Origin of the sequence: Nocardia jinanensis, assembly GCF_014645735.1 — a bacterium.
Lineage (GTDB): Bacteria > Actinomycetota > Actinomycetes > Mycobacteriales > Mycobacteriaceae > Nocardia > Nocardia jinanensis.
Map to the genome: position 1 here is coordinate 1 of NZ_BMMH01000032.1, position 56,094 is coordinate 56,094.

Annotated in this window: 57 protein-coding genes, 4 tRNA genes and 1 pseudogene (1 of these 62 only partly in view); 20 read left to right on the forward strand and 42 right to left on the reverse strand. The window is 67.0% G+C overall.

The genetic code is table 11. The features are described from left to right. The 15 genes from IEY68_RS33025 to IEY68_RS33095 all read right to left on the reverse strand — a co-directional run. A partial coding sequence (locus IEY68_RS33025; protein ID WP_505784740.1) for an RNA polymerDNA-directed RNA polymerase subunit B occupies positions 1–1,854 on the reverse strand: 1,854 nt, incomplete at its 3' end. Positions 1,855–2,413: 559 nt separating this feature from the next. Beyond that, complete coding sequence (locus IEY68_RS33030; RefSeq protein ID WP_058855020.1) at positions 2,414–3,499, reverse strand: ABC transporter ATP-binding protein; 1,086 nt, start codon at positions 3,497–3,499, stop codon at positions 2,414–2,416. A 255-nt stretch (positions 3,500–3,754) separates the two neighbouring features. Beyond that, positions 3,755–4,135, reverse strand: coding sequence for a 50S ribosomal protein L7/L12 (rplL, locus tag IEY68_RS33035; RefSeq protein WP_058855021.1), 381 nt, complete (start codon positions 4,133–4,135; stop codon positions 3,755–3,757). A 78-nt stretch (positions 4,136–4,213) separates the two neighbouring features. Further along, positions 4,214–4,753 (reverse strand): 50S ribosomal protein L10, encoded by a 540-nt coding sequence (gene rplJ, locus IEY68_RS33040; protein ID WP_058855022.1) that lies wholly within the window; start codon positions 4,751–4,753, stop codon positions 4,214–4,216. A 334-nt stretch (positions 4,754–5,087) separates the two neighbouring features. After that, entirely contained in the window at positions 5,088–5,651 is a 564-nt protein-coding gene (locus IEY68_RS33045; RefSeq protein WP_058855023.1) for an NADPH-dependent FMN reductase, read from the reverse strand. Positions 5,652–5,951: 300 nt separating this feature from the next. Beyond that, positions 5,952–6,665 (reverse strand): 50S ribosomal protein L1, encoded by a 714-nt coding sequence (gene rplA / locus IEY68_RS33050; protein ID WP_058855024.1) that lies wholly within the window; start codon positions 6,663–6,665, stop codon positions 5,952–5,954. 159 nt (positions 6,666–6,824) lie between these two features. Further along, entirely contained in the window at positions 6,825–7,259 is a 435-nt protein-coding gene (rplK, locus tag IEY68_RS33055) for a 50S ribosomal protein L11 (RefSeq protein ID WP_030525641.1), read from the reverse strand. 84 nt (positions 7,260–7,343) lie between these two features. Next, positions 7,344–8,114 carry a transcription termination/antitermination protein NusG gene (gene nusG / locus IEY68_RS33060; RefSeq protein ID WP_063000794.1) on the reverse strand — a complete coding sequence of 257 codons (771 nt, stop codon included), beginning with the start codon at positions 8,112–8,114 and terminating at the stop codon, positions 7,344–7,346. Positions 8,115–8,230: 116 nt separating this feature from the next. After that, entirely contained in the window at positions 8,231–8,626 is a 396-nt protein-coding gene (gene secE, locus IEY68_RS33065) for a preprotein translocase subunit SecE (protein ID WP_063000793.1), read from the reverse strand. A 32-nt stretch (positions 8,627–8,658) separates the two neighbouring features. Beyond that, a tRNA-Trp gene (locus IEY68_RS33070) sits at positions 8,659–8,731 on the reverse strand. Positions 8,732–9,010: 279 nt separating this feature from the next. After that, positions 9,011–10,063: a fused (3R)-hydroxyacyl-ACP dehydratase subunits HadA/HadB gene (locus tag IEY68_RS33075; RefSeq protein ID WP_058855067.1), complete on the reverse strand. Its 1,053-nt coding sequence runs from the start codon at positions 10,061–10,063 to the stop codon at positions 9,011–9,013. Between the two features lie 324 nt (positions 10,064–10,387). Beyond that, on the reverse strand, positions 10,388–10,558 hold the full coding sequence (gene rpmG, locus IEY68_RS33080) for a 50S ribosomal protein L33 (protein ID WP_011211653.1): 171 nt from the start codon (positions 10,556–10,558) through the stop codon (positions 10,388–10,390). 44 nt (positions 10,559–10,602) lie between these two features. Next, positions 10,603–10,675: transfer RNA gene (locus IEY68_RS33085), tRNA-Met, on the reverse strand. A gap of 70 nt (positions 10,676–10,745) precedes the next feature. Then, positions 10,746–10,818: transfer RNA gene (locus tag IEY68_RS33090), tRNA-Thr, on the reverse strand. 186 nt (positions 10,819–11,004) lie between these two features. Beyond that, positions 11,005–11,087 (reverse strand) — tRNA-Tyr (locus tag IEY68_RS33095). Between the two features lie 196 nt (positions 11,088–11,283). On the opposite strand from IEY68_RS33095, the gene IEY68_RS33100 reads away from it, so the two are divergent. Beyond that, on the forward strand, positions 11,284–11,775 hold the full coding sequence (locus IEY68_RS33100) for a YajQ family cyclic di-GMP-binding protein (protein WP_058855026.1): 492 nt from the start codon (positions 11,284–11,286) through the stop codon (positions 11,773–11,775). A gap of 134 nt (positions 11,776–11,909) precedes the next feature. Here the strand turns inward: IEY68_RS33100 and htpX are convergent, their stop codons facing one another. Both htpX and IEY68_RS33110 read right to left on the reverse strand, forming a co-directional pair. Beyond that, positions 11,910–12,779, reverse strand: a complete 870-nt coding sequence (gene htpX / locus IEY68_RS33105) for a zinc metalloprotease HtpX (protein WP_058855027.1) — start codon at positions 12,777–12,779, stop codon at positions 11,910–11,912. 308 nt (positions 12,780–13,087) lie between these two features. After that, positions 13,088–14,110 (reverse strand): polyprenyl synthetase family protein, encoded by a 1,023-nt coding sequence (locus IEY68_RS33110; protein WP_058855028.1) that lies wholly within the window; start codon positions 14,108–14,110, stop codon positions 13,088–13,090. A 243-nt stretch (positions 14,111–14,353) separates the two neighbouring features. On the opposite strand from IEY68_RS33110, the gene IEY68_RS33115 reads away from it, so the two are divergent. The 3 genes and pseudogenes from IEY68_RS33115 to IEY68_RS36605 form a co-directional block, all read left to right on the forward strand. Beyond that, entirely contained in the window at positions 14,354–15,625 is a 1,272-nt protein-coding gene (locus IEY68_RS33115; RefSeq protein WP_058855029.1) for a geranylgeranyl reductase family protein, read from the forward strand. A 6-nt stretch (positions 15,626–15,631) separates the two neighbouring features. After that, positions 15,632–16,084 (forward strand): helix-turn-helix transcriptional regulator, encoded by a 453-nt coding sequence (locus tag IEY68_RS33120; protein ID WP_058855030.1) that lies wholly within the window; start codon positions 15,632–15,634, stop codon positions 16,082–16,084. A gap of 9 nt (positions 16,085–16,093) precedes the next feature. Continuing rightward, positions 16,094–16,261: pseudogene (locus IEY68_RS36605) on the forward strand (VOC family protein); the annotation flags it as partial. Between the two features lie 62 nt (positions 16,262–16,323). Here IEY68_RS36605 and IEY68_RS33125 read toward each other — a convergent pair. Then, positions 16,324–16,830, reverse strand: a complete 507-nt coding sequence (locus IEY68_RS33125) for a DUF2505 domain-containing protein (protein WP_058855031.1) — start codon at positions 16,828–16,830, stop codon at positions 16,324–16,326. Between the two features lie 250 nt (positions 16,831–17,080). Here IEY68_RS33125 and IEY68_RS33130 point away from each other — a divergent pair, with 250 nt between their 5' ends. The 4 genes from IEY68_RS33130 (at position 17,081) to IEY68_RS33145 (ending at position 24,017) form a co-directional block, all read left to right on the forward strand. Continuing rightward, positions 17,081–17,554 (forward strand): DUF3592 domain-containing protein, encoded by a 474-nt coding sequence (locus tag IEY68_RS33130; protein WP_058855068.1) that lies wholly within the window; start codon positions 17,081–17,083, stop codon positions 17,552–17,554. Between the two features lie 4 nt (positions 17,555–17,558). Next, on the forward strand, positions 17,559–18,701 hold the full coding sequence (locus IEY68_RS33135) for a glycosyltransferase family 4 protein (RefSeq protein WP_082681371.1): 1,143 nt from the start codon (positions 17,559–17,561) through the stop codon (positions 18,699–18,701). 199 nt (positions 18,702–18,900) lie between these two features. Continuing rightward, entirely contained in the window at positions 18,901–19,548 is a 648-nt protein-coding gene (locus tag IEY68_RS33140) for a demethylmenaquinone methyltransferase (RefSeq protein ID WP_058855033.1), read from the forward strand. 272 nt (positions 19,549–19,820) lie between these two features. After that, entirely contained in the window at positions 19,821–24,017 is a 4,197-nt protein-coding gene (locus IEY68_RS33145) for a bifunctional nitrate reductase/sulfite reductase flavoprotein subunit alpha (RefSeq protein WP_063000791.1), read from the forward strand. Between the two features lie 24 nt (positions 24,018–24,041). On the opposite strand, the gene IEY68_RS33150 is transcribed toward IEY68_RS33145, so the two are convergent. Then, entirely contained in the window at positions 24,042–25,076 is a 1,035-nt protein-coding gene (locus tag IEY68_RS33150) for an aldo/keto reductase (protein ID WP_058855035.1), read from the reverse strand. Positions 25,077–25,158: 82 nt separating this feature from the next. Here IEY68_RS33150 and IEY68_RS33155 point away from each other — a divergent pair, with 82 nt between their 5' ends. Then, entirely contained in the window at positions 25,159–25,773 is a 615-nt protein-coding gene (locus IEY68_RS33155; protein WP_058855036.1) for a TetR/AcrR family transcriptional regulator, read from the forward strand. A 54-nt stretch (positions 25,774–25,827) separates the two neighbouring features. On the opposite strand, the gene IEY68_RS33160 is transcribed toward IEY68_RS33155, so the two are convergent. From IEY68_RS33160 to IEY68_RS33175, 4 genes are all read right to left on the reverse strand, one after another. After that, positions 25,828–26,412: a TIGR03086 family metal-binding protein gene (locus IEY68_RS33160; protein ID WP_058855037.1), complete on the reverse strand. Its 585-nt coding sequence runs from the start codon at positions 26,410–26,412 to the stop codon at positions 25,828–25,830. Between the two features lie 245 nt (positions 26,413–26,657). Next, the gene (menD, locus tag IEY68_RS33165) at positions 26,658–28,289 is read right to left on the reverse strand and encodes a 2-succinyl-5-enolpyruvyl-6-hydroxy-3-cyclohexene-1-carboxylic-acid synthase (protein ID WP_058855038.1); all 1,632 of its coding nucleotides are present in this window, start codon (positions 28,287–28,289) and stop codon (positions 26,658–26,660) included. Positions 28,290–28,503: 214 nt separating this feature from the next. Continuing rightward, positions 28,504–28,950 carry a DUF6918 family protein gene (locus tag IEY68_RS33170; RefSeq protein WP_058855039.1) on the reverse strand — a complete coding sequence of 149 codons (447 nt, stop codon included), beginning with the start codon at positions 28,948–28,950 and terminating at the stop codon, positions 28,504–28,506. 274 nt (positions 28,951–29,224) lie between these two features. Then, positions 29,225–29,881: a PaaI family thioesterase gene (locus tag IEY68_RS33175; protein ID WP_058855040.1), complete on the reverse strand. Its 657-nt coding sequence runs from the start codon at positions 29,879–29,881 to the stop codon at positions 29,225–29,227. Between the two features lie 105 nt (positions 29,882–29,986). Here IEY68_RS33175 and IEY68_RS33180 point away from each other — a divergent pair, with 105 nt between their 5' ends. The 3 genes from IEY68_RS33180 (at position 29,987) to menE (ending at position 32,802) form a co-directional block, all read left to right on the forward strand. Continuing rightward, on the forward strand, positions 29,987–30,880 hold the full coding sequence (locus IEY68_RS33180; RefSeq protein WP_058855041.1) for a 1,4-dihydroxy-2-naphthoyl-CoA synthase: 894 nt from the start codon (positions 29,987–29,989) through the stop codon (positions 30,878–30,880). Between the two features lie 78 nt (positions 30,881–30,958). Beyond that, on the forward strand, positions 30,959–31,342 hold the full coding sequence (locus IEY68_RS33185; protein ID WP_058855042.1) for a VOC family protein: 384 nt from the start codon (positions 30,959–30,961) through the stop codon (positions 31,340–31,342). Between the two features lie 296 nt (positions 31,343–31,638). Continuing rightward, a complete protein-coding gene (gene menE, locus IEY68_RS33190; protein ID WP_058855043.1) occupies positions 31,639–32,802 on the forward strand; it encodes an o-succinylbenzoate--CoA ligase in 1,164 nt (387 codons plus the stop codon). Positions 32,803–32,845: 43 nt separating this feature from the next. On the opposite strand, the gene IEY68_RS33195 is transcribed toward menE, so the two are convergent. Then, positions 32,846–33,136, reverse strand: a complete 291-nt coding sequence (locus IEY68_RS33195; protein ID WP_058855044.1) for an Rv3202a family protein — start codon at positions 33,134–33,136, stop codon at positions 32,846–32,848. A gap of 399 nt (positions 33,137–33,535) precedes the next feature. On the opposite strand from IEY68_RS33195, the gene IEY68_RS33200 reads away from it, so the two are divergent. Next, entirely contained in the window at positions 33,536–34,408 is an 873-nt protein-coding gene (locus IEY68_RS33200) for a 1,4-dihydroxy-2-naphthoate polyprenyltransferase (protein ID WP_058855045.1), read from the forward strand. A gap of 333 nt (positions 34,409–34,741) precedes the next feature. Here IEY68_RS33200 and IEY68_RS36610 read toward each other — a convergent pair whose 3' ends face one another. The 3 genes from IEY68_RS36610 to IEY68_RS33215 all read right to left on the reverse strand — a co-directional run bounded on the left by IEY68_RS36610 (position 34,742) and on the right by IEY68_RS33215 (position 36,664). Continuing rightward, the gene (locus IEY68_RS36610) at positions 34,742–34,981 is read right to left on the reverse strand and encodes a hypothetical protein (protein WP_199804941.1); all 240 of its coding nucleotides are present in this window, start codon (positions 34,979–34,981) and stop codon (positions 34,742–34,744) included. A 91-nt stretch (positions 34,982–35,072) separates the two neighbouring features. Continuing rightward, positions 35,073–35,861 (reverse strand): MerR family transcriptional regulator, encoded by a 789-nt coding sequence (locus tag IEY68_RS33210; RefSeq protein WP_058855046.1) that lies wholly within the window; start codon positions 35,859–35,861, stop codon positions 35,073–35,075. Then, on the reverse strand, positions 35,858–36,664 hold the full coding sequence (locus IEY68_RS33215) for an alpha/beta fold hydrolase (RefSeq protein ID WP_229719189.1): 807 nt from the start codon (positions 36,662–36,664) through the stop codon (positions 35,858–35,860). The genes IEY68_RS33210 and IEY68_RS33215 overlap by 4 nt, the downstream gene beginning before the upstream one ends. 603 nt (positions 36,665–37,267) lie before the next feature. On the opposite strand from IEY68_RS33215, the gene IEY68_RS33220 reads away from it, so the two are divergent. After that, positions 37,268–37,837, forward strand: coding sequence for a GNAT family N-acetyltransferase (locus tag IEY68_RS33220; RefSeq protein WP_058855047.1), 570 nt, complete (start codon positions 37,268–37,270; stop codon positions 37,835–37,837). 55 nt (positions 37,838–37,892) lie between these two features. Here the strand turns inward: IEY68_RS33220 and IEY68_RS33225 are convergent, their stop codons facing one another. Next, complete coding sequence (locus IEY68_RS33225; protein WP_058855048.1) at positions 37,893–38,495, reverse strand: TetR/AcrR family transcriptional regulator; 603 nt, start codon at positions 38,493–38,495, stop codon at positions 37,893–37,895. 102 nt (positions 38,496–38,597) lie between these two features. Here IEY68_RS33225 and IEY68_RS33230 point away from each other — a divergent pair, with 102 nt between their 5' ends. Continuing rightward, complete coding sequence (locus IEY68_RS33230; protein ID WP_058855049.1) at positions 38,598–39,479, forward strand: alpha/beta fold hydrolase; 882 nt, start codon at positions 38,598–38,600, stop codon at positions 39,477–39,479. 220 nt (positions 39,480–39,699) lie between these two features. On the opposite strand, the gene IEY68_RS36990 is transcribed toward IEY68_RS33230, so the two are convergent. Both IEY68_RS36990 and IEY68_RS33235 read right to left on the reverse strand, forming a co-directional pair. Beyond that, positions 39,700–40,134: a DUF6640 family protein gene (locus tag IEY68_RS36990; RefSeq protein ID WP_308435007.1), complete on the reverse strand. Its 435-nt coding sequence runs from the start codon at positions 40,132–40,134 to the stop codon at positions 39,700–39,702. A gap of 46 nt (positions 40,135–40,180) precedes the next feature. Beyond that, entirely contained in the window at positions 40,181–41,284 is a 1,104-nt protein-coding gene (locus IEY68_RS33235; RefSeq protein WP_058855050.1) for an FAD-dependent monooxygenase, read from the reverse strand. 222 nt (positions 41,285–41,506) lie between these two features. Here IEY68_RS33235 and IEY68_RS33240 point away from each other — a divergent pair, with 222 nt between their 5' ends. Next, a complete protein-coding gene (locus IEY68_RS33240) occupies positions 41,507–42,232 on the forward strand; it encodes a TetR/AcrR family transcriptional regulator (protein WP_058855070.1) in 726 nt (241 codons plus the stop codon). Between the two features lie 259 nt (positions 42,233–42,491). Here the strand turns inward: IEY68_RS33240 and IEY68_RS33245 are convergent, their stop codons facing one another. The 3 genes from IEY68_RS33245 to IEY68_RS33255 form a co-directional block, all read right to left on the reverse strand. Continuing rightward, complete coding sequence (locus IEY68_RS33245; protein WP_058855051.1) at positions 42,492–42,875, reverse strand: phage holin family protein; 384 nt, start codon at positions 42,873–42,875, stop codon at positions 42,492–42,494. Between the two features lie 125 nt (positions 42,876–43,000). Then, a complete protein-coding gene (locus IEY68_RS33250) occupies positions 43,001–43,585 on the reverse strand; it encodes a Clp protease N-terminal domain-containing protein (protein WP_058855052.1) in 585 nt (194 codons plus the stop codon). Beyond that, the gene (locus tag IEY68_RS33255; protein ID WP_058855053.1) at positions 43,586–43,807 is read right to left on the reverse strand and encodes a hypothetical protein; all 222 of its coding nucleotides are present in this window, start codon (positions 43,805–43,807) and stop codon (positions 43,586–43,588) included. 108 nt (positions 43,808–43,915) lie between these two features. On the opposite strand from IEY68_RS33255, the gene IEY68_RS33260 reads away from it, so the two are divergent. Both IEY68_RS33260 and IEY68_RS33265 read left to right on the forward strand, forming a co-directional pair. Further along, the gene (locus IEY68_RS33260; protein WP_058855054.1) at positions 43,916–44,899 is read left to right on the forward strand and encodes an ATP-binding cassette domain-containing protein; all 984 of its coding nucleotides are present in this window, start codon (positions 43,916–43,918) and stop codon (positions 44,897–44,899) included. Then, entirely contained in the window at positions 44,896–45,720 is an 825-nt protein-coding gene (locus IEY68_RS33265; RefSeq protein ID WP_058855055.1) for an ABC transporter permease, read from the forward strand. Before IEY68_RS33260 ends, IEY68_RS33265 begins: the two co-directional genes overlap by 4 nt. Before the next feature lie 21 nt (positions 45,721–45,741). Here the strand turns inward: IEY68_RS33265 and IEY68_RS33270 are convergent, their stop codons facing one another. The 3 genes from IEY68_RS33270 to IEY68_RS33280 all read right to left on the reverse strand — a co-directional run bounded on the left by IEY68_RS33270 (position 45,742) and on the right by IEY68_RS33280 (position 50,782). Next, on the reverse strand, positions 45,742–49,158 hold the full coding sequence (locus IEY68_RS33270) for an AfsR/SARP family transcriptional regulator (RefSeq protein WP_082681368.1): 3,417 nt from the start codon (positions 49,156–49,158) through the stop codon (positions 45,742–45,744). A gap of 98 nt (positions 49,159–49,256) precedes the next feature. Continuing rightward, on the reverse strand, positions 49,257–50,342 hold the full coding sequence (gene cds1 / locus IEY68_RS33275; protein WP_063000789.1) for an L-cysteine desulfhydrase Cds1: 1,086 nt from the start codon (positions 50,340–50,342) through the stop codon (positions 49,257–49,259). After that, positions 50,339–50,782 (reverse strand): DUF4229 domain-containing protein, encoded by a 444-nt coding sequence (locus IEY68_RS33280; RefSeq protein WP_229719190.1) that lies wholly within the window; start codon positions 50,780–50,782, stop codon positions 50,339–50,341. The genes cds1 and IEY68_RS33280 overlap by 4 nt, the downstream gene beginning before the upstream one ends. A gap of 159 nt (positions 50,783–50,941) precedes the next feature. On the opposite strand from IEY68_RS33280, the gene IEY68_RS33285 reads away from it, so the two are divergent. Together IEY68_RS33285 and IEY68_RS33290 are read left to right on the forward strand one after the other, a co-directional pair. After that, the gene (locus IEY68_RS33285; RefSeq protein WP_058855057.1) at positions 50,942–51,154 is read left to right on the forward strand and encodes a BldC family transcriptional regulator; all 213 of its coding nucleotides are present in this window, start codon (positions 50,942–50,944) and stop codon (positions 51,152–51,154) included. A 151-nt stretch (positions 51,155–51,305) separates the two neighbouring features. Further along, positions 51,306–51,506, forward strand: coding sequence for a hypothetical protein (locus tag IEY68_RS33290; RefSeq protein WP_058855072.1), 201 nt, complete (start codon positions 51,306–51,308; stop codon positions 51,504–51,506). Between the two features lie 59 nt (positions 51,507–51,565). On the opposite strand, the gene IEY68_RS33295 is transcribed toward IEY68_RS33290, so the two are convergent. The 6 genes from IEY68_RS33295 to IEY68_RS33320 all read right to left on the reverse strand — a co-directional run. Further along, positions 51,566–51,790 carry a hypothetical protein gene (locus tag IEY68_RS33295; RefSeq protein ID WP_063000787.1) on the reverse strand — a complete coding sequence of 75 codons (225 nt, stop codon included), beginning with the start codon at positions 51,788–51,790 and terminating at the stop codon, positions 51,566–51,568. A 167-nt stretch (positions 51,791–51,957) separates the two neighbouring features. Continuing rightward, positions 51,958–52,926, reverse strand: a complete 969-nt coding sequence (gene ccsB / locus IEY68_RS33300) for a c-type cytochrome biogenesis protein CcsB (protein ID WP_058855058.1) — start codon at positions 52,924–52,926, stop codon at positions 51,958–51,960. Between the two features lie 88 nt (positions 52,927–53,014). Continuing rightward, a complete protein-coding gene (resB, locus tag IEY68_RS33305) occupies positions 53,015–54,634 on the reverse strand; it encodes a cytochrome c biogenesis protein ResB (RefSeq protein WP_058855059.1) in 1,620 nt (539 codons plus the stop codon). Then, entirely contained in the window at positions 54,631–55,521 is an 891-nt protein-coding gene (locus IEY68_RS33310; protein WP_058855060.1) for a cytochrome c biogenesis CcdA family protein, read from the reverse strand. The genes resB and IEY68_RS33310 overlap by 4 nt, the downstream gene beginning before the upstream one ends. After that, the gene (locus tag IEY68_RS33315) at positions 55,518–55,772 is read right to left on the reverse strand and encodes a hypothetical protein (RefSeq protein WP_156426200.1); all 255 of its coding nucleotides are present in this window, start codon (positions 55,770–55,772) and stop codon (positions 55,518–55,520) included. The genes IEY68_RS33310 and IEY68_RS33315 overlap by 4 nt, the downstream gene beginning before the upstream one ends. Further along, positions 55,769–56,094 carry the 3' portion of a TlpA disulfide reductase family protein gene (locus IEY68_RS33320; RefSeq protein WP_058855073.1) on the reverse strand. 295 nt of this gene lie beyond the right edge of the window, so only the last 326 of its 621 coding nucleotides appear in the window; its start codon lies beyond the right edge, outside the window; the stop codon is at positions 55,769–55,771. The genes IEY68_RS33315 and IEY68_RS33320 overlap by 4 nt, the downstream gene beginning before the upstream one ends.

Here is a 56,094-nt window from a genome sequence, read left to right on the forward strand (position 1 = left end):
CACAGGAGCCTCGGAACGGATCAACGGCACCGCCTGACGCTGCATATTCGCACCCATCAAGGCACGGTTCGCGTCATCATGCTCCAGGAACGGAATCATCGCCGTAGCGACCGACACCATCTGCCGCGGCGACACGTCCATGTAGTCGACCTCGATGGCGTCGACGAATTCCATTTCCTCGTTGCCGCGGCGGCACAGCACCCGGTCCTCGACGAAATTGCCGTCGACGTCGACCGCGGAGTTGGCCTGGGCCCGGACGTGCCGGTCCTCCTCATCGGCGGTCAGGTACTTGACCTCGTCGGTGACCCGGCCGTTCTCCACCTTGCGGTAGGGCGTCTCGATGAAACCGAACGGGTTGACCCGCGCATATACCGACAGCGAACCGATCAGGCCGATGTTCGGGCCTTCCGGGGTCTCGATCGGGCACATACGGCCGTAGTGCGAGGGGTGCACGTCGCGGACCTCGAGGCCCGCGCGCTCACGGGACAGACCACCGGGACCCAGCGCCGAGAGACGACGCTTGTGGGTCAGCCCCGACAGCGGGTTGTTCTGGTCCATGAACTGCGAGAGCTGCGAGGTTCCGAAGAACTCCTTGATCGCGGCCACGACAGGGCGGATGTTGATCAGGGTCTGCGGCGTGATCGCCTCGACGTCCTGGGTGGTCATCCGCTCACGGACCACACGCTCCATCCGGGACAGGCCGACCCGGATCTGGTTCTGGATGAGCTCGCCCACAGTACGCAGACGACGGTTGCCGAAGTGGTCGATATCGTCCACGCCGACCGGCACCTCGACGCCGCCGGGAGCAGTCATCATCCGGTCGCCGGCGTGCAGTCGCACCAGGTATTCGATGGTGGAGACGATGTCCTCACGGGTCAGCACGGACCCGTTGATCGCCTCGCCCGGGTGCAGACCGAGCTTCTTGTTGATCTTGTAGCGACCGACGCGCGCGAGGTCGTAGCGCTTCTCCTTGAAGAACAGGTTCTCCAGCAGAGTCTGCGCGGACTCCTTGGTGGGCGGTTCGCCCGGACGTAGCTTGCGGTAGATATCGAGCAGCGCCTCGTCCTGGCCGGCCGTGTTGTCCTTCTCCAGGGTGGACATCATGATCTCGGAGAACCCGAAACGCTCGGTGATCTCCTCCGCGCTCCAGCCGAGCGCCTTGAGCAGCACGGTCACCGGCTGGCGACGTTTGCGATCGATACGCACACCAACGGTGTCGCGCTTGTCGACGTCGAACTCCAGCCATGCACCACGACTCGGGATGACCCGGACGCTGTGCAGATCCTTCTCGGTGCTCTTGTCGACCGAATGGTCGAAGTAAACGCCCGGCGAACGCACCAGCTGGGAAACCACGACACGCTCGGTGCCGTTGATGATGAAGGTGCCCTTATCGGTCATCATCGGGAAATCTCCCATGAAGACCGTCTGGCTCTTGATCTCGCCGGTGTTGTTGTTGATGAATTCCGCGGTGACGAACAACGGCGCCGCGTAGGTCATGTCTTTGTCTTTGCACTCGTCGATAGAGGCCTTGACCTCTTCGAAACGAGGATCGGAGAAAGACAGGGACATCGAGCCGGAGAAATCCTCGATCGGGGAGAGTTCCTCGAGAACCTCCTCGAGCCCGCCGACCAGCCCGCCGTCACCGCGAGCGGCAGCGCGCTCGCGCCAATCCGGCGTGCCGACCAACCAGGCGAAAGATTCCGTTTGTAGATCGAGAAGTCCGGGCACCTCCAGCGGCTCCCGGATCTTCGCGAAAGACACCCGCAACGGAGCCCCGGGGATACCCCCGGAAACTCCCAGCTTCGTATTGGCGCTTGTCTGGGTGGAGACTGCCAAGATGCGTCCTTCCAGCACCTCACGCGCGTCGCGTGGTGGTCCGCGACCGTCGCTTGTCTGCTACATTTTGGGATTCTCGCTGGTCACAACCCGAACGAGACTCGAACAGCAAACAACGGAAGCAACACCGGAAGGGTGGGACTTTCGTAGTGCGATCAAGGAATGGACAGGAGGCAGCCAGCGCAACGTCCAAACCTACACCTACCTACACGGAGGTGTCAAAGTACCACCCCGGCGAAGCGTTGCGTGGCTGACGCGCCGGGCCGGTTCCGCTGGCTGCGTTGGCCGACCACGGGCGGAGCCTCCGACAACGAATTCGGCGCTGGCGGTTGTCCACTACCGACGGCGGCCGAAGCCGCCACCAATAGCGTGACTGGTCCGGCGAAACTCGTCAAGTGCCCGTGCCGACCTGGCTTCCTTCGGATCGCCGGGCGCACTACAAGATCAGTAACGCTTGCCCGCATCGCCCCTGTTCCGGCCGGATCCGCCGGGCCGCAGAAGCCTGCCGACCGTTCCCGGAACACGAAACAGCGCGCCGGGTACGGACCCGACGCGCTGCTCTGGAAACAGGCTTTTCTTATACCTTGGGGTACTGCATGGTGTCGAAATCCGACCCCGGGAAATCGTTACCGCGCTCACCACTGCCACGCTGGCCCGAGTTGTACGACATGACCATCGTCTCGTCGTTCTGATCCAGCGACTCCCGGATAGCCACCTGCGCGGCGTGCGGCAGCGTGTGCATGATCTCGCGCACCCGGTTCTTGCGCCGCTCCACCGCCTGCCGCACCGGCATACCCGGCTGAGCCTTCATCTGCGGGATGATGCCGTCGACCTCTTCGGCGCCACCGTGATGATGGCCGGCATCCACCATGGCCTGCTCACGCGCCATCTGGGCCTCGTCCTTTTCCTCGGACATACCGATGGGGCCGATCATGCGGCCGTTGAGGAACTGCTTGACCACCGGCTCCTCGCTGGTGAGCAGTACCTCGCGTGGGCCGAACATCACCAACTGGCGGCGGAACAACATACCGATGTTGTCCGGCACCGTACGGGCCAGGTTGATGTTGTGGGTCACGATCAGGATCGTGGCGTCGATCTGGGCGTTGATATCGATGAGCAGCTGGCTCAGATAAGAGGTACGCACCGGGTCCAGGCCGGAGTCGGGCTCGTCGACCAGGATGATCTGCGGGTCGAGCACGAGGGCGCGCGCCAGCCCGGCGCGTTTGCGCATACCGCCGGAGATCTCGCCGGGCAGTTTGCCCTCGGCACCGAGCAGACCGGTGAGCTCCAGCTTCTCCATGACGATCTTGCGGATCTCGGACTCGGACTTCTTCGTATGCTCCCGCAGGGGGAAGGCCACATTGTCGAAGAGGTTCATCGAGCCGAACAGCGCACCGTCCTGGAACAGCACACCGAAGAGCTTCCGGATCTCGTAGAGCTCCTTGTTGGAGCAGGTGGTGATATCGGTACCACCGATGAAGATGGAGCCGCGCTCAGGCCGCAGCAGGCCGATCAGCGACTTCAGGAATACGGACTTACCGGTACCCGACGGGCCCAGCAGCGCGCTGACCTCACCGGCAGGCAGGGTAATAGAAACGTCCTGCCAAATCCGTTGTGAACCGAACGACTTGGTTACACTCTCGGTCCTGACCTCGACGCCCACGCCAACCTCCACATTTCTCAGCGAGCCACCCACTCGGCACCGCAGACCCGGAAGCGGTGCGTCACGTCACAGTAGGTCCGGTCACTGTAACCCATGGCACGCCCATAGCACACCCGACCTGACCGAAGAGTAACCTCGGCTGCCGATCTCGATACGGCAGAACGGCCGTTAACCAGCGTGGGGGAAACAGGCGGAAGACGAGAAAACGGGCGGCCCCGAAAGGGGACCGCCCGTTTCCGGCAGTGCCGGTCGGTATTACTTGACCGAAACCTTGGCGCCGGCGCCTTCCAGCTTTTCCTTGGCGGCCTCGGCGGCATCCTTGGCCACCTTCTCCAGGATCGGCTTCGGCGCGCCCTCGACGAGATCCTTGGCCTCTTTCAGGCCCAGGCCGGAGACGATCTCACGGACCACCTTGATGACCTGGATCTTCTTGTCGCCGGCACCCTCGAGGATGACGTCGAATTCGTCCTGCTCCTCGGCGGCCTCGGCGGCGGCCGGGGCGGCACCGGCGGCCGCGACGGCGACCGGAGCGGCGGCGGTGACCTCGAACTTCTCCTCGAACTTCTTCACGAAGTCGGAGAGCTCCAGCAGGGTCATGTTGCCGAAGGTTTCGAGCAGCTCGTCAACGTTGGCCATTGTTGTTTCCTTTCGATTGTGAATGTCTGTGCGGGCGAGCCGGAGTCGACCGTTCCGCGAATGGGGATGCGGAAGGCGTTACTCCGCGGCGGCGTCTGCGCCTTCGGCCTGCTTCTTCTCCTGCAGCGCGGCGGCCAGGCGGGCCACCTGCGAAGCGGGAGCGTTGAACAGACCGGCGGCCTTGGCCAGGTTGCCCTTCATGGCACCGGCCAGCTTGGCCAGCAGGACCTCGCGGGACTCCAGATCGGCGATCCGCTCGACCTCGGATACGGACAGCGGTGCGCCGTCCATGTAGCCGCCCTTGATGACGAGCGCCTTGTTGTCCTTCGCGAAGGCCTTGAGCGCCTTGGCGGCGTCGACCGGTTCACCGGAGATGAACGCGATCGCGGTGGGTCCGACGAAAAGATCGTCCAGACCTTCCACGCCGGCCTCGGCCGCAGCGCGCTTCACCAGGGTGTTCTTGGCGACGGAGTACGTGGCATCGGCACCGAGCGCACGACGCAGTTCGGTGAGCGCACTGACGGACAGGCCACGGTATTCCGTGACAACTGCGGCCGTCGAGCCCTTGAACTGCTCGGTGATCTCCGCGACCGCGGTAACCTTTTCGGGTTTCGCCATACTTCGCCTCCTCTCTGATGTCGGTATGGAACTGGCCTACCGAATCAGGGGCCGGCAAAAGAACAAGCGCCCCGAACGCAGAGCGTTCCGGGGCGCGTAAGGAAATCTCCACACGGGTAACCGTGTCGCTTCCAGCCTCGGCTCTCCCTGCGTGGGCCGCCGGCACTCTCGCCGGACCTTCGACCGATTCCATGAGGAATCGACGACCAACGGTCTTCGGTAGAACAGAATGGTGGTGTCGAACGGGTCGACAACCTGATCGAGCATACCCGGACAGTCCCTCATCTGGCAAAACGGTCGAGACAGCCCGACCGGCCGGGGTCTCGGCCTTCTTCTAACGGATGCCGTCGTCGATCCGGCCGTTGTCGAAGCTCCGGCGGTGCCCGACCAGCCGACGCACCACATCGGCCGCGCCGGCCCGGAATTCCGGCGAGGCGACGAGCCCGTCTTCGCCGATATCCGTCCGCGACAGGGGCAGTCGCGCGCAGATCGCCTCGTCCACATCGGCACCGAGGTACCCGAGCACACTGGCCAGTGCGGCCGTGGCGCCCGTACCGCGCCCGGTCGCCACGACGGTGAGCCAGGCGACCGGCTTGCCGTACAGATCACCTGTGCCGACGGTCCAGTCCAGCAGGTTCTTCAAGCTGCCCGGCAGCGTGCCCGCGTACTCCGGCGTACAGAACAGCACCGCGTCCGCGGCCGCCAGTTGCCGCCTCAGATCCAGCACCGCGGGATGGGCGGGCTCGGCCGCATCGGGTACGAACGCGGGCAATTCGGCCAATCCGCCGTACCACCGCGCCTCGACTCCATCCGGCGCCACAGCGCGGACAGTGCGCAGGGCGGTCGAATTGGTGGAGCCGACGCGCGTACTCCCGGAAACCAGCAATACCACCGTCACGCAATGCCGCAACGATGATCCGTGTGGAAATAGTCCCCTACAGCGGCAGGGAGTCGTGTACCGGCGCACGGCACGTCTCCCCCGGAGCAACAGAACGCCGGCGATAACCCACGCGGCGAGAAAACTCGCACCCGACAATCTCTCGAAGACACTTGCCGATGAGGCGCGGCTCAGGAAACGACTTCCGGAGACCCCCAGCGTTTCCCTCGTATCCGGAAACGGAACGCCCACATATACGCGAAACGGCGGGAGCGTCGGATGACGCTCCCGCCGTGGCGGTATTCGTGTTCCGGGTAGCGCTTACGCGTCCTCTTCCAGGAGGTTGCGGGTGCGGTTCGGGTCCACCGGGATGCCCGGTCCGGTGTTCGTCGAGACCGTCACCTTCTTGACGTAACGCCCCTTGGCGGTCGACGGCTTGGCGCGCAGGATCTCGTCCAGCGCGGCACCGTAGTTCTCCACCAGCTTGCTGTCGTCGAAAGACGCCTTACCGATGACGATATGCAGGTTGGCCTGCTTGTCGACCCGGAAGTTGATCTTGCCGCCCTTGATGTCGTTCACCGCTTTGGTGACATCGGTGGTGACCGTGCCGGTCTTCGGGTTCGGCATGAGACCGCGCGGGCCCAGGACACGCGCGATACGGCCGACCTTGGCCATCTGGTCGGGGGTGGCGATCGCGGCGTCGAAATCCAGCCAGCCGCCCTGGATCCGCTCGATCAGATCCTCGGCGCCCACAGCGTCGGCGCCCGCGGCTTCCGCCTCGGCCGCCTTCTCACCGGCCGCGAACACGATGACGCGGGCGGTCTTACCGGTGCCGTGCGGCAGGTTCACGGTGCCGCGAACCATCTGGTCGGCCTTACGGGGATCGACGCCGAGCCGGATGGCGACCTCGACGGTCGCGTCCGTTTTGGTGCTGGAGGTCTCCTTGGCGAGCCGCGCCGCGCTCAGCGGCGAGTACAGCGTGTCGCGGTCGACCTTCTCGGCTGCGGCGAGGTACGCCTTGCTTCGTTTTGCCATGTTTCTCTGTCCTTGTCGTGGTTCAGCTGTGGTTATCGGGCCTGGCCGGCCCTCCCACCCGGAGCGGGATCGCGATAGAGAGGCTGCGCTACACCTTTGCGGCCGGATCACTCATGACCGCGGAGACCGCAGCGAAGGCGGAGGTATCGCAGTATCGCCTCAGCCTTCGACGGTGATACCCATCGAGCGCGCGGTCCCGGCGATGATCTTGGCCGCCTGATCGATATCGTTGGCGTTCAGATCTTCCTGCTTGGTCTTCGCGATCTCGCGCACCTGATCCATAGTCACCGTGGCGACCTTGTTGCGATGCGGCTCGGGCGAACCCTTCTGCACACCGGCGGCCTTCAGCAGCAGCTTCGCGGCCGGCGGGGTCTTCAGCTTGAAGTCGAAGGACCGGTCCTCGTATACCGAGATCTCGACCGGGATGACGTTGCCGCGCTGCGATTCGGTCGCCGCGTTGTACGCCTTGCAGAACTCCATGATGTTGACGCCGTGCTGACCGAGCGCCGGACCCACCGGGGGAGCCGGGTTCGCGGCGCCGGCCTGGATCTGAAGCTTGATGATCCCGGCGAGCTTCTTCTTCTTGGGGGGCATCTTTCTTTCCTAGGGTGTGGTTTTCCTTGCTCTCTGCAAGTTCCGGCCCGGGGCTCGCGGCCCCGGGAGCACAGGCGCCGCCGGTTAGATCTTGGCGACCTTGGTGAATTCCAGCTCGACCGGGGTTTCGCGTCCGAAGATCGAAACGAGCACCTTGAGCTTCTGCTGTTCGGCGTTGACCTCGGAGATGGTGGCAGGCAGGGTCGCGAACGGACCGTCCATCACGGTCACCGATTCGCCGACCTCGAAATCGACCTCGATGGTGGGCTTGGCCTTGGTCTCGCCGGCGGTCTCGCCACCGGCGGCGGCCGGTGCGGCCGCCTTCTTCTGCTGCGAAGCCGGAACCAGGAATTTCACCACATCATTGATGGTCAGCGGCGAGGGACGCGAGGTCGCACCGACGAATCCGGTGACACCCGGAGTATTACGGACCGCGCCCCAGGATTCGTCGTTCAGATCCATCCGGACCAGGATGTAACCCGGCAGCACCTTGCGGTTGACGCTCTTGCGCTGACCGTTCTTGATCTCGGTGACCTCTTCGGTGGGCACCTCCACCTGGAAGATGTAGTCCTCCAGGTCCAGGTTCTGCACACGGGTCTCGAGATTGGTCTTCACCTTGTTCTCGTAACCGGCGTAGGAGTGGATGACATACCAGTCGCCGGGAGCACGCCGCAGTACGGCCTTCATCTGCTCGACCGGGTCCGGTTCTTCCGCGTCGGCGGATGCGGGTGCGGCCTCGTCGGCAGCCTCGGGCGCGGCGTCGGACGCCGGCTCCTCGACGGATACAGCGGCCTCCTCGGCCGTCTGATCATCGACCGGGAACTCGTCGGTGGTGTCGTTCTCCGGGGTGCTCACTGGGCACTCGCTTCCTGTGTCGTCACGTGCATCCTCTGCGTGCCAAGGTTCGGGCGCGGCGTCGGGCTCCGTCCGGCCCGCGGTGCGGATCGGTTACCGGCTCCGATATCGCCTGGCTAACCGAACAACCAGTCGACACCCTTGATGAACGCCAGATCCAACCCGCTGATGAACGCGACCATGAAGACCACGAACACCAGAACAACGGTCGTATAGGTGATCATCTGCTTCCGGTTGGGCCAGATAACCTTCCGCAGTTCCGCGATCACCTCACGCAGGAACTTGAACAACCGCACGAACGGATTACGAGACCGTTCGCGATCGGCTCGGCCGGACTTGGCCTCGCGCGTGGATCGATCGATGGTAGCGATCGAGCCGGTATCGGATGCGCCCGATGAGGCGGACCGGCCCCGGCGAGCGGAGCGCTTTCCGCTCGGCCGCTGCGCGGCGGCGGCGTTGTCGCCGTCGTCGGCACCGTATCCGCCGCGGCGGTTGTCCCGCTCGTCGGTCACGTCGATCCTCTCTCATCGCCGGTAATCCAGGGCAGGGGCGACAGGACTTGAACCTGCAACCTGCGGTTTTGGAGACCGCTGCTCTGCCATTTGAGCTACGCCCCTTCGGCTGGACTCCGACACTGTCGTGAGGTCCAGCCACACTGCGATATTCAATTATCGGCACTGGTGTCACACAACACGCGCGCCGCTCCAGCAGGCGCCGGCCCGTCGGCGGGGCCGGTCGAACCGGTATCGGCTCGAGCCTACTCAGCCACTACGGCCGATATGAACGAACCCCGCCTGGAACCAGCTTGCAGAGCAGCGCGCATCGGCTGGTGACCCCAGAAACCCGAGTGTACGGCACGGTCGGCGACGGAAGCCAATCAGGGTCGCTCGACCAGGTCAGGACAATTGGACGGTAGCCGTGGCCCGGCCGAAGATCTTGCGGCCGCCGGACTTCGCCACGATCGCGATCACCGCGGTCTGCGTCTCCGGGTCCAGGGACTTGACCTTACCGGTGAACTCGACCTCGGCCGGCTCGGTGGCACTCACGAACACCGGGCTGGTGAATCGGACGTTGTACTCCTTGACCGCGCCGGGATCACCCAGCCAGGAAGTGACGAAACCGCCACCCAGGCCCATGGAGAGCATCCCGTGCGCCACGCAGGCGTCCAGATCCACCAGTTTGACGACCTCGTCACTCCAGTGGATGGGATTCGCGTCACCGGAGACACCGGCGTAGTTCACCAGATCGCCCCGGGTCAGCTGGACGACGCGGGCGGGCAGCTCGTCACCGACCGAGACGTCGTCGAACGCTCGGGCGAACCGGACCGGTACCACTTCGCCCGCAGCCGGAGCGGGAACCTCGTGCCGGGTGCGCGGGGTGTGATCGGGCCCGGCCGCGTCCATCCCGTGCATGAGCACCTTGCGGACAGCGGCGTTCAGGTTCGGGTCGATATCGCCGCCGCTGCGGCCGACCAGGGTCGTATAGGTGGTGAGAACGAGCTCGTCACGCTGATCGGTGACGATGTTCTTGGTGACGATGATGTCGCCACCGAACGCCTGCCGGAAAGAATGCAGATGTACATCGCAGATCAACTGGTCGCCGACCACGATCGGTCGGTGGAACTCCAGGATCTGGTCGGTCTGCATGATCTGGCTCAGGTCGTAGCCGGTGACGACCGTCTCGAAGAGTTTTCGCTGGGCCAGGATCCCGACGAGGGAGATGAAGGTCAACGGGGCGACGAGGCCGTCGTAGCCGAATTCCAGGGCGACGTCTTCATCCCAGTGCGCCGGGTGGCTGTCCTGAACGGCACGGGCGTATTCCCGCACCTTTTCGCGACCGACCTCGTAGTAGTCGTCCACACGATAGTGGTGACCGACCATGGCGGCCGCATGTACGGCGGGATCCAACTCCGCATCCGTCACGACCGCTTCGTCTGTACCAGTGTTCAATGTCACGGGAGGACTGTACCTATCTGACCCCGCAGCACGGAGTCTGCATGGCGGCTGGACATCGGGCCTGAAGATAGTAGTCGGCGTGACCGAGCAGGCCGCCTGATCATTACCGCGGCCGCAATCGGACACGGAATCGGTGGTTCGCGTAACCATCGCAGGACCAGGACGCCGCCATCGGACGGAATACGAACCCCGCAGCGCCTCGGGCCACCGAGTCGGAACCCGGTGGTGACCACGACCTCGACGCTGTGAACATCCGACACGCCGAATCGCACGCGGACGCTCGGGACCCGCTGCTACCGCAGCGGCGTCACGCGAGAATCAGCGGGATTCGCGATGCGCCCGGTGCGTACCGCAGTTCGGGCAGAACTTCTTCAGTTCCAGCCGATCCGGGTCGTTGCGCCGGTTCTTCTTGGTGATGTAGTTGCGATGCTTGCACTGCTCGCAGGCCAAGGTGATCTTTGGCCGGACATCGGTGGACTTCGCGGCCACGATATGCCTTCTTTCCGGTCAACCAGAGGGTCAATCAGTATGGGTAGCGATGGCCGGACTCGAACCGGCGACACAACGATTATGAGTCGTTTGCTCTACCGCCTGAGCTACACCGCCTTATGCGCCGACTGCGAAGGCGACGCCGCGGCTTGGAGTGCCGAGTCGGGACACCACCGGCAATCCGGCGAGCCCCCTAACGGAATCGAACCGTTGACCTTTTCCTTACCATGGAAACGCTCTACCGACTGAGCTAAGGGGGCACGACCTCTCAGCAACGGAACCGACGAAGTCGTACCCGTTGCCTCGAAGACTTGAACGAGAGTACACACTCACCGCCATGAGCTCCAAACCGAGTGGTCAGAGCATATTTTCCGGTTAACGGACCGGCCGTGTCGGTCCGGAAAGAACAGAACCCCCGCCGGTGTTCACCAGCGGGGGCTCGGAGGTGGCAGGTGTAGGATTCGAACCTACGTAGGCTTTCACCGACAGATTTACAGTCTGCTCCCATTGGCCGCTCGGGCAACCTGCCTCGTACCGCACTCTTGATCTTTCGATCGCTTTCCCAGTGCGCTCAGCAGGATACAACGAACCCGCACCCCGAATGCAAACCCGCTGGCCAGATCGCTCGAACAGCCCCCGATCACCATCGCGGCACAGCCCCGCGCTACCGACCAGGTAGCTTGCGTAAGCACTCAGGGTGATCCAACAGCGAACAGGAGCGCAGTGTGGCCGATTCATCATTCGACATCGTCAGCAAGGTCGAGCGGCAGGAGGTCGACAACGCCCTGCACCAGGCCGAGAAGGAGCTGAACACACGCTACGACTTCCGCAACACGGGCGCGGAGATCGAATGGTCCGGCGAGGACAAAGTGGTGCTCACCGCAGAATCCGAAGAGCGGGTGAAAGCCGCGCTCGATGTGTTCAAGGAAAAGCTCATCAGGCGCGATATCTCCCTCAAGGCCTTCGACGCGGGCGAGCCGATCGCCTCCGGCAAGACCTACAAGATCACCGGGACGCTCGTCCAGGGCATCGACTCCGAACATGCCAAAAAGATCTCCAAGAAGATCCGCGACGAGGGCCCCAAAGGCGTCAAAGCGCAGATCCAGGGCGAGGAATTACGCGTCAGCAGCAAGAAACGAGATGACCTGCAAGCCGTGATCTCGCTGCTCAAAGGCGACGATTTCGGGATCGCCCTGCAATTCGTGAACTACCGGTAGCCGACTGTGTCGATCGTGCATGAGCGAGACCGGCGGGCGGCGATCCCGCTGACGCGGAGACCGAAGCGGCGGCGAAGGTATCGCACTGCCGTCTCCGGGCCCGACTCGCTCATGCACACCGCCGACCCGAGCCCTCAGCGACCGGCCATCTGCTCCAGCCGCGCGATACGGTCCGCCATCGGCGGATGCGTCGAGAACATCCGAGCCATCCGATCACCGGTCCGGAACGGATTGGCGATCATCAGATGTGACTGCGCGGTCAGCCGGGGTTCGGGCGGCAACGGTGCCGCCTGCACCCCGCGCTCCAATTTGCGCAACGCCGATGCCAGCGCGAGCGGGTCGCCGGTGAGTTCCGCACCCGACTCGTCGGCCTGATACTCCCGCGATCGGGATACCGCCATCTTGATCAGCCCCGCGGCGATCGGACCCAGCAGCGAGACCAGCAGCACACCGATGATATTAGGCCCGGAACCGCCTCGATTACCGCCGAACGCCGCCGCGAAATACGCGAAATTCGCGAGTCCGGAAATCACCGCGGCCATCGCCCCCGCGACCGACGAGATCAGAATATCCCGGTTGTAGACATGGGAGAGTTCGTGCCCCAGCACGGCACGCAATTCCCTTTCGTCCAGAATCTGCAGAATACCGCTGGTACAACACACCGCGGCATGCCGCGGACTACGCCCGGTGGCGAACGCATTGGGCGCATTCGTAGGACTTATGTACAGCCGCGGCATCGGCTGCCGGGCGATAGTAGCCAGCTCACGCACTATGCGATAGATCGCCGGCGCCTCTATCTCGCTCACCGGCTGCGCCCGCATGGCCTTCAGCGCGAGCTTATCGCTGTTGAAATACGCGTAGCCGTTCATTGCCACGGCGAGAAGAACCGAGACGATCAGAATGGTCGTGTTCCGGAACGCCGCGCCCGCCAGCACTATCAGCGCGGAAAGTCCGACCATGAGCCCGAACGTTTTCATTCCATTCGCAAACCCGTGCCCGTGCATAGCACTCCTGTATACGTGGCGCGCGACCGGACGCGCGAGTTTCGGCCAGAACCGCTACAGCAGGACAACGAGCCCGGTCTTCGCGAAGTTCCGGGTTTATGGCGGCCCTTCGGCGCCGCGAGTCGGGCCCTGTCAGCCCCGGTTCTTCACCCCTGCGCTCAGTGGCTTCGCCGCTCCAGAACCGGGGACGGGCCCGACCACGGAGGTAGACCGACCAGAGGAGACGGGAGGGCGCGTAGTGGGCGCGCTGTCCGATGGCGGGAGGGGCCGCGACCCCGCGACGCCTCGTGCGGCGCCGAAAACAAGGCTCAGCCGACTCGTTCGATCGTGTACTGGACCAATCGGACCAGGGCGTCGTTGGCCGGGCCCGCGGGCAGCGCCCTCAGTTCTGTGTGGGCGATATCGGCGTATTCGCGGAGCTTCTCCTTCGCCCGGGCCATCCCCGGGGAGCGACCGAGCAGTTCCAGTGCTTCGGTGACCTCGGCATCCGATTCCAGGGGCTTCGCGAGCAGGGTGCGGAGACGGTCGCCGTCGGGGCCTTCGTCGCGCAGGGCGTAGAGGACCGGGAGGGTGTGAACGCCCTCGCGCAGGTCGGTACCGGGGGTTTTGCCGGACTGGGCCGATTCCGAGGAGATATCGATGATGTCGTCGGAGATCTGGAAGGCGGTGCCGACCGCGTCGCCGAGGCGGGCGAGGCGTTCCACGTGGTCGCTGTCGGCGCCGGAGAAGGTGCCGCCGAAACGGCCGGAGGCCGCGATCAGTGAACCGGTTTTCTCCCACACCACGCGCAGATAGTGGGCGATGGGGTCGCTGGATTCGCGGGCACCCATGGTTTCGCGCATCTGGCCGGTAACCAGTTCGGCGAAGGTTTCGGCGATGATGCGGACGGCATCGGGGCCGAGGGTGGAGGTGAGCCGGGACGCGTGGGCGAAGAGATAGTCACCGGCGAGGATCGCCACACTGTTGCCCCAGCGGGAGTTCACACTCGTCGCGCCGCGGCGCATGGTGGCCTCGTCCATGACGTCGTCGTGGTAGAGCGTGGCCAGATGTACGAGTTCGACGACGGTGCCGGCGGTGACGAGGTCGGGATCGCCGGGCCGGGGGCCCAGCTGGCCGGTGAGGATGGTGAAGAGCGGCCGGAACCGTTTACCGCCGGCCTTGGCCAGGTGCAGTGCGGCTTCCTGGAGGAAGGCCGCTCCGGAGGACAGTTCCTCGACCAGCAGTTTCTCTACTTCTTCGAGACCGTTGCGTACGGTCTCGGCAAGGGCAGGGTCTCCGAGGTCTACCCCCGCCACCACCGTGCCGGCTTCGCTCACAGCAGATGTGCTCATACCTTCTCCCAAGGACGCGTCCGACCCCACGGTGATGAACCTAGCGTGTTCACGTCGGAACGCCCATGAACACCGTCACTGTATTGATCGAGCATGAGCGAGACCGGCGATCGGTCATCACACTGGCGCGGAGGCCGAAGCGCAGGCGAAGGTATCGCACTTCCGCCGCCGGGCCTGAAACGCTCATGCTGTGCACCGTACCGCCATCGACATCACCGGCGACGGCCTGTAACTATTGACCGCATGGGTGCACCCGAAGCCACGCCATCCGATACCGACCGGGACGCGCTGCCCGCGCGCGTACAGGTGCTGGTGGTGGGTGCGGGCCCGGCCGGTTCGGCCGCCGCGGCCTGGGCCGCGCGGGCGGGTCGCGATGTGCTGCTGCTGGATTCCGCGGTCTTCCCGCGCGATAAGACCTGCGGCGACGGCCTGACTCCGCGCGCCACCGCGGAACTCGAACATCTGGGGCTGGGCGAATGGGTGCGAGCGCATACCGTCAACCACGGTCTGCGGATGGCCGGTTTCGGTGGCGAGGCCCTGCTCCCCTGGCCCGGGGGTTCGTTCCCGACCTACGGCAGCGCGATCCCACGGACCGAACTCGACGATAAATTGCGCGAGACCGCGGTGAAATCCGGCGCACGGATGCGCGACGGTGCGAAGGTCGTGGATATCGCGCGCGACGGCGACCGGGTCACCGGGGTGACGGTCCGGGTCGGTGCCGCATCGCACGAGATCGGCTGCCGGACCCTGATCGTGGCCGACGGCGTACGCTCCCCGGTCGGCAAACTGCTCGGCCGGACCTGGCATCGCCGGTACGCCTACGGGGTGGCGGCGCGGGCCTATATCTCTTCCGGCCGCAGCGACGACCAGTGGATCACCTCGCATCTGGAACTGCGCAATGCCGAGGGCGAACTGGTGCCCGGCTACGGCTGGGTCTTCCCCCTCGCCAACGGCGAGGTGAACATCGGTGTCGGCTCGCTGGCCACCGAACGCAGGCCGTCGCATATCGCGTTGAAGCCGCTGCTCGAGCACTACGCGGAGCTGCGGCGCGAAGAGTGGGAACTGAGTGGTTCGGTGCGCGCGGTCTCGTCGGCGCTGCTTCCGATGGGCGGTGCTGTCTCCGGTATCGCGGGCCGCAACTGGGCGCTGCTCGGCGATGCCGCCGGCTGTGTGAACCCGCTGAACGGCGAGGGGATCGATTACGGCCTCGAGGGCGGGCATATGCTCGCCGGCCTGCTGGACGAGCCGGATCTGACCCGCGTGTGGCCGGAACTGCTACGCGCGAAGTACGGCCGGACCTATTCGGTGGCGCGGCGGATCGCGGGCTTGGCCACCCACCCGCGGATGGTTCCGATCAGCGGGCCGCCGGTGATGCGTTCGAAGTTCCTGCAGCGCACCGCGGTCCGGGTGATGGGCAATCTCGTCACCGACGAGGACGTGGACCTCACCGCCCGGGCCTGGCGCACCGCGGGCCGGGCCTCGATGCGCTTCGACGACCTCGCACCGTTCTGCTAGGTCGTCGTGACGGTCCGGCCGGTACCCCGGGATCTGCTGCCACATCTGCGGCGGGCACGCGATCTCGTCGACCGTGAGTACGCCCGTCCGCTGGATCTCGACGGTATGGCGGCGGCCGCCGGGGTGTCGAAATACCTTTTCCCGCGCTGTTTCGCGGCCACCTACGGCCGCACGCCCGCGGTATATCCGGCCGAGCGCCGCATCGAGCGAGCACAGGATCTGCTGCGTGCCGGCAACACCACGGTGACCGAGGTCTGCATGCTCGTCGGATACAGCAGTCTGGGCTCGTTCTCCCGGAAGTTCACCGATCTGGTGGGGGTTTCACCGTCGGAGTACCAGGCGAAGTTCGCCGACGGCGTACCCCGGATCCCGGGCTGCTACATGTTCATGCACGGGTTGTCCGATCGGCGGCCCGATATCGCAATTTCGGAGAAGCCCGGCGATACGACCTGCCCATAGTCTCGGACCATGCCTCCGATCATCAACAACGTTTCGCTGGTCACCGTGTACGTGACCGATCGGACAGCGGCCAAGAACTGGTATATCGACATACTCGGATTCGTGGAAACGGCCGATATCCAAATGGGTGACAACGGGTTCCGCTGGGTAACTGTCGCCCACCCCGACCACCGGGAACGGTACCGGACCGGGACGTGTAGGTCCGGGGCCGCGCACTGCCGCGCGGCCCCGGAGGGACATCAGACCTCGGCGCGCTCGTCGAACCATTTGACGATGAACTTGCGTTCGCTCTCGGCGACCCGCCGCTGCAACTGCTCGGCGAGCGGTTCGATGGCGCCGCCGACCAGCGGAACCTTCACCTTCACCGAGCCGGAGATCACGATCTCCGAGCCCTCGGCGGTGGGGCGCAGTTCGTAGGTGCCCTTCATCTCCGAAGAAATGGCCGAGGAAGTCCCCTCGAAGGTCCCCGCGGCGGTGGATCCGGTGAGGGCCTGCCAATTGTCGATACGGGTGACGACCAATTCGCTCTTGAGCACCTTGCGCACGAGGCCGGGGATCTTGTCCTGGCGGATCGTCTCGTTCATTTCGACACGGCTGGTCCCCGGGCCACCGGGGTGGGACAGGTCGAGGGTGGCTGTCGGGGCGCCGGCGAACCGGTCGCGCCACAGTTCTTCTCCGGTGAGCGCGGCGTGGAGATCGGCCACCGGGATCGGATAGGACAGCGTGAAGCCGAATTTTCGGGCCATGAGCGCTCACCCTAGCCGACCCCGCTAGCCTGTTGCGGTGCCGGAAACCAGCCGCCGCGAACCGCGCGACCCCGGTTACCTCGAGGACGGCACGCGCGACGGCGCAGCCGCCCCGGCCGAGAACGATTCCGCAGGAGGCAGCGTGGCCGAGCAGACAGCAGTGGCCGAGCCGCTCGTCGCGGCCCCGGCATCCGGCGGCCGACCGGCGCCGGATACCGGCCCGGCACCACGATCGGCCCGGACGGAACGACTGCGCAAGGTGTGCGTCGGTGTGGTGATCACCGCGCTCTCGGTGAGCGTGCTGGTGTTGCTGCTGTTCCTGGCGGCCTGGCGCAACGACTATCTGATCGAATCCGACAAAGGCGCGACCACCGGTGAGGTGCTCTCGGCCGGACGGCTGCGCTCGGCCGTGATGTACGTGACCCCCGACGGGGTGACCCATAACCCGAAAGTCGGCGTCCTCTACCCGACCAACCTCACCGCGGGCGAGCGGATCAATGTCGAATACAGTCGCGCCGATCCCGATCTGGTCCGGGTGGCGGGTCGCGATGTCCGGGTCGCGATCCTGCCGACGCTGTCGGTGCTGGCCGTGACCTGGGCAATCACCCTGCCGACGCTATGGCTGCTGATGCGGGCGGCGACCGGTTCGATGAGTGTTCGCCCGATCTTCGATCCGGCGTCATATCGGCGACGCGTGCCGGGGGACCGCGGCCGCGCAGACTGACCGGGTGCGCGTAGCCATCGTTGCGGAGTCATTTCTTCCGAATATGAACGGCGTCGTGAACTCGGTACTCCGAGTGCTGGATCATCTGGACCGGCACGGGCACGAAGCCCTGGTCATCGCGCCCGATACCCTCCGCGGGCAGCCGCCCGCGCCCCGGTCGCACGGCAGATTCCCGGTCCACCGGGTTCCGGCGGTGATGGTGCCGAAGATCAGTTCACTGCCGGTGGGGCTGCCGCAACCGGGCATGGTCGGCATCCTGGACGATTTCGATCCCGATGTGGTTCATCTGGCCTCACCGTTCCTGCTCGGTGCGGGCGGTCTGGCGGCCGCATTGCGGCTGGACCTGCCCGCGGTGGCGGTGTACCAGACCGATGTGGCGGGGTTCGCGAAGAGTTACGGACTGGGCCTGGCGGCCCGCGCCGCGTGGGGCTGGACCCGGCGGATCCACGAGGGCGCGGTCCGGACGCTGGCACCGTCCAGCGCGGCGGTCGAGGATCTGGCCCGGCACGGCATCCCGCGGGTACACAAATGGGGTCGAGGGGTCGATACGGCCCGGTTCACCCCGGGCGCGCGGAGCCGGGAGCTGCGCGAAGAGTGGCTCGGCGGCGGCGAGAGGCTGCTGGTGGGTTTCGTCGGCCGGCTGGCGCCGGAAAAACATGTGGAGCGGCTGGCGGTCCTGGCCCACGACCCGTCCGTGCGCCTGGTGATCGTCGGCGACGGGCCCGAGCGGCAGAAACTCGCCGGACTGCTGCCGGACGCGATCTTCACCGGCGAACTCGGCGGCGACGAACTCGCCCGCGCCTACGCGAGCCTGGACGTGATGGTTCATCCGGGTGAGCACGAGACGTTCTGCCAGGGAGTGCAGGAAGCGCTGGCCTCCGGCGTTCCGGTGATCGGCCCCGACGCCGGCGGTCCCCGTGATCTGATCGCGCATTGCCGTAACGGGTATCTGCTGCCGGTGAGCGATTTCACCGAACTGCTGCCCAGCACGGTCGCCGCGCTGCGTGATATTCCGCAGCGCGACCGGTTCGCCACGGCGGCCCGGAAATCGGTGCTGCATCGCACTTGGCCGGCCATCTGCACCGAACTCATGGGCCATTACGCCGAGGTGATCGGCACCGAATACCGGTTATCGCGTTCGGCCTGACAGTGCGCGCCTCACCGGCCGTGCGCGGCTGCGGACGGGCTTCGCCCGGCTGCGCCTATTAGGCGTACCTCCGCCTTCGCTCCGGCCGTGCGCGGGCTGCGGACGGGCTTCGCCCGGCTGCGCCTATTAGGGTCGGGATGTGGTGAAAACACAATCGGTCCGGGCCTCGCTGGACAAGCAACCGCACGAGGTCGCGTCGATGTTCGACGGGGTGGCGCGACGATACGACCTGACCAACACCGTGATCTCGGCCGGTCAGGACCGTTACTGGCGCTGGATGACCCGCAAGGCCATCGATCCGCGGCCCGGCGAGCGAGTGCTCGACCTCGCCGCGGGCACCGGGGTGTCCACCGTGGAACTGGGCCGGTCCGGCGCCTGGTGTGTGGCGACCGATTTCTCACAGGGCATGCTGGCCGCGGGCCGGTTCCGGCAGGTACCCATGGTCGCCGGGGACGCCATGGCGCTGCCCTTCGCCGACAATTCCTTCGACGCGGTGACCATCTCGTTCGGGCTGCGCAATGTCGCCGATACCGATCTCGCGCTGCGGGAGATGCTGCGAGTCACCAAACCCGGCGGCCGGCTGGTGATCTGTGAGTTCTCCACACCGGTCATCCCAGGGTTCGAAACCCTCTACATGGAGTACCTGATGAAGGCGCTCCCGCGGGTGGCCCGGGCCGTGAGCAGCAACCCGGATGCCTACGTCTACCTGGCCGAATCCATCCGCGCGTGGCCCGATCAGCGGCAACTGGGTCGCCGGGTGGCCGACGCGGGGTGGTCCGGGGCGAAATGGCGGAACCTCACCGGCGGCGTGGTCGCCCTGCATCGGGGATACAAACTCGGCGGCTGATCCGCCCGGACGCGGCCGGTTCATCTACCTCACAGCTGTGATTCTCGCCGGTGAAGTGGAATGTCATCCGGCGATAACATCGGGCAAACCCGAGGAAATCGGCCGCGGGCACGATCGGAGGCATGTCCGAGGCATACGGCACGAGCGAGTCACGCCCGGAGGCGGCAGCGAAGCGTAACCACGCTGGGCCCCCGCCCATGCCCGATGGACAGAGCACGAGCGAGTCACGCCCGGAGGCGGTAGCGGACCGTCACCACGCAGGGCCCTCGCATATGCCCGATCGACACCGCGACCGGCAGGCGGGCACGACCAGGACGGCGTGCTCCTACTGTGGCGTCGGCTGCGGAATCGAGGTCACCACCCAGGCGGATACCTCCGGTGCGCCGGTCATCGCCAAGGTCAGTGGGGACAAACTGCATCCGTCGAACTCCGGGCGGCTGTGCACCAAAGGCGCCACCCACCTGGAGCTGATGCGGGCACCGGGCCGGATGACCACCGCCTACCGGCGGCCCGAACGCGGAGTGGAGCCGCAACCGGTCGGTGTGGACGAGGCAGTGCGAGAGACCGCGACACGGCTGCGCCGGATCCTGGATGAGCACGGCCCCGACGCCATCGCGCTGTACGTATCCGGACAGATGTCACTCGAGGCCCAGTACCTGGCCACAAAACTCGCCAAGGGTCATCTGCGGACCATCCATATGGAAGCGAACTCCCGGCTGTGTATGGCCAGTGCCGGCACCGGCTACAAACAGTCGCTGGGAGCCGACGGGCCGCCGGGGTCCTATGACGATTTCGAGCATGCCGACCTGTTCTTCGTGATCGGCGCGAATATGGCCGACTGCCACCCCATCCTCTTCCTGCGCATGGCCGACCGGCTCAAGTCGGGCGCGAAACTGATCGTGGTGGATCCGCGGCGCACCGATACCGCCGCGCGCGCCGATCTGTTTCTGCAGATCGCGCCCGGTACGGATCTGGCCCTGCTCAACGGCCTGCTGCATCTCCTGGTCGAAGCCGGTGATATCGATGCCGACTTCATCGCCGAGCACACCGAGGGCTGGGACGCCATGCCCGAGTTCCTCGCCGACTACACACCGGAGAAAGTGGCCGCGCTGACCGGCCTGACCGAAGAATCCATTCGTACCGCCGCGCGCTGGATCGGGGAGGCCGGTGAATGGATGAGCCTGTGGACCATGGGGCTCAACCAGTCGACGCACGGAACCTGGAACACCAACGCGCTGTGCAACCTGCATCTGGCCACCGGCGCCCTCTGCCGTCCGGGCAGCGGGCCGTTCTCGCTGACCGGCCAGCCGAACGCCATGGGTGGCCGCGAAATGGGTTACATGGGTCCAGGTCTGCCCGGGCAGCGCAGTGTGCTGAATGCCACCGACCGTGCCTTCGTGGAGGATGCCTGGGAACTGCCGCCGGGGACGCTGCGCGCCGAGGCCGGGCCCGGCACCATCGAGATGTTCCGCGAACTAGCGGCCGGAGATATCAAGGCCGCGTGGATCATCTGCACCAATCCGGTGGCGACAGTCGCCAACCGGAAGACGGTGATCGCGGGCCTGGAAGCGGCCGAACTGGTGATAGCGCAGGACGCCTACACCGAAACCGCCACCAACACCTATGCCGATATCCTGCTGCCGGCCACGCTGTGGGCCGAGGCGGATTCGGTGATGGTGAACTCCGAACGCAATGTCACCCTGCTGAGCAGTTCGATCGACCCGGCGGGCGATGCCCGACCGGACTGGCAGCTGATCGCGCAGGTGGCGACCGCGATGGGCTTCCCCGGTTTCGAGTACACCTCGAGCGCGGAAGTATTCGACGAACTGCGTCGTTTCGCCAATCCCGCCACCGGTTACGACCTCAGCGGTATGACCTACGACCGGTTGCGCGAGGGTCCGATGCAGTGGCCGTGCCCCGACCCCGGACAGCGACGCAACCCGATCCGATACCTGAACGACGGTGTGAGCCGGCCGCTCTACACCGATGCCGACGGTAACGAGCCGCGGCTGGCCTTCCCGACGCCGAGCCGACGGGCCGTGTTCTGGCCGCGCCCGCATATGCTGCCCGACGAAATGCCCGACGACGACTACCCGTTCCTGCTCAATACGGGCCGGCTGCAACACCAGTGGCATTCGATGACCAAGACCGGACGTGTCGGCAAACTCAACAAACTCAACGGCGAACCGTTCGTGGAGGTCCATCCCGACGACGCCCGCGCCCTGGAGCTGGACCCGGGCGATCAACTGGAGATCACCTCGCGGCGCGGGCGCGCGGTACTGCCCGCCCGGATCACTGACCGGGTACGACCCGGTGGTTGCTTCGCGCCGTTCCACTGGAACGACGAACACGGCGAATACCTGACCGTCAACGCGGTGACCCACGACGCCGTCGATCCCGATTCCCTGCAACCGGAGTTCAAGGCGTGCGCGGTCGCCTTGCGCCGGGTCGCGCCGATGACCCGGGCGCACACCCCGGAAACACCCGCGAACGCGCCGGAATCCGCACCCGGCGTCCACCCCCTGGCCACAATTCTCGGCCTGGATACAGCGGCCACGCCGACGCTCAGCGAGACCGAACGGATCTACCTGGGCGGTTATCTCGCCGCACTCCAGTCACTACCGGTGTCCGGGCAACCGGTACTGCCGTCGTCCGCACCACTGTCGGAGCGCGGCCGGCTGTGGGTGGACGGTCTCCTGGCCGGCATGTATTCGCGTGGTGTGCCCGCCGATCCGGCGGCCGCCGGCGATCCCGCCCCAGCACCTCCCGCCCGGACCGTCTCGGTGCTGTGGGCATCGCAGACCGGCAATGCCGAGGATTTCGCCGCGACCGCCGCTCAGCGGCTCACCGAGTCCGGGCTCGCCCCGCGGCTGCTCGATATGGACTCCTGCGAACTCGACGTGCTCTCCGGCGATGTTCTGGTCGTCACCAGTACATTCGGTGACGGCGGACCACCGGACAACGGCGCGGATTTCTGGACCCGGCTCGATGACAGCGCGATGCGGCTGACCGGGATGCGGTACGCGGTGTTCGCACTCGGCGACTCCTCCTACGACGATTTCTGCGGGCACGGCCGCAAACTCGACACCCTGTTCGCCGACCGGGGCGCGACCCGGTTGCTACCTCGCCAGGACTGTGAACCCGATTTCGGCGAACCGGGCGCGCAGTGGCTGGATATGGTGATCGCCGCACTGTCCGGTGATACCGGTTCCGGCGCGGAGTCCGGCGGTGGCAGCCCACGGGAGAGCGTCGGATTCCCGTCCGGTACCGGCACCGCGACCGGCGTTCTGGAACGCACCGCACCCGCTCCGCTTCCGGTTCGCCGAATCGCGCCCACCGCATTCACCCGCACCGCACCGGTCACCGCACCGCTGGTCGGCAACGAGGTACTGACCGCGCCGGACGCCGAGAAGGAGGTCCGGCGGATCAGTTTCGGCCTGGACGGGCTGGACGCCAGGTACGAAGTGGGCGATTCCCTCGGGGTGTGGCCGACCAACTGCCCGTCGCTGGTCGGGGAATGGCTGGCGGCGACCGGCTTCGACGGCCGCCGCGGGGTCGCGGCCGGTGGTGCCGAGATGCCGTTGGAACAGGCGCTGCGCACCCACTACGACATCACCAAGGTCTCCCGCGATCTGCTGGAATTCGTGGCCGCGCACAACCCCAGCAACCGGCTCGCCAAACTGCTGCGCCGCGACAACCGCAACGAGCTGGCCTCGTATCTGTGGGATCGCCAGCTGGTGGATGTCCTGCGTGATTTCCCGGTGCGCGCCGACCTGGTGGAGTGGCTGGAGGCCCTGAAGAAATTGCAGCCGCGGCAGTATTCGATCTCGTCGAGTCCACTGGTGAGCCCGAGCCGGGTCGAACTCACCGTGGGGATCGTCCGCTACGGCGATCCGATCGCCGCGGGGTCGGCGGCCCGGCGCGGCGGTGTCTGCTCCACTTTCCTCGCCGACCGGTCCGCGGACGCTACGGTGCCGATATTCCTCCAGCGCGCACCGCATTTCCGACCACCACTGGATCCCGGCGCCCCCATGATCATGGTCGGACCCGGCACCGGTATCGCGCCGTTCCGCGGTTTCCTGCACGAACGTCGCGCGCGAGGTGCCACCGGCCGCAATTGGCTGTTCTTCGGCGACCAGCACGCGGCCCAGAACTTCTACTACCGGACCGAATTGGAGGATATGTTCCGGACCGGTCACCTCTCCCGGCTGGACCTGGCATTTTCCCGGGACCAGCGGGAACGGATCTACGTGCAGCACCGCATGATCGAACACGGTGCCGAGCTGTGGTCGTGGCTGCGCGACGGCGCCCACTTCTATGTCTGCGGCGATGCCGCGCGGATGGCCAAGGATGTGGACGACGCGCTGCTGCGTATCGCCCGCATCCACGGCAAACTCGACGAGGACGGGGCGCTGGCCTTCAAGAAGCAGCTCATCGCCGAGAAACGCTACGTCCGCGACGTGTACTGACTCCCCGCTCCGGATCCGCCGTCCTCAGGCGGCCGGCGGGTTGAGCCGCGCGAAATCGGGCAGGCGGTAGTAGGGGTAATAGGGGTAGGGCGGGGTGAGTGCGCTCGCCTTGTCGAGACGCGCGAGCTGGTCGGCGGTGAGCTCCCAGCCGATCGCCCCGAGGTTCTGCCGCAACTGTTCCTCGTTGCGCGCGCCGATGATCACCGTGCCGACAGTGGGCCGGGTGAGCAGCCAATTGAGCGCGATCTGCGGCACGGATCGGCCGGTTTCGGCGGCGATTTCGTCCAGTACATCGACCACGTCGTAGAGATGTTCCTGATCCACCGGCGGGCCCGCCTCGGCGGTCCGGTGCAGCCTGCTGCCTGCGGGCAGCGGCTGTCCGCGCCGGATCTTGCCGGTGAGCCGCCCCCAGCCGAGCGGACTCCAGACCACGGCGCCCACCCCCTCGGCCAGCCCCAACGGCATCAGCTCCCATTCGTAATCGCGGCCGACGAGTGAGTAGTAGACCTGATGGGCGATATAGCGGGTCAGACCGTGCCGATCCGCCGCGGCCAGCGATTTCATCAACTGCCAGCCGGCGAAATTGGAGGCCCCGATATAGCGGATCTTGCCCGCACGGACCAGATCGTCGAGCGCGTGCAGGACCTCCTCCACTGGGGTCCGCGCGTCGAACGCGTGTAGTTGGAACAGATCGATATGCTCCACGCCCAGCCGTGTGAGCGAAGCCTCCACCGCCGCGATGAGGCGGCTCCGGCCGGTTCCGGCGTCGTAGGGGCCCGGGCCGATGGGCAGACCGGCCTTCGTGGACAGCAGCAGCCGATCGCGGCGGCCGCGGATCGCGGCGCCGAGCACCTCCTCGGAGGCTCCGTCGGAATAGACATCAGCCGTATCGAACATGGTCACGCCCGCGTCGAGGCTGATGTCGACGAGCCTGCGCGCCTGGTCGGCATCGGTATCGCCCCAGGCCTCGAACAGTTCGCCGCGTCCACCGAAGGTGCCCGCGCCGAAGCTCAGCGCGGGCACGACCAGACCCGAGGTACCCAACCGCCGGTATTCCATTTCGACTCCTAAAGGGTCTATGGTTTCGTTAACAAACCCGAACATACACCTGCCGAACGATAAATGAAACCGGAGTTCCGTTATGACTGAAGAGGTGGCCACCCCCGGATCTGTTCGCCCCGGCGGCCGCACCGCCCGCGTACGGGCCGCGGTACTGGAGGTCGCCGGCGATCTGCTCGCCGAACACGGCTTCGCCGATCTCGACCTCGCCGATATCGCGGCCCGCGCCGATGTCGGCAAGACGACGGTCTATCGCCGCTGGCGCACCCCGACCGGGCTCATCGCCGACCTCCTGGTGGATATGGCCGACCAGTCACTGCCCCGCGCCGAGACCGGCACCCTGCTCGGCGATCTGACCGCCAATGCCCGGCTGGTCGCGAAAACACTCGCCGACCCTCGGCAGGGTCGCCTGTTCCGCGCCGTGATCGCCGCCGCGACCTGCGACGAGAGCACAGCTGCCGCGCTGCACCGGTTCTACGATGTACGGCTCGCCGAATGGTCGCCCTGTATCACCGACGCCGTCGCGCGGGGCGAGGTCCCGGCCGGAACCGACCCCCGCGCGGTACTCAGCGCCGTCTCCGGCCCGCTCTACTACCGGCTGCTGGCCAGCGGTGACCCCATCGACGAGCACGCCGCCCGTGTCGCGGCCGAAAGCGCGGCGAACGCGGCGGCGGCCGGAGTCTTCACCGTCCGGTGAGCACAGCCGTCCGGGCCCGCCATCGCTCGGACGAGCCCGCGGACGGGCGCCCCCTCACCGCGCCTTGGGAATCCAGAACGGATCGCGCCCCGTCAGTCCCAGGACCCGATGCAGCAGCGGAGCACCCGTCCCGACCGGCACCACCGGCCCGAAGAGCCCGGGCGTGCCCTCCGGCGGAGTGTCCTGCAAGAACTCCAGCAGTACTTCGAGATCGCTTTCGGCCACCTCGACGTCACAACCGGTGGCACGGGCCAGATCCCAGGCGTGGACGACCAATTCGTCCAGCGCGACGCGCGCCGTGATCGCCGCGGGCATGGTGACCCCGCCGGCCTCGGTATCGCCCTGCCACGCCGGGGACTCCTGCCATGCCTCGGCGAGGGCTTTCACCTGCGCCGGGATACGGGTCCGCCAGTCGGGCGCCAGGGTTGCGGCGGAATCGAATTCGGGTGCCGCGGACTTCCCGGCCGCCTCCTTGGTCGCCGCGGCACGGAACGCCTCCGCCAGTCCGCCGACATGTTCGAGAATCGCGCGGACCGAGAGATCGGCGGGAGTTCGGACGTCGAGCTGTTCGTCGCCGATCGCGGCGACGGTATCGGCGAGCGCGGCCGCTGCCGACGACAGGTCGAATTCGGGTTGCATCGGGGCTCCTCGGAGTCGGTGGATCCACCTGTACCGACGAACCCGGCCGATGAAATTCACCGGCCGCGGCGCAAAACATACCGAACCGCTACCGGCCGGGATCACACCCGACCGAGCTGTGATCGGACCCGGCGATACGGACGCGCACGGCCGCAGCGAACGCGGAGATACGCAAGGAGCGCACGGCCGCAGCGAACGCGGAGGTACGCAAGGAGCGCACGGCCGGAGCGAATGCGGAGGTACGCCTAGGCCCCGACATTCGTCCGGACCGCGGTGTGCAGATCCCGCAGCCCGGCCCGATCGGTGACGACTTCCAACACCCGGAACCCGTTCGCGGACCCGGTCAGTTCGGTCGCCAGTTCGTCCAGGCCCACTTGCCGGTGCGGAATCCGGTACGCGGCGCACAGTGCCGACAGATCCATACCGTGCGGGGTGCCGAAGACCCGCTCGAAAACACCCGCGTACTGGGGGTCGCCCTGTTCGAGGAGTTCGAAGATACCGCCCCCGTCGTCGTTGGCGACCACGATGGTCAGATCCTCGGGGCGGGGTTCACCGCGCCCGATCAGCAGACCGGACGCATCGTGCAGGAAGGTGAGATCGCCGATGAGCGCGACGGTCCGGCCCGGATGGTGCAGCGCCGCGCCGACCGCCGACGACACCGTGCCGTCGATACCCGCGACGCCTCGGTTGGACAGCACCCGCACGCCGGGCCGCGGCGCGGACACCAGTGCGGCATCACGTACCGGGTTCGACGCACCCAGTAGCAGCTGGTCGCCCTCGCCCAGGGTATCCAGCACCACCGCGGCCACATGCAAACCGGTGGGTTTCGGATGCCGGGACAGTTCCTCGCGCACCACCGAGCAGGCTCGCTGGTCGAGCTCACGGCAGCGGGCCAGCCATTCCGCGCTGGGCGCACCGGTCGTCACCGCACGGGTCCCGGTGCCCACCACATTGCCCGAGACATCCGGCCAGCGCGGGCCGGTGGTCAGCGCGTACACGGTGACCTCGGGGTCGGCCAGCACCCGGGAAACCTGCCGGTGCAGCGTGGGCCGGCCGGTGATGATGGCCTGGCGGGGTTTCAGCAGCGACAACGCCAGTGGATGCAGGGTCGGGCCGTGTACGGGCGCAGTGGGTTCGGCGACCGTCGGGAGCGCGGCCAGCTCGGTGCGCAGCCCGGCGCCGTGCCCGGAGATCACCACCGTATCGGGGGTGAGATCGATATCGAGCGCGACGTCGAGCGTGGCGTACTGCGTTGCCGTCCAGGGCTGCTCGGTGCCGCGTCCGGCGGGGATGGTCTCGCCCTCCCGGGAATCGGGCACCAGCGGTTCACGCAGCGGGATATCGAAGTGCACCGGACCGGCATTACCCGACCGGGTCCCGCGCGCGGCGGCCAGCACTCGGCACACCGATGAACGCCAGACACTGTTCTGCCGCGGATAATCGGCGGCCGACTCGGCTTCGGCGAGACCCAGACTGATGGTCGCGCGGACCTGACTGCCGAAAAGGCCGAGCTGCTCGACCGTCTGATTGGCGCCGGTTCCGAGCATCTCGTACGGGCGATTGGCGCTGAGCACGATCAGCGGTACCCGAGCGTAATTGGCCTCCAGTACCGCGGGCCCCAGGTTGGCCACTGCCGTACCCGAGGTCATCACCACCGGAACCGGGGTGCCCGAAGAGATGGCCAGGCCGATCGCCAGGAATCCGGCGGTCCGCTCGTCGATGCGCATATGCAGCCGGAGTCGGCCCGCGGCGTCGGCGGCCTGCAGGGCGAACGCGAGCGGAGCATTACGCGAGCCGGGACACAGTACGACTTCTCGAACCCCACCGCGTACGAGTTCGTCGACGATCACCCGCGCCTGCGCTGTTGACGGATTCACGCCTCCAGCCTGTCAGACCACGGCCGCTACGTCTGCGTCGGCCTGCTCACACCCATGAGTCGTCACGGAACTCCGTGGACAACGATCCCAGCGGCTCCACCCCCGGCGCGCCACTGGCCGGATTTCGAACACCCCCGTCTACTCCCCCCGTTGGGGACCTCGTCGTCGAGGCCCCCCACGTGCCGCGCGCATGCGCGGCCTGATCACACGTCGGTCAGCCGGCGTGCTTCTGTACCAGCTCGCCGAGCCGCGGCAGCGCCTCGATGACGTTCTTCTTCGCCGAGGAACGCATCGAGTTGTAGACCTTCTGCAGCGCCGGGCGGCTGGAGGAGGCGGCACGCGCGTCGGTGACAGTCAGCAGGGATTCGGCGACCTCGTCACCCTTGGAGCTCAGCAGCTCACCGAAGGAGCCGGTGCCACCGGCCTGGAATTCACCCCAGTAAGGCTGGAGCTGCTCGAGCAGCTTGGGCGCCAGCGATTCCAGGGCGTCGGGCACGATGGACGGGCTGATCTTCTTCACCGCCGCGTACCCACCCTTCACGGCAAGACCCGACGCACCACCCTTATCGGAGACCTCGGCGTCCAGGACCTGGACGGCGTCGGCGAGGAAGGCCGGGCGCGTTGTCTCGTCAAGCAGTGATTCAGACAGTGCTGCAACCAATTTAAGGATCCTCCGGATCAGTACTCGTATGGACGGGCAACGCAACTATACGCATCACCCGCAGGAGTACTTTCCGCCCCGCATGGGTAAGCAACAGACGGAGATGACACCTCCGCAACCATGGAAGTGTTACGCGTCCGGGCGATTCGGCGGGCCGGACCGCGCTGAGCAGCATCCCCGGCGGCATGACCGGGCAAAACCGTGCGATCCCCGGCCCGACGAAATCGGAAGTCCCGTCAAGGACGCCATGGCGGTATCCCGCCGGGGCGACCGATCACGGTTGCCAGGGCAGGAGTTGAACCATCAGCCCTTCACTATCGGCCAGCACGGCGCCTTCTTCATCGACGAGTTCGGCGCTGATGAAAGTTTTGCGGCCCTCGATGCGCTCGACCCGGCCGCGCACCGTCAACGGCGTATCCAGCGGAGTGACCTTGCGGTAGTTCACATGCAGGAAGGCGGTCCGGCTGATCGGGCGCCCGGCGTAGTGCACCGTCATTCCGAACAGGTCGTCGAACAGCAACGGCAGGACGCCGCCGTGCGCGGCGGAGTTGCCGCCGAGATGGAAGCGGCGGAACACGCCCTGCATCACGATGCCGTCGGGTCCGGCCGAGACCGTGCGCCAGGGCAGCAGGAGCAGGCTGCCGCGCCCGGGAAGTTCGACGGCCCGGCCCGCCGGTCCCTGCTGTTCCGGGGCGCGATAGGGCTCGAGCAGATCGATCAGCGCGTTCACCTGTTCGCGGGCCGCGCCGAACACCTCATCGGGGGCGTCGGCCGAGACAGCGAGGTCCTGGAGCGTACGCATGGCCTCGACGAATGCGCCGAATTCGGGCCCGACCCGGGCCGGGGTGACCTTCGGGAACCCGCCGTGCCGCTCGTACCGATCTTCGTCGACAGCGCTGTCGTCGATCGTCGGTTGGGTCTGCTCGCTCATAGAGGCACCGTAACTCTGGGTTATACGGCGTCCAAACATTTCGGCTCATATGTGGTGAACTCAACGGCCCGCCGGCGGCGCCGCCGAGCCTGATGTAATCACCCTATGACGTTCAATCCGACGCTGTGGCGCGAGGTGGCCGGGTTCGAGAACCTGACCGACATCACCTACCACCGCCACATCGAACAGGGCACCGTCCGAATCGCGTTCGACCGCCCGGAGGTACGCAACGCCTTCCGGCCGCATACCGTCGACGAACTCTTCGCCGTCCTCGACCACGCCCGGATGACCGCCGATGTCGGCGCCGTCCTGCTCACCGGCAACGGTCCCAGCCCCAAGGACGGCGGCTGGGCGTTCTGCTCGGGCGGCGACCAGCGCATCCGCGGCCGCAGCGGCTACCAGTACGCCAGCGGAGACACCGCCGACACGGTGGACAAGGCCCGCGCCGGGCGGCTCCACATCCTGGAGGTCCAGCGCCTCATCCGTTTTATGCCCAAAGTAGTGATCGCGCTGGTCAACGGCTGGGCCGCCGGTGGCGGCCATAGCCTCCACGTCGTCTGCGACCTCACCCTCGCCAGCCGTGAACACGCCCGTTTCAAACAAACCGACGCCGACGTGGGCAGCTTCGACGGCGGCTACGGCAGCGCCTACCTCGCCAAACTTGTGGGTCAGAAATTCGCCCGCGAGATCTTCTTCCTGGGCCGCACCTACACAGCCGAGGATATGCACGCTATGGGCGCGGTCAACGAAGTCGTCGACCACGCCGAGCTGGAGAATGTCGCCCTGGAATGGTCGGCGGCGATCAACGGGAAGTCCCCGCAGGCCCAGCGCATGCTCAAATACGCGTTCAACCTGGCCGACGACGGGTTGGTCGGACAGCAGTTGTTCGCGGGGGAAGCGACGCGGATGGCGTACATGACGGACGAAGCGGTCGAGGGACGGGACTCGTTCCTGGAGAAGCGGGCGCCCGATTGGACGCCCTACCCCTGGTACTTCTGAATTCTCGGCGTCGCGGGTCGAAGCCCCGGGGTGCAAATCGGACACACCATCGCCTCCACGCCCCTAGACTTTCCGACGATGGACATCCTCAGCAGCCGCCTCATCCTGCGCCCCCGGGACTACGCGACCACCCTCGCTTTCTACCGGGACTCCCTCGGCCTCGCGATCTATCGCGAATATCCGGGCGGAACGGTTTTCTTCGCCGGGCAGTCGCTGATCGAGGTGGCGGGCCACGGCGCGGCCGAGTCGGATCCGCGGGGGTTCGCGGGAGCGATCTGGTTGCAGGTGCGCGATGTCTCCGCGGTGGCGGTGGAGTTGACGCTCAACGGCGTGGCGATCGACCGGGCACCGGTGACCGAACCGTGGGGCCTGGTGGAAATGTGGCTGAAGGACCCGGACGGGGTGCCGATCGTACTGGTCGAGGTGCCGGAGGACCATCCGATCCGGCGGGACAACCGCTGAGCCGGTACGGGCGGAAGTTTTCTGCCGGGTTGCCAACCCCCGGTCCCCCGGGCGACGATACGATCGGATGGCCGCCCGATCACCGACGCCCGGTGCGACCGCTTTCGTACCGTCCGACGAGTGAATCGCAGTCCCATGCCTGGCCCAGCCCAATCCGATCAGCCGGCTCCGGCCCCCGGTTCCGGCAGTATCGACCCCTGCTGTCCGCTTTCCGGCGGACATGACACCATCGCTGCCGTGAGCGAGCGCAGCGAGCGAATCGCGGCCCTCCGGTGTGCCGGAGACAAGGCGCGGCCGTGACCAAAACCTTGCGTACTCTGCCCATCCCCACCGGCAGCGGAATCAATGATGTGCTGCCGCATCTGCGGCAGGTTCTCGATGGCAGCGGTTCGGCTGCCTGGCTGCCGGTTCCGGCCAGTGATCGGCGCGAAGCCCGTCGCCTCGGTGACGCGCTCGCACCCGGGGAACCGATCGGTGACGATATCGCGCTGGTGGTCACCACCTCCGGTACGACAGGGGTTCCGAAGGGCGCCCTGCTGACCGCGGCCGCACTGCGGGCCAGCGGTGATGCCACCCATGAACGCCTCGGTGGCCCGGGTAGCTGGCTGCTCGCCCTGCCCACCCATCACATCGCCGGATTGCAGGTGTTGCTGCGGTCGTTGCTGGCGGGTACCGAGCCGACCGTGGTGGATGTCTCCGGCGGCTTCCTGCCCGAGGCGCTGGCCGGGGCGATCGCGGGTATGCGCGGCGAACGCCGGTACACCTCGCTGGTCCCCACACAGTTGATCAAGGTCCTGGAAGCGCCCGCCGCGAGAGCCGCGCTGGCCGAGCTGGACGCGGTGCTGATCGGCGGCGCCGCGACCCCCGCCCCGGTCTACGAGCGGGCCCGGGACGCCGGGATCAATGTCGTGCGGACCTACGGAATGAGCGAGACCTGTGGCGGCTGCGTCTACGACGGTGTCCCGCTGACCGGGGCCCAGGTGCGGATCGAGAACGATCGCATCCTGCTCGGCGGCGATATGATCGCCGCCGGTTACCGCAATATGCCCGACCATCCGGCTTTCGCCGAGCCGGGCTGGTTCCGCACCGACGACGCGGGCGTCTTCCAGGACGGCGCGCTGCGCGTCCTCGGCCGGCTGGACGAGGCGATCAGCACCGGCGGCCTGCTGGTGATCCCGCAGGTCGTGGAGGCGGTACTGGCGTCACATCCCGCCGTCTCCGAATGTGTGGTGCTCGGGTTACCCGACGAGCGGCTGGGCCAGCGGGTCGCGGTCGCGGTGGTACCCGCTGTGGGCACCGCGCCCACCCTGGACGAACTACGCGAACACATCCTGGCCGAACTGGACGCCGTGGCGGTACCGCGCGAACTCACCCTCGTCGACGAGATCCCGCTGCTCGGCCCGGGAAAACCCGATCGCGGCGCATTGCGCAGACAACTGCTGGCCGAGTCCGCGTCCTGACCGAGCGGTCCGCGGCAGGTCCCGCCGCAGACCGCTCGCCGGATCAGGGTTCGTCGTTGTCGTCGTAGTCGCCGTCGTAGTCGTCGCCCAGAGGGACCGGGATGGCCTGTTCGACGATATCGGCCGGATTCGCGGTCCACTCGTCCCGGCCGGCGCCGACCAGGGCGGGTCCATCGGGTACCGGCATATCGTCGGGCACCGAACGGGGATCGATATCGGTGTAGGGGGCATCGTCGGGGTAGGCCGGTGCGGCCTGTTCGGCACGATCGGCTTCGGGCACCGCGTCGTAGGTGCCGGGCTCGATCGGACGGTTCGGCTTGTCACGCTGGGCCATGGCGGGCTCCTCTCCTCCGTATAGGCCTCGACGGGCGACTACCCACCGAGAGGAAGATCAGTCCAACGTTGTCGAGGATGCCCCCGGTAACCCGATCGGGCAAGTAGCGTTTCCGCGGCGCACCGCCACCGCTACCTCACGATCCCGGCCGGGCAGCGTGACACCGGCCCGACCCGCTCGGCGTACCCCCGCGTTCGCTCCGACCGTGTTCGAGCGGCCGGCGGCTTCGCCCGAGCGCGCCCCTGGGGCATACCTTCACCCCGCTCTGCCGCCGACGCCCTCTATCCGGACAAACAGGTGCCGACCGCCGCGGTCCTCACCAGGCGCACCTCAGCCTTGCCCCTGCTGTGCGCGGTCTGTGGATGGGCCCAGCCCGGTCGCGCCCATTAGGCTGCGGAGATGGCTACCGCAGCACAATGGATCGAGGGCGCCCGGCCCCGAACTCTGCCGAACGCGATCGCCCCAGTCGTGGCCGGTACCGGCGCCGCGGCCGCCATCGACGGCGCGGTGTGGTGGAAAGCGTTACTCGCCCTCGGTGTTTCTATGGCGCTGATCATCGGCGTCAACTACGCCAACGACTATTCCGACGGTATCCGCGGCACCGACGACGAACGCGTCGGCCCGCTTCGGCTCGTCGGCTCCGGACTGGCCTCCCCCGCCGCGGTCCGGGGCGCGGCGGTCGCGAGCCTCGCGGTCGGCGCGGTACTGGGTCTGCTGCTCGCGCTGTGGTCGGCCCCATGGCTGCTGCTGGTCGGCGCGATATGCCTGGCCGGCGCCTGGTTCTACACCGGTGGTAGCAAACCCTACGGCTACAGCGGTTTCGGCGAGATCGCCGTTTTCGTCTTCTTCGGCCTGGTGGCGGTACTGGGGACGCAATATGTCCAAGCGCTCCGGATCGATTGGGCCGGAGGCGCGCTGGCGGTCGGGGTCGGGGCGTTCTCCAGCGCGGTACTGGTGGCCAACAACCTGCGCGATATCCCGACCGACACCGAAACCGGTAAAACGACGCTGGCGGTGAAACTGGGCGATACCCGCACCCGCACCGTACATCTGGTGCTGCTGCTGATCCCGTTCCTGATGACCCTGGTACTGGTGGCCCGCACCCCCTGGGCCCTGGCCGGCCTGCTGGCCGTCCCCCTGGCCGTCCGCGCGAATGCTCCCGTCCGGGCGAACCGGGGTGGACTGGAGTTGATACCCGCCCTGCGCGATTCTGGTCTCGCCTTGCTCGCCTGGTCCGTCCTTTCGGCCGCAGCCCTCTGGCTCGGCGCCTGATCCGCTGCTCTCGCCCCCGCCCCGAGGGGGAGATACTGAACTTCGCAGGCCCCGCGGCCGCGACCGCTGTCTTCCGCGCGCCTACGGGGACGGCGCTTCGCAGTCGGCGAGTGCGCTGCTTCCGACCGCCGATAAGTGACCCTCACCGGCGTTTCGTCGGGCGTGCAGCATTTCGGGGTGCCAAATGACTCTTGTACGCGCGGCTGTGAACTCGTCGAGGCGTTCACGGCGGACCGCGAGCACGCGCACGTCGGCGATGCGCGCCAGCGGCTCCCCGCGCGGTGGAACTCGGCGTTGTCGCGGCACCGGATCATCCGCGATGGCCTCGAACCGTCAGTCGTCCGGTTCGTCGGCGAGCACGACCACACCGCTCGGCGCCTCCAGCAGCGGCACGGTCCGGGCGGCAGCGTCGGCGATATGGATCCGCGGGTGGCCTGGCAGCGAATCGGGGTAGTAGGTGCCCGGCCCGTAACGCCCCACGCACAGCGAAGCACACCTGACCGTTGCCTGGATCACGCTCATGACCCGGCGGCTGACCAGGAAGAAGCCGCTGACATAGACCCGAAGGCCCACGGCTGCGCCGTGAGCCGCCAGAGTGCCCCTGGCTCAGGAGGTCGGGGTGGGCCCGACCTGCGGTGGAAAGCGGGGGGTGCGATTTCAGGGCTCAGTCAATGGGCATCTGGTCCGCGATGTCGATGCCGGACGAGCGCAGACGCGCTTCGATCAACGCGGTCAGTCGGGTCCAGACTGGCTTCTGCTCTTGTCCGTGGTGAGTGAGCAGGCTGTACCGGATCGCACTGTCGGTGCGGGCCTGGAGTCCGGCCGGGATGGGCAGCAGTGCGGGATGGGCGAGGAAGTGGTCGGCGATGGCCGTGGCGAGTTCGTCGGCCCGGGGGTCGTCCGGCTCCCACTCGGCGGCACGCCACATGCGCTTGATCAACGACATGTACTGAGGATCGTCGAGGGCGCGCTCGATCCGGCAGATGTAGTCGTCGAAGCCCTCCGGCACCAGGGCTTTGATCAGCACCAGGCCCTCCCGGGCCATCGTCACGTCGTCCGGGGTGAAGCCGAGATCGGGGGCCCTGTCCAGGAGGGCGAGAGCGCGATCGGGCAGCAGGGCCCGGTCGCCGGTGGCGAGCCGGCGCAGCGTCCCACGCCGCGCGATCAGATCGTCGATCCGGTCGGTGAGGCGCCGTTCGACGTCGACAAGTGTGGCGGCGAACCGGTCGGGATCGGCGTCGAGTATCGCCCCGATCTCGGCCAGCGGTACGCCGGCGGCGGCCAGCGTCCGGATCTGGATCAGCCGCAGCAGGTCGGCCGATCCGTAGCGTCGGTAGCCGGAGCTGTCGCGCCGGGGTTCGTCGATCAGCCTGTGCTGGTGGTAGTGCCGAATGGTTTTCACCGTGACGTCGGCGAATGCCGCCGCCTGGCCGATCGTGACGCCGTCCGTCATCTGCTCTGCCGACCTCGTGATCGCGGGGTGCCGGCGAGCTCGCGAACCGCGCCCGCCACGGCGCGGAAGTCCTTGCTCAGGATCTTGCTGTGGTTGCTGGCGACCTTCGCGCTCAGCTTGATGTTGGGGTTGCCGGCGAGTACTGGGGTGAGGGTGGCGCGCGCGCTTTCCATTTCATCATGGCTGCCTCCGAGGTTGGCGCCCGTGGCGACGACGTATCGGACCGGGCAGGTCAGACTGTCCAGGATCGGGTCGAGGGCGGCGCAGATCTCGATGAGCTCGATGTTGCTCTGGGCATGCTGCTCGGCGGACATCTTCGCGGCCATGCCCAGCCTGGAGAGCACTGGCAGCAGCCAGCGCATCCGGCGCCAAAACCGCCGGACCTGTTCCGGGGGAGCGTCGGGGTAGTCGTACGGGAAGGCGCCGTCCACGGACACCACCCCCAGGACGCGGTCCGAATTCCGGCTGGCCCAGTGCGGCGCGACCGTCGCGCCGTAGGACCAGCCGACCACAATCGGCCGGTCCACGCCCCTGGCCGCAAGGACGGCGTCGACGTCACGGACGTGCGTCTCGAACGAGGCGGCTGCGGCCGAACGCTTCGATCGGCCGCGGGCCCGCATGTCATAGGTGATGTGCCGGTACTCGCTGCCGAGATCGGCGATGACGTGCCGCCAGTACGCCTGATTGGCGAACTGGCCATTGAGGTAGATCACGCAAGGGCCGATCCCACCGGTGTCGGTCACGGCCAGTGCAGTGTCGTCGACCGGCACCATGCCGGTCCAGGTGGAGTTGAGGTTGGTCACCCGTTCAGCGTGCACCCTGACCTTGGGTCAAGGTCAACCCACGTCGCGAGTATGCACGGCCGCGATGACCTATCGGCGCTATTCGCCCGCACGCCCGCACCCACCTGTTCCGCGACACCGGGCATGTGCGACAGATCGAACGTGCCGACGAGTTCGCGGCGCTGGCGATCGAGTTCTGGACAGGTCTCTCAACGGCATAGCGAACCGATCGAGGCCGGTATCCGCTGGGGCACACTGCTGTGCAGGCCAGGACGGAACCGGTGTATACGTTGCGAAACGCCTGCCGCCCAGAAACCGGCCGCGGCGGCACCGGAGGCACTGGTGGCACCAGCGGCGCTGGCGGCGGCACCGGCGTCGAGGGCGAATCCAGCCCGGTCGGCGGCTGCGTCATCCTCACCTTCTCCTGAGAGAGCAGGGGAGACGGCAGCCCACCATCGCGTGACGCCCCTGCCCGCCGTGACAGCGGTACGGTCCCCTCGCCCTTCGCAAACCACCGTCTGTGAACGGCCGGAGGGGTATGCACCGGACACTTCGACCACAAACTACCGGTCCCGCAGGGCAGAGGAAGGCTCACCCTCGCGGACCGTCTCGTAGCTTTCGTCCATGTCCGAGTTACCTTTTCCCGATCCTGAACTCACCGACGGAGTAGTGACCCTGCGCGCCTGGCGTCCGAGCGACCACGCGCAGAGATTTGCCGGCTTCTCCGACCCCCTGTGCCAGCGGTTCTCCTGGGGATCAAACGAGCCTTTCACCGAACAACACCAGCTGAGCTGGGCAGGAGGAGAAGAAGAAGTAGCTCGAATGCGCGGCGCGGCGATCGGGTTCGCGATCGTCGACGCGAGCGACCTCGGCCGGGTGTGGGGTGGGGCATCGATCTACGACATCGCTGTCGCTGAAGGGCGGGCCGCGGTCGGATACTGGCTCGCCGGCCGCGCGCGCGGCCGTGGCAGTGCCACGCGAACCGTGCGGCTTTTGGCCCGCTGGGCTTTCGACGACCTCGCCGTCGCGCGACTGGAACTGACCTGCGGCCCGGACAACCTGGCCTCTCAAAAGGTCGCTGAACGAAGTGGTTTTACGCGCGAAGGGCTCTTGAGATCCCATCTCCCGTTCAAGGGAGGTCGCCGCGACTCAGTGCTCTTCAGCCTCTTACCTACTGACCCGGCGAGTCGGTGAATCCCTCACCGGGCCACCAGCGCCCCGGATTCCCGACAACCGACTCGGGTGGGCTTCAGTGTTGTCTTCCGAGGATGAGGTCGAGTTGCTGGTCGACGAGTTCGAGTGCCAGCTCGGCTGTCCCGTGGCCTTGGATCATGCCCTGGGCGATCCCGGCGATAGCGGCCGTGATGAGTTCGGCGACGAGATCGATTCGATTCACCGACGGTTCGAGGCGGGGTGCTCGCCCGAGTTGGTCCGCGAGGATGGAGACCAGAAGGCGTGAGGCCGTGAGCGTTTCCTCGGGGGTGATGCCCTGGCCGGTGATCGATGCCGTGCCGAATACTCCGAGAACGATGGTTTCCTCTCGACGCTGATCGTCGAGAGGCAGTAGTTCGGTCAGTACCGCGTGGACGGCTTCGCGGGGCGTCAGGTCTTCGCCCAGACCGGCCCAGCGCTGCGCGAATCGGGCACCGACGTCTTCCATCACCGATCGGTGGGTAGCGAGGAGGAGGTCTTTCTTGGTCCCGCAGTAGTACTGCACAAGGCTCACCGAAAACCCGGCTTCGGCGGCGACCGACTGGAAAGCCACGGCGTCCAATCCGCCACGAACGATGAGTCGCCGCACCGCACTGGTGATCTGCCGCCGCCGCAGTTCGTGGTCGACCAATCGTGGCACCGGTTCACTCCTTGTCGCTGGTTCGAAGAATTCCGGTTTCATAGTATGCCCGTACCATCTAACATAGTATGCTCATACTATAAAACTCGGAGGAGAGAGCTCATGCCGAAGATCGGGCGTTTCACCAGCGACGAGGCGAAGACCAACTTTCTGCGCATCTACGACGCAGGGGCAGAGCGATGGCCGATTCCTTCGACCGTCCTCGACGTCGAGACATCGTTCGGAACGACACATGTGCGCAAGTCCGGAAGCGGAAAGGGCGCCCCGGTTCTGCTTCTGCCCGGCATATCGGGCAACGGCTTGGTGTGGCAGCGGTTCATCGAGGATTTCGCGAGCGAGCGCGTGGTGTATACGCCGGATGTCATCGGGTGGCCGGGTCGCTGTGTGCAGACCGCGCCCGTGCGCGACGGCGCCGACGTGGCGAAGTGGGTGGTCGAGACGCTCGACGGACTCGGGGAGAGTCGAGTCCACTTGGCCGGGAATTCCCTGGGCGCCTGGATGGCCACCATGGTCGGCGTCTACCACTCCGACCGTCTGGCGAGCCTCACCATGTTCGAACCCGGCGGGGCCACCTTCGCCAAGCCGAAATGGAGCCTGCTGCTCAAATTCCTTGCCACCGGCATGCGCCCGACCCCCGAACGCATGCGCAAACTCAACGCATGGCTGACACCTCGCGCCGACCTCACCGAGGACGAGTTCGCGATGGTGATGGCGAGCTTGAAATTCCGGACCGGTATGCCATGGGACCGAGTGCTCACCGACGAAGAGCTGGCAGCCATCACCGCGCCGACCCTGGTGCTGTTCGGCGCCGACACGGTCGTCAACAATCCCGAGATAGGGGCGGCTCGTGCCCGGCAGCACATTCCGTCGGCCGATGTGCAGATCTACCCCGGTATCGGACACGACCTCCTGTGGGCCAACCAAGAAGTGGTGATCCCTCGTTTCCTGGACTTCGCCGACAACCACGATCGAGTCCGGAACTGAACACAGGACTTCCGAGAACTCTGCCCCCGATATCGCGATCGCCCTCGTACAACGCTGTTCGGCCGCCTACCGCGATCTCGACACCGCGGCCGCCCTGAACCGGTAACCACCGAATACGGCAGTCGAGCGAGGCGTGCCCCGGACATGAGTGTCCATAAAAGGGGTTGTTGCCGACACTGGTCGGCCAGGTCACACCTCAGACGGACAGCCCCGATATGACTCAGTGCGGGTCCGGGCGCCGCAGCGATGCCGCGCCGCGGCGCCGAGTAGGGCCGTGAGCAGGATCAGCGCCGAGAAGACCTGGCCGTGCAGGCCGAGAACGAAAACGGTGCGATCGGCGAACTCGGGATCGTAGGTGGCTGCCGGGGAACAGGAGCGCGCCGGCCATCCCGAGCCACGGGGTGGCCACAACTGCTGCGACGCACAGCGTCCGGCCGCGTGCGTCCCGGCCCGGTCGCAGGGCGAGCGCCAGGCCGATGATGCCGAGAAGCACCGTCATCACCATGTATTGAGCGTCGTGGAACTTCGCGTGTGGCGGCCGATTCGGGTTGAAAGCGTGCTGTGCGGCCAGGTCTGGGACAACCAGGTCGGCGAGTACGGCGCCGACCATCGTGATCACCGCTACAGCGGCGATCACGATTCGCGGGAAGGGCATCGAGCCAGAACCTTTCGTATCGCTCGGGGGATAGGAGTTCTGGGGATCAGAGCGTCCAGGTGTAGGCGGGCGTCACCGAACGGCCGAAGAGTGCGCTGGGTAGAAGGGGAAGCGTGGTGTCGCGTAGCGCGGTCACCAATGGTGAGGTCCAGTGCGCGGGCGCGCCGACCCGGCGCGAGAGCTGGGCGATCATCTGGGTGCGGGGCCTGCGGAGGCGGTCGTATTCCGCCAATCCCGCGTCGACGCCGAGGGTGTGCACAGCCGCGGCGAGCGTGACGGCGTCCTCGAGTGCCTGGCAGGCACCCTGTCCGAGGTTGGGGGCCATGGCGTGCGCGGCGTCCCCGAGAATCGCGATTTTCCCGCGGACGTAGGTGCGCAGATTCGGAAGCTCGTAGGTGTCGTGCTGCAGGACGGCATCCGGGCGTGCGGCATCGAGTAGGGCCGGAACAGGGTCGTGCCAGCGCGCGAACCGGTCACGCAGTCGATCCAGCCCCGTACGAGATCCGGCGGGGGCGTTACCCATCAGATAGCAGTAGACGCGGCCGTCGGGCATCGGAAGGTAGCCGAACCGCTCGCCCCTACCCCATATTTCGACGCTGCCCTCGACGACATGAGGCGCGGTGAGTAGGCGCCAGGTGGTGTATCCCACGTAGCGTGGGCCGGCGGCCTGCGGCCAGATCGAGCGTCGGGTCACGCTGTGCAGGCCGTCCGCGCCGATCACGAGATCCGCGCTGGCGGTACCGCCGTCGTAGTGGATCGTGCCGTCGGGCAGTACCTGCCGCACGGTGGTTCCCGGTCGCAGGGCAGTCGCGGGGAGAGCCGCGCGCAGGATGTCCACCAGTGCGGCCCGGTGAATGATCGCCCACCGGCCGAAGCGCCGTTCCAGTTCTTCGATATCGTTGCGGATCAACCAGGCGCCGTCGGCGGCTCGGATGCCCCGCGGCGGGCCGGCCTGCCCACCGGTGCGCAGGAGGCCACCGAGGCCGAGCGTGTCCAGGGCGCGCAACCCGTTGGGTTGGATCGACAGCCCCGCACCGATTTCGGTGATCTCCGATGCGCGTTCGAGTACCTCGACCTCCCAGCCGTGCTGGTGGAAAGCCACCGCGGCGGCCAGCCCGCCGATACCGCCGCCCACCACGAGGGCCTTCATCGCCGAACCTTGCGATCGCAGGCCGACCGGGCGCCGTCACGCATGTGAGCGGATCTGGACTGCCGCCACCCCACCGCCGTCGTGACCACCACAACCGCCAGAAGGACCCACCACCAACGCTCCATAGCAACTCCTTATATGGTCTAGAATATTTAGAGTCATTAAGACACCATAGATGCTCTAGAATGTCAACGATTGCGGTGAACCGACAGGAAGGTGATGATGTCGACCCAGACCGGCGGAAGGCGCGAGCGGCTGCGCAAGGCCACCTTGCAAGAAATCCACGAGGCAGTACGCACACTGCTGGTCGAGCAGGGTCCGGCCGCGGTGACCATCAATGCGGTGGCCCGGCAGGTCGGAATGAGCGGGCCGGCGCTCTATCACTACTACGCCGGCCACGACGCGCTGATCGGCGCGGTGACCGCGGATTTCTTCGACGAGCTGGCCACCGCGATGGAACAGGTCCGCGACGCTCGCGCCCATGCGCCGGTCGGCGAACGCATACTGGCGGTCTGCCGCGCCATGCGTACCTGGGCGATCAGCCACCCGGCCGAGTTCGGCTGGATCTTCGCCGCCCCGATCACCCCACTGAACCGGGAACCGGATTCCGAACGCCATCAGGCCGGCCGGCGATTCGAACGGGTGCTGCTGGACCTGACGATCGAGCTCTGGCAGACGCGCCCGTTCCCGGTGCCCGACCCGGCAGATCTGCCGGCGTCCTTACGCGAACAACTGATCACCTACTCGGCCACGATCGGCGAGCAGTTACCCCCCGCGGCCGCGCACGTCTTTCTGTCCTGCTGGATCCGGCTCTACGGCCTGCTGTGCATGGAAGTCCTGCACCAGCTGGATTTCGCCTACTCCGATCTCGAACCCGTCTACGAGGAATGCCTGCACGACCTGACCCGCGTCCTCGGCCTGGCGCCCACCGATGACGCAAGGCCCTGATTTCGCCGCGGCGACGGACGCGCCGGACAGGACTCCACACGCATGCCCCCACCGGCGCGTTTTCCTGTCACCCCACCGGCGCCACCCCGGGCCGCCAGACACACACCCCGACCCCACCACTCCGCACAGTCAGCACCCGCAGCCGGGGCCCGCCCCGGTACTGGAGCGACGTAGCGAAGGAACGCAGCGACTGAGCGGCGGAGTGACGGCCCGGGGTCGACAGGGCCGACCCCGCGGCGCCGGAGGCGCCGCCGATAGCTCAGTCGTTGTCCGGGATCAGGATTCCGATGGCCCAGTTGACGATCGTGACGATGACGGCGCCCAGGAACGCCGCCCAGAATCCCTCGATGCGCAGGCCGTAGTCGGTGGCCTCGGTGATCCACGCCGTGAGCCAGAGCATCAGAGCATTGATCACCAGCAGGAACAGGCCGAGGGTCAGGATGACCAGCGGCAGCGACAGCAATTTCACGAGGGGTTTGACGAAGGCGTTCACCACCGTGAACACCACGGCGATCGCCAGGAGGACCACGATCTTCGCGCCGTTGCCCTGGTCGGGCGGGGACACGATCTCGATTTTGCCGACCCATAAGGCGGCCAGCCAGATGGCGAAGGCGGTGCCGATCAACCGGAGAACAAGCTGCATATCGTCATGCTAAGCACAGCGGGCGCCGCGCGCCGCATACCGCCGTTTTACGGCCCGCCCGCTATCGGCGTCCGGAGCGCCCCGGGCGGCTGCTCCTTCGCCGGGTTCGGGCGGGCCGTCCGAGTTCAGGCCGCCTTATCGAGGAAGGTGTGTACCTCGCCCCGCAGCCGGGTGATTCCTTCGGAGCCGCCCAGTAGCTCGGCGGCGACCGGGCCGGGCGCGCGCAGGATGCCGAGCAGCACATGTCCGGTCTCGATGGTCTTTTCTCTGCGCGCCAGTGCTTCGCGTAGCGACAGTTCCAGCACCTTCTTCGCGCCCCGAGTGAACGGGATATGGCCGAATCGCCCGCCGCGCCGGCGGCCGCGTAATCCCCAGGATTCGTCCGAAGGTACAGCTCGGTTCAGCGCGTCGGCGCCGAAGTTCGCTTCCAGGCTTTCGCGGACCGCGTCCAGATCGATTCCGATGGAACGCAGCGCCTCGGCGTCGCCGGCTCCCAGCGGTTCGTCCTCTCCGGCGGTACCGAGTGAACGCAGCGCGTTCCGCTCGGTGAGCCCGTTCTGTGCCAGGAGCGTGCGCAGCCGCGGTTCGGCCTGTTGCAGCAGCCCGAGCAGCAGATGCTCGACCCGGATCTCCGGTGAGCGCAGTTCGCGCGCCTGTTCCTGTGCGGCGACGACCGCCATGCGGGCGTTTCCGGCAAATCTCTCGAACATCTATCGACCCCTGCCTCTCCGGGTGTGTTTCTGATGGACCGCCTGTTTGCTGACCTCGAGTGCGTCGGCGATGGCCTGCCAGGACCAGCCCTGGTCGCGGGCGTTGCTCACCTGGATCGCCTCGAGCCGTTCGAGGAGTCTGCGCAGCGCCAGCACCGCCCGTAGACCCACAGCGGGGTCCGGGCTGCCCGCGGCCGCGGCCAGCGTGGTTGCTTCTGTCATATGTCAATTTTTATTGACATCTCCGCCGAATGTCAACAAAAATTGACGACAGGTGGGCGCAATCGCGGCGCAAGAGCCGTGCAAGACGGGAAGAGGACCGTTGCCGGTATGACGAAACACGCATCAGCGACCACGCTCGCGATCGAAGCGAACGACCTGGTCAAGGTATTCGGCACCCAGCGGGCCGTCGACGGGGTGAGTTTGGCCGTCCCGCAGGGGTCGGTCTACGGCGTGCTCGGACCGAACGGGGCGGGGAAGACCACGACCATCCGCATGCTCGCCACCCTGCTGCGCCCCGACGCCGGCAGCGCTCGCGTCTTCGGCCACGATGTCGTCGCCGAACCGGGCGCGGTGCGGTCCCTCATCGGCGTGACCGGCCAGTACGCCTCGGTCGACGAGGATCTGACGGCCACCGAGAACCTGATGGTCTTCTCCCGGTTGCTCGGACTGAGCCGATCGGCGGCCAGAGCGCGGACCGCCGACCTACTCGACGAATTCGAACTGACCGACGCCGCGAACAAACCCCTGAAGAACTTCTCCGGCGGTATGCGCCGCCGGCTGGACCTGGCGGCGGGCCTCATCGCGACCCCGCCGCTGCTGTTCCTCGACGAGCCGACCACCGGCCTGGACCCGCGGACCCGGGCCCAGATGTGGGAGACCATTCGCAGGCTGGTGCGGGCCGGTACCACGGTATTGCTCACCACCCAGTATCTGGACGAGGCCGATCAGCTGGCCGACCGGATCGCGGTGATCGATCACGGCCGGGTGATCGCCGACGGCACAGCCGACGAACTGAAGGCGTCGATCGGCGGTTCCTCGTTGCACCTGACCATCGCCGACCTGTCCCAGCTCGAGAACGCCCGCCGGATCATCGCCGAGGTGTTGCGCGCCGACGTCCAGACCACACCGGAAGCGGGCCGCCTCACCGCGGCGCTACCCGATCCGAACAGCACCACAGATCTCCTGATCAGGCTGCGCGACCGCGATATCGCGGTGGAGGAGATCACCGTGAGCAAGCCCAGCCTCGACGAAGTCTTCCTGACCCTCACCGGCCGCCCGGCCGAAGCCGATACCGAACGGAACGCAGCATGACCACGACATTGACGAAACCCGCACCCTCGGTGGCGGCGCGGATTCCGGAACCGGCAGCCCGCATCGGGCTGCGCAAAACTTTCGACAACACCCTCACCATGGCCTATCGCGGCCTGCTCAAGATCAAGCACAACCCCGAGCAGCTGTTCGACGTGGTGATCCAGCCGGTGATCTTCACCCTGATGTTCACCTACATCTTCGGCGGGGCCATCTCCGGCGATGTGAAAAGCTATCTGCCGGTGATCATTCCGGGCATCCTGGTGCAGACCGTGGTGATGACCTCGGTGGTCACCGGTGTGCAGCTCAAAGAGGATATGGAGAAAGGGGTCTTCGACCGCTTCAAATCCCTGCCGATAGCCCGGATAGCCGCCCTGTCGGGCGCACTCACCGCCGATATGGTGCGTTACGGTATCGCCTCGGTGCTGACCGTGGTGATGGGTTTCATCATGGGATACCGCCCGGAACCCGCCGGTGTTCTGCTGGCGGTGCTACTGGTCGTGGTCTGCTCGTTCGCCACCAGCTGGATCTGGGCTTTCTTCGGTGTGATCGCCAACAAAGCCTCGGCGGTGCAGGGCTATTCGATGCTGGTCATGTTCCCGCTGACCTTCGCCTCTCCGGCATTCGTCCCCAAGGAGACGATGCCGGGCTGGCTGCAGGCGTTCATCGATGTCAACCCGGTCTCTCATCTGGTGTGGGCCTGCCGGGACCTGATGAACACCGGGCATATCGGGATGCACGTGGTCTGGTCGCTGGTGGGCGCCGCGACGATCGTCGCGGTATTCGCGCCGCTGACCGTGCGGGCCTACATGCGCCGCGCGTGACGCGTATGCGTCCGGATCCGCTCACTCGGTCGCAGGCCGAGCGAGCGGGGCCGGCGCACCCGTCCGGGGAACCGCGCCGACCGTATCGATCAATTCCAGGATCCGCGTGGCGGCCACGGTCCGGCGCAACCGCCGGGCCGCCTCGATCGCGGCGGTCAGCCGGAGCTCGCCGAGCTGTTCCCGCCACAGCGCGTGATGCCGCTCCCATCGCATGACCGGATAGTCCTGCCGGCCTGTCACCACCGGTGCCAGCGCGAGTAGTTCGACCCCGGCCTCGGACTGCCCGTCCAGGGCCAGCGATGCCGATCCGAGCGCACAGGCCACCGCACCGATCTGCGGGAGGTCGGGGACCACGCCGAGCCGGTCCAGCGCGGTGACGGCCAGCTCGGGGACCAGCGGCGCGACGTCGGCTATCCGCCCGGCCAGTACATGCGCGGCGACGACCGTCGAACACATCAGCAGTGCCCCCGGCCCGGGAGTGAATTCACCTCCGGGCCAACCCAGCAGATCCAGCGCGCGCCGGAAATGAGCCAGTCCCGCATCGGTATCGCCTTCGGCGAGTTCGATCTCGGCCAGACCGGCCGCGATCGTCGACAACCGGTGGTTGCGGCGAATGGTCGGGTCGTCGATCAGTTCCAGTCCCGCTCCGCCGGAATCGGAAAGGCCCAGTGCTGCGGCGAGTTCTCGCCGCGCCCATACCGGCTCTCCGATTCCCGCCAGACAGACCGCCATGAACGACCGCACCTCGAGGCTTTCGTCGTAAGCCCGGATCCGGTACAGCAGTTCGGCTGCCTCCTCGTAATAGCCGACCGATTCGCGATAGCGCGCGGTCTGGCCGTGCAGCGCCCCCAGATGCTGCACCACCATCGCCCGGCTCCACACCTCCGTCTCGGTGGTGAGCGCCCGAGCAGCCCGCGCGTCGCGACGGGAGGCGAAGATCCGGCCCATGTTCTCCCAGATATTCGCCCGAGCCACCAGCGCGACCACCCTGATCCGCGAATCGTTCGAACGCGCCCCGTTCGCGAGCAGGCGTGCGATCCGGGTCATATCGGCGGGACAGGTGAGCAGCTGCCCGAGGAACCGGAGAGTCCCGTCGATCCCGGTCTCGCGCCGCAGCAGCGCACGCACCCGGAACCGGACCACCGCCAGCTCCCGGACGCTACGGCTCATGAAGGCCAGGTGCAGTGCGGTCATCGCATGGCCGAGCATGTGGAGGTCCGCGTAGGTTCCGGACGCGCGGTCCGGTGGCGGTAGCGCCAACAGCCGCGGTATCCACCCCATCAGTTCCAGGTGTGCTCCCTGTGCCACCCATCGCATGGAGACCGCCGGGAAGACCGCGTACACCGTGTGCCGATCCCCTGCCGCCTCGGCCCGGCGCAGCACCGCGACCAGGTTGTCGAGTTCGGCGACCATGAGCAGGGCGGGTCCGATCTCGTCGCCGGACAGATACCGCTGTGCGACCGCCACCGCGAATTCGCGGGCCCAGCGAGCCATCCGGGACTCCACCAGCTCGATCTCCGCGCCGGTACCGCTGTCCGCGGCGACCAGTTGCTGCTCGCCGAACTCGCGAACTGTCTCCAGCATCCGGTAGCGCACGCCCAGGCCGGGACCGGTCTCGCCGCCTTCGTCTTCCACGACAGTCAGAAGCGATTGCCCGACCAGCCCGTCCACCGCGGCCGCGGTATCGCCGACCTCCGGCCCACCCGCCACCACTTCCGCCGCGTCGAGGGTGAATCCCGCGGGGAAACGGCATATCCGGCGCAGGGCGACCTGCTGGGCCGGCTCCAGCAGATTCCAGCTCCAGGCGATCACAGCGTGCAGCGTGCGATGTCGTTCCGGTGACGTGCGATCGCCGGTGCGCAACAGCGCGAAACGCTGATCGAGCCGTCGCTCGATATCCTCCACACTCATGGTCCGCACCCGGGCCGCGGCGAGTTCGATGGCCAGCGGCAGTCCGTCCAAGGTGTGACACAGCCGGGCAACTACCGCCGCGTCCAATCGCACCGACGGCCGTACCGCGCGGGCCCGGGCGGCGAACAGGTCGGTCGCCGGCGACCCGGCGGGGTCTATCGCCAAGGGGGCCAGCGGGTAGACCGTCTCGGCGGTGATCGCCAGCGGCGACCTGCTGGTGGTGAGCACTGTCAGCTGGGGACAGCTGCCCACCAGATCGGCCACCACCAGAGCCGCGCCCTCGATCAGGTGCTCGCAGTTGTCCAGCACGAGCAGCATCGGCCGGGCCGAGAGCGCGTCGCGCAGCCGCCGACGGCCGTCGGCGGGCGGACGCACCTGCGGCAGTGCGCGATCGCGAACGGTTTCCCCCAGACCCACCGCCCCCGCTATCGCGGTTTCGATATCGACCGCCGCGTCCCGGCTTGTGCCCTCCGGGCGTACCGAGGCCAGTTCCACCAGTACCACCGGCTGGGCGGCCGCCGATCGTGCGGCGAGCTCGTTGGCCACCCTGGTCTTTCCGGCCCCGCCGGGTCCGAGGACGGTGGTCACCCGCGAGATCCCGAGCAGGCGACTCAATTCGGCCAGATCGTCCGCCCGGCCGAGCAGCGCGTTGGGCGCGGCCCGCACCCCGACGGCCGCGGGAACGGGTGGCGGTGCGACAGGATCGGGCCGCTGCTGTTCCACACCGGAACCGAACCGGCCACGCAGGATCACGGTGTTGAGTTCGGTGATCGCGGCCCCGGGATCGGTACCGAGTTCGGTGGCCAGAGTCGTACGCAGGGCGGCGAAAACGTCCAGTGCCTCGTTGTCCCGGCCGGCCGTGGCGAGCAAGCGCATAAGCGTCCGGGCCCGGGCCTCGTCCGTGGGCCGCCGCCGCGACTGCTCGCGGGCGATGGCGACGGCGCCGTCCAGATCGCCGGCGGCCTCCCGGGCCGCCCGCTCTATATCGTCGAGCTTCCCGGCGTATTCCGCGGCCACGGCAGCGAGCTCAGCGGCAGGCTCGCTGCGCGGCAGATCGGTGCCCGGTTCACCGCACCACAGGTTGCGCGCCCGGCCCACGATCGCCAGCGCCGCCGCCGGATCGCCCGCGGCCAGCACCCCGTCGGCCTGCCGCGCCAACTGCTGGGCAGCCGTCAGATCCACCTGTTGCGGACGCAACGCGATCCGGTAACCGGCCGGTCCGGCCTCCAGCGCCCCGTCCGGCAGCGCGGCACGCAGCCGGGAGATCTGGGTGTGCAGGGCGTTCATCGGCGAACGCGGCGGAGCACCGCCCCAGACCTCCTCGATGAGCGCGGCGGCACTGCGACTGCGGCCCGGCCGCAGGGCCAGCGCCACCAGCAGCAGCCGGGCCCGGGTCCCCGGCAACACCACGAGTTCGGTGTCCCGGCGCAACGCGATACGGCCCAGCAGCGTCACCACGAGCGGTTCGTCCGTGGACGCCGGGGTCACGGGAGGACGGCCGTGCGAGCGGCCCGGATCGAGAACCATACCGACGTCATCGTAAAGAGCGCACGGCCGGAGCGAACGCGAAGGTACGCATGCGCTGCCCGGCCCGGGGAGCGTGCCCTCACCACCCGGCCGTGACGTCAGGCCGGCCACCGGCCGGTGGCCAGGAACTCCTCCAGGACCGCGGTCGGCCCGGTCAGGTCCCAGCCCTGGCCCGCGACCCATTCGTCGCTGAAATAGGTGCCCGCGTACCGCTCGCCGCCATCGCACAGCAGGGTCACCACGCTGCCGCTGCGCCCGGCTGCCAGCAGCTGCGCGATCAGCCCGCACGCGCCCCAGAAGTTGGTCCCGGTGGAACCGCCCACCCGCCGTCCCAGTGCCCGGCCGGCGAACCTGGCCGCGGCGATAGAGGCGGGGTCGGGTACGTGGATCATCCGATCCACCACCTCCGGTACGAACGAGGGTTCCATCCGTGGCCGGCCGATCCCCTCGATCCGCGACGGCATACCGGTCGTGTAGTCACGCAGGCCGGTCTCATAGGCCCCGTAGAACGCGGAGTTGTCCGGATCGACCACGGCCAGGCGGGTCGGATACCGGCGGTAGCGCAGGTATCGGCCGATGGTCGCGCTGGTACCGCCGGTACCGGCGCCCACGACGATCCACTCCGGGACGGGATGGGTCTCCAACTCCAGCTGATCGAAGATCGACTCGGCGATGTTGTTGTTCCCGCGCCAATCCGTCGCGCGTTCGGCGTTGGTGAACTGGTCCAGGTAGTGGCCGCCGCATTCGGCGGCCAGCCGGGCCGCCTCGGCATACATATCGGGCGGTCGCCGGACGTAGTGGCACCGCCCGCCCTGAGCTTCGATGAGGGCGATCTTCTGCGGCGAGGTGTTGGCCGGGACCACCGCCACGAAATCCAGGCCGAGCAGCTGGGCGAAATACGCCTCGCTCACCGCGGTCGAACCGGAGGATGCCTCCACGATCGTGGTTCCCTCGGTGATCCAGCCGTTGCACAGGGCATACAGGAACAGCGACCGGGCCAGTCGATGCTTCAGACTGCCGGTGATGTGGGTGGATTCGTCTTTGAGATAGAGCTGCACATTCCAGTCCACCGGCAGCGGATAACGCAGCAGATGGGTATCGGCGCTGCGCTGGGCGTCGGCATCGATGAGCCGGACAGCCTCGTCGGCCCAGTCGCGCGGGTTACCGCGGGCGCAGGATTTCACGCCGGGCCGCTGGAGTCGCCCGGGTCCCCCCGCTTCTTATCCGCTTCCGGCGCGCGCTCGGCCGTGGTCCCTGATTCACCCGCGGCGGGTTCCACCGGTTCCTCGGCCGTGGTGTCGCCGCGCAGCCGGGCCCGCAACTGCGCCTTGTCCCGGCGGCGGCGTTCGTCCACAGCCGCGATATCGGAGTTCACCTTCCCCCGCAGACCCTTGAACAGGGTGAGCGAGAGCGGCAGCGCGATGACGATTGCGAAGAGGATGGCGACGATGAGCGGTATCTGCACCGTGGCAACCGCCGCCACGACCATGATCACGACGGTGAGTATCGCGACCAGCACCAGCCGGGCCAGGGTGTAGAGCGCCAGGTTGCGGGCCAATCGGCGGCCCGGCGACGTACCGGGCCGGGGGGCGGTCGGTTCCTCGGATGGGTTCGCGTCACTCACCTGACCAGCGTATGCGACGAGCCGGACCCCTCCACACCGCGTATCCGTTTTGTCCATTACCTCCGCTTTACCAACAGTAGGTGGTTCGAACACCCGGGGGTCGCGGTGCCACTATGTCGGAATCCGATGAGAAAACGTGACGAAACAGAAAGGTTTGCCATGACCGCGATCGCCGTGGGGGTGCAGGAGAACCTGTTGACCCCGGGCCAGGTTGCCGCCCTGTTCCACGTAGACCCCAAGACCGTCACCCGCTGGGCGCATGCGGGCCGGCTCGGTTCGCTGCGCACCCCGGGTGGACACCGCCGGTTCCGCGAATCAGAAGTGATGCGACTGCTCGAATCGCTCACCACCGAGGCGACCATACGCGGGTAGCCGAGCCACACCGCACCCACACAGGGCAGCTCGGCCGCCCCCCTTCACCGCGGCTGAGCTCGACCCGGGCAGCACGCCGACCATCGCCACCTCGGCCGCCCATACCCACCGGCGGCTGCGAGGGTTAACCTCGTTGGAGGAGGTGAGCCACGTGATGTACCTGTTGGCACTCATCGCGATCGTGGCGATCGTGGTGTTGTGCTGGAAGGCTTTCGGCCCCGGGCGTAGCACTCCCGCTCCGGGACCGGCCCGAAAGCGTGTTCTGGGCCCGGATGACGATCCCGAATTCCTCTGGCGTATCTCACGTCAGCAGAAACACCGGGACGGCGATCCGGGATCGGCAGAACACTGATCGCCTCGCCCTCATAACGCCCGGCCGCGGGATTTTCCCGCGGCACGGCAGGGGCGGGTTCAATCGCCGGTGCTGTCCAGTTGCGGCAGCCCTTCCACCGCCCGTAATTTATCCGCGACCACGGCCAGGCGTTCGAGCGCTTCGGCAGGTAACCCCACCGCCGTCCGCACCAGTCTGAGCAGGGAGTCGGGCTCCAGACCACAGATGAGCGCGTTATCGGCGGCCACAGTTGTGCAGTATTCGGCATCGCCGCTGTTATCCGAACTGGAATTCTCCGAATCCACTGCCGCTCTCCTCATTGCTCGCCGCGCTATGGAGGGGAAATGACCGGTCACACCCGATAAATCGCAAGCCGGGCCTTGTACAGTTCAGCAAACAACTCGACCGAACAATAGCAACCGTGCATTGCAGCGGAGTAACGATCATTACGGCCGGAGAAATAGCCGCCCGATCAGGTCAGGCCGGAGTAGCTGTGCAGTCCGGAAACGACCAGATTGATGATGAACAGGTTGAACAGCATCGCGACGAATCCGGCCACATTGATCCACGCGGCTTTCGTATCCCGCCAGCCCGAGGTCGCCCGCGCGTGCAGGTACGCGGCGTAGAGCACCCAGGCGATGAACGAGCAGGTCTCCTTGGGGTCCCATCCCCAGAACCGCCCCCACGCCGCCTCGGCCCAGATGGCACCCAGGATCACCCCCGCCCCGAAGAGCGGGAAACCGATGATGGTGGTGCGGTAGGCAAGCCGATCGAGGGCGCGGGCATCGGGCAATCGGCGCGCGATCACCCCCAGGATGTTCGCCGATTCCGCACCCTCGGGCTGACGCAGCCGGTACAGGAACAACAGGCTCGCCACCCCCGACACCAGAAACACCCCACTGCCGAGACTCACGATCGTGACATGCAGCGGCAGCCAGAACGAACGCAGCGCCGGTACCACCGGGGCCGCGTCCGTATAGAGCATCGTGCCGCCGAGGAACATCAGGATCAGCACGGGTACGAGCAGGAACACCCACATCGCCCGATAGCGCGCGTCTCGCATGAAGACCAGACCGACCACCGCGGCGGCCGCGGTCGCCATGGAAACGAACTCGTACATATTGCCGAGCGGGAAACGGCCGGTCGAGAAACCGCGCAGCACGATCGAACCGATATGCAGGGCCACCGCCACGAACAGCACCGAGAAGGCGATATTTCCGAGCCGCTCGGACAATGGCACCGCCGGCGCCTCGTCGATCCTGCCCGGGGTCCCGCTGCCCGCCGCGACGCCACCGGCCGGAACCATCTCCCGATCGCTCACCTGCCGGACGCGTGCCGAGGCGTACTGCACGATCAGTAGCACAAGCACCAGCGCGTACACGACGATCGCCGTCTTGTAAGCGAGGTCGCTGTAGCCGGCGAGCGTGTCGTCGATCGGCATCGTTGCATCTCCCGTGTTCGTACCGCGGTGCTCGTCGGGCAGTTCCTGCCCGTGCGTGGGTCACCCACGCATGTTCTCGGGGCGGCGATCAGTCGCCGGACGCGTCCAGCAGGCGGTGCCGCAGGCGGTCGAACTCCCCGCCCCAGCCCGCCTGATCGGTGCGGGCCAGCCCGCCCATCTCTACTACGACGCGTCGTTGCTCTACGGTACCCTCCGGGGTCACCCGCAACCAGACCCGCCTCCGCGAAACCAGCAGCGAGACGAGCAGCCCGCCCATCATCACCAGCGCGCTCACCAGCACCCACTGTTGCGCCGGGTCGTGCGACACCTGCAGGTTCACGAACTCCTCCGCACCGTCGAAACGCACCTCGGTACCGTTGGGCAGCTTCGTGGTCTCACCCGGCCGCAGATTCACCCGGGCCTCCTTGGTGAGCCGGCCCTGCGCCACCATCTCCTGATCCAGCGCGAAGATCGACTGCGGACGCCCGGTGTCCAGACCGGTGTCCCCGCGATAGACGTCCACCGCGACCGCGGGATCGGTCAGCTCGGGGTACACCGAAGTGAGCAGCGAACCGTGAAAACTGGCCGTCGGCGCGAACAGACCCTCGATCGCGATCTGGTTCTGCCGCCGCTCGGCATCGGTGGCGAACATCCCACCCGGCGGATCGATGCGCAGCACCCCACTGGAAAGGAAGGTCTGCATATCGTTGGGCTGCCACTGCACGGTTTCGGTGCGCTTCTCGCCGTTCGGGAAGGTCACGGTGAACGTCGGCGCGTACCCGTGCCCCTGCAGATAGACCCGGTCCCCGCCGACGCGCAGCGGATGATTCACCTTGATGGTCGTATCCCGCCAGGTACCGGCCGCGAGATCCGCGCCCTCCTGATACGAGATATCGGAGGTGAACATCTCGGCCTGACCGTTGTCGAGATAGTCGGCCCGGAAGTTCTTCACCTGCACGCACATCGGCGTCATACCGGTTCCGTCGTTCACGTTCCCGGCGCGGAACGAATCGAACACCGCCGGTGAGGTCGTGCAGAAACCGGGCCCATTGTTCGCGATGACGATGACATTGCCCTCGTAGCCGAACAGCTTCCCGGCCGCGATGGCGACCAACAACCCGACCAAGGCCAGGTGGAAAACCAGATTGCCCAGCTCGCGGGTGTAGCCCTTCTCCGCCGACAGCGTCACCTCACCGTCGCGCTCACCGGGCCGCATCGCGGTACGCCAGCCGCGCAGCCGGGTGCGGGCCTGTGCGGCGATCTCGTCCGGGGTGCCGTCGAGCACCACGCGATGGTGGTGCGGCAGCCGCGCCAGATTGCGCGGCACCCGCACCGGCGGGGTCCGTAGCGCGCGGTAGTGGTCCACCGTACGCGGCAGGATGCAGCCCACCAGCGAGATGAACAGCAGCACATAGATCGCGGTGAACCAGAAGCTGGAGAATACATCGAACAGTTCGAGCCGGTCCATCCACTCACCGAGCACCGGACGATCCGCGATATAGGTCGCGACCTTCTGTTCGTTCAGGCTGCGCTGCGGCAGCAGGGCCCCGGGGATCGCGGCCAGCGCCAGCAAGAACAGCAGGACCAGCGCGGTCCGCATACTGGTGAGCCCGCGCCAGCCGTTGCGCACCAGCGCGAAGGCACGGCCGAGCGGGGATTGCCGGGGCGGATGGACCGGGGGCGCCTCGGGATGGTCTGTCACGGTCATATCGGCAGTGTCACCTCGGCGACGAATCCGTCGCGCACCCAGCCGACGAACTGATCCCAGGCCCCGGTCACCAGGGCCGCGCCCACCGCGACCAGCAGAATTCCGCCGATCACCTGGATTCGGCGGGAATTACGCCGCAACCATCCGACCCCGCGCAGCGCACTCGCCGACCCGAAGGCCAGGATCACGAAGGGCAGCCCGAGCCCGAGGCAGTAGGCAATGATCAAAGCCACCCCGCGGACCGCGGTCGTGCCCTCGGTGCCGGCGGCCACCGCCATCACACCGGACAGTGTCGGGCCCAGGCACGGGGTCCAACCCAGGGCGAACACGGCCCCGAGCAGCGGCGCCCCCGCGATCCCGGCGAGCCGCCGGGGCTCCATCCGGGTATCGCGTTGCAACGCCGGGATCAGGCCCAGAAAAGCCAGGCCCATCACGATGGTGGCCACGCCGCCCAGGCGCTGCAACAGCTCCCGGTTGACGTTCAAAGTCTGGATGAGTCCGAAAACGGTCGCGGTGGCCAGGACGAACACCACCGTGAAACCGGCGACGAACAGCCCCGCCGCGCCCGCGACCCGCAGCCGAGCCGAATCGAGGGTGAGCGCCGGGCCGGTATCAGCGGTCGCGGGGGTTTCGGTGAGCACCGCCGTGGTGGCGCCGCCCGCGGGCGCCGTACTCCGGCGGCCGCGGGCCTGGTCCACGGTCACCGGCGGCGCCTGCGCGCCCACCAGGCCGGCCAGATAGGACAGATACCCCGGCACCAGCGGCACCACACACGGCGAAGCGAACGACACCAATCCGGCCAGTAGGCAGGCGCCGAGGGCGAGCAGCAACGGCCCCGTGGCCGCTGTCTGCTGAAACGATTCCCCCACTCCTGCCAACAGCGTCAACGCGAACTACGCTCCGATTCGCCCTCGGAGTTGTTCGCGCGCCGCTCGTCACCGCGGCCACCCGGTGCGGTCGAGCCCCGGCCACCCGACGGGCGCGAGCTCGATACCCGCCGGTCGCTGCCGGGCGGCTGGGGCGCGGGCTGTAGCTCCCACGAACCGAGCGAGGACTTCACCAGCACCTCGGCGCGGACCCCGCGCGGTGGCCGGGTCGCCCCGTAGCGGCGTACGCCTCGGGATCGAAGACTTCTCATGATGCTCCCTCCGCGGCGATGCGCTGCACCACCGGTAAAAGATCTTCTGCGAGTAGGGCGCGCAAGAAAACTGCCGCCACTCGGTGGTCCCGATCCAATATCAGAGTTGTGGGAATGACACTGGTCGGGAAATTTCCACCGAGCGCCAGTAACGTGCGCATCGACGGGTCGTAGACCGACGGATAACCGACATGGTTATCGATAACGAAATCGCGTGCTTTGTCCTGCTGGAAATCACGGACATTGATCCCGAGGAAAGCGACCCCGAGATCTTCGGTCTGTTCGTAGACCTGTTCGAGCGCGGGGGCTTCGCCGCGGCAGG

Excerpts from the sequence above, each read along its gene's own strand:
- rplL (WP_058855021.1), bottom strand. The coding sequence starts at position 4,135 with ATGGCCAACGTTGACGAGCTGCTCGAAACCTTCGGCAACATGACCCTG.
- rplJ (WP_058855022.1), bottom strand. The coding sequence starts at position 4,753 with ATGGCGAAACCCGAAAAGGTTACCGCGGTCGCGGAGATCACCGAGCAG.
- rplA (WP_058855024.1), bottom strand. The coding sequence starts at position 6,665 with ATGGCAAAACGAAGCAAGGCGTACCTCGCCGCAGCCGAGAAGGTCGAC.
- rplK (WP_030525641.1), bottom strand. The coding sequence starts at position 7,259 with ATGCCCCCCAAGAAGAAGAAGCTCGCCGGGATCATCAAGCTTCAGATC.
- htpX (WP_058855027.1), bottom strand. The coding sequence starts at position 12,779 with ATGCACGGGCACGGGTTTGCGAATGGAATGAAAACGTTCGGGCTCATG.
- IEY68_RS33110 (WP_058855028.1), bottom strand. The coding sequence starts at position 14,110 with ATGAGCACATCTGCTGTGAGCGAAGCCGGCACGGTGGTGGCGGGGGTA.
- IEY68_RS33115 (WP_058855029.1), top strand. The coding sequence starts at position 14,354 with ATGGGTGCACCCGAAGCCACGCCATCCGATACCGACCGGGACGCGCTG.
- IEY68_RS33125 (WP_058855031.1), bottom strand. The coding sequence starts at position 16,830 with ATGGCCCGAAAATTCGGCTTCACGCTGTCCTATCCGATCCCGGTGGCC.
- IEY68_RS33140 (WP_058855033.1), top strand. The coding sequence starts at position 18,901 with ATGTTCGACGGGGTGGCGCGACGATACGACCTGACCAACACCGTGATC.
- IEY68_RS33145 (WP_063000791.1), top strand. The coding sequence starts at position 19,821 with ATGCCCGATCGACACCGCGACCGGCAGGCGGGCACGACCAGGACGGCG.
- IEY68_RS33150 (WP_058855035.1), bottom strand. The coding sequence starts at position 25,076 with ATGGAATACCGGCGGTTGGGTACCTCGGGTCTGGTCGTGCCCGCGCTG.
- IEY68_RS33155 (WP_058855036.1), top strand. The coding sequence starts at position 25,159 with ATGACTGAAGAGGTGGCCACCCCCGGATCTGTTCGCCCCGGCGGCCGC.
- IEY68_RS33160 (WP_058855037.1), bottom strand. The coding sequence starts at position 26,412 with ATGCAACCCGAATTCGACCTGTCGTCGGCAGCGGCCGCGCTCGCCGAT.
- IEY68_RS33175 (WP_058855040.1), bottom strand. The coding sequence starts at position 29,881 with ATGAGCGAGCAGACCCAACCGACGATCGACGACAGCGCTGTCGACGAA.
- IEY68_RS33180 (WP_058855041.1), top strand. The coding sequence starts at position 29,987 with ATGACGTTCAATCCGACGCTGTGGCGCGAGGTGGCCGGGTTCGAGAAC.
- IEY68_RS33185 (WP_058855042.1), top strand. The coding sequence starts at position 30,959 with ATGGACATCCTCAGCAGCCGCCTCATCCTGCGCCCCCGGGACTACGCG.
- IEY68_RS33195 (WP_058855044.1), bottom strand. The coding sequence starts at position 33,136 with ATGGCCCAGCGTGACAAGCCGAACCGTCCGATCGAGCCCGGCACCTAC.
- IEY68_RS33200 (WP_058855045.1), top strand. The coding sequence starts at position 33,536 with ATGGCTACCGCAGCACAATGGATCGAGGGCGCCCGGCCCCGAACTCTG.
- IEY68_RS33210 (WP_058855046.1), bottom strand. The coding sequence starts at position 35,861 with ATGACGGACGGCGTCACGATCGGCCAGGCGGCGGCATTCGCCGACGTC.
- IEY68_RS33220 (WP_058855047.1), top strand. The coding sequence starts at position 37,268 with ATGTCCGAGTTACCTTTTCCCGATCCTGAACTCACCGACGGAGTAGTG.
- IEY68_RS33230 (WP_058855049.1), top strand. The coding sequence starts at position 38,598 with ATGCCGAAGATCGGGCGTTTCACCAGCGACGAGGCGAAGACCAACTTT.
- IEY68_RS36990 (WP_308435007.1), bottom strand. The coding sequence starts at position 40,134 with ATGCCCTTCCCGCGAATCGTGATCGCCGCTGTAGCGGTGATCACGATG.
- IEY68_RS33235 (WP_058855050.1), bottom strand. The coding sequence starts at position 41,284 with ATGAAGGCCCTCGTGGTGGGCGGCGGTATCGGCGGGCTGGCCGCCGCG.
- IEY68_RS33240 (WP_058855070.1), top strand. The coding sequence starts at position 41,507 with ATGTCGACCCAGACCGGCGGAAGGCGCGAGCGGCTGCGCAAGGCCACC.
- IEY68_RS33245 (WP_058855051.1), bottom strand. The coding sequence starts at position 42,875 with ATGCAGCTTGTTCTCCGGTTGATCGGCACCGCCTTCGCCATCTGGCTG.
- IEY68_RS33250 (WP_058855052.1), bottom strand. The coding sequence starts at position 43,585 with ATGTTCGAGAGATTTGCCGGAAACGCCCGCATGGCGGTCGTCGCCGCA.
- IEY68_RS33255 (WP_058855053.1), bottom strand. The coding sequence starts at position 43,807 with ATGACAGAAGCAACCACGCTGGCCGCGGCCGCGGGCAGCCCGGACCCC.
- IEY68_RS33260 (WP_058855054.1), top strand. The coding sequence starts at position 43,916 with ATGACGAAACACGCATCAGCGACCACGCTCGCGATCGAAGCGAACGAC.
- IEY68_RS33265 (WP_058855055.1), top strand. The coding sequence starts at position 44,896 with ATGACCACGACATTGACGAAACCCGCACCCTCGGTGGCGGCGCGGATT.
- IEY68_RS33270 (WP_082681368.1), bottom strand. The coding sequence starts at position 49,158 with ATGGTTCTCGATCCGGGCCGCTCGCACGGCCGTCCTCCCGTGACCCCG.
- IEY68_RS33285 (WP_058855057.1), top strand. The coding sequence starts at position 50,942 with ATGACCGCGATCGCCGTGGGGGTGCAGGAGAACCTGTTGACCCCGGGC.
- ccsB (WP_058855058.1), bottom strand. The coding sequence starts at position 52,926 with ATGCCGATCGACGACACGCTCGCCGGCTACAGCGACCTCGCTTACAAG.
- resB (WP_058855059.1), bottom strand. The coding sequence starts at position 54,634 with ATGACCGTGACAGACCATCCCGAGGCGCCCCCGGTCCATCCGCCCCGG.
- IEY68_RS33315 (WP_156426200.1), bottom strand. The coding sequence starts at position 55,772 with ATGAGAAGTCTTCGATCCCGAGGCGTACGCCGCTACGGGGCGACCCGG.